Consider the following 55,587-nt stretch of genomic DNA (forward strand, 5'->3'; position numbering starts at 1 on the left):
CAAGGCCGCCGCGCTGGTGAGCACTGCGAGGGTGGCGAAGATGGGCACCAGGAACTGCAACGGCGGGATGAATGCGCAGACGACCGCCAGAACGGACAGGATCGCGGAGATGTTGGAGAACATGTCCGCCCAGTCGGCGAGCCAGTTCATGAATCCGCCCGGGTCGCGCACCGCATCATGGTGGACCACGTCCTTGATATGGCGGGCGGCGCGGTCTCCGGCGTCGTCGAAGATGTCCCGGGCGTCCTTGACTTCCTTGCGTGCCTGGCCGATACGGTGCAGCGCCTCGTCGCGCTTCTTCTCCCAGCGCTCGTACTCGGGCCTGTCCGCCTCGGGTATCTGACTGACGAGGTACTTGTCCGTGAACTTCTTCACCTCCCGGTCGGCGAGGTCGTGATCGGACTTGGCCTCACGGTAATCCGCCAAGGCCCTGTCGGCCTTCTTCTGAGCTCGGTGCAACTCTCCGGCGAATTCGCTCGATTCGCCTTCGGCCACCTTGGTACCCACCGCCTTGGCCGCCTCGTCGTACCGCTCGAACGCCTTCTTGAGCCGGTCTCCGGCGCCGTCGGCGATCTCGTTGAAAGCGCGGCCGGCATCGCTGTCCCAGCCCTCGACCGAGGACAGCGCCTTGATGACGCGTGCCTGCTCGTCGATCGTGTCGGCCATCTGCCGCAACTTCCGCCCGAGGGCGGCGACTTCGTCGGGATCGCCCGGTGTGGGATCTCCGTCCCACAGCGGCGGCCAATCGCTGGAGCGCCTGCTCACTTCTTGCCCTTCCCCGTGTTCTCGGCAATCGCCTTGGCCAACTCGTGGTCGACCTCTTCGTACTTCTGGGCCGCGGCTCCGGTGTAGTCGGCCAGCTTCTTGAGTTCCTTCGACAGTTTCTTGCGCGTCTTCTTCCAGGTGGTCCCGAACTCGTCGAAAGCGTCCTTCAGGCCACCGTGCCCCAGTTCGTCCTCATAGCCGTCCGCAGGGTTCCCGTGCTGATCAAACTCATTGTGGAGCTTGCCCAGAGTGCGCGAGCACCCCTTGATCATGTCGAGGTCGTATCTGATTCTGTCCGCCATTGAAAAAATCCCCCATCATGGACATGAGACACTGCCGCGAGACTTCCTTCGGCAAACAACATGGAAGGTGGGACGGGCTTTGTCCACGAGCACCGACCGCACCGTACGGGACCGACTCGGCGTCACACCCGACGCGGCCGCCTGGTGCACGATCGGCAAGATCCCCGAACCACCCGCCGAGGTCCAACGGGCAGCCGGATCGGGGCCTTTGCGCCCTGCCTCCATGCCGCCGCTCGGCATGCTCGGTGTCGCTCTGGGCACGCCCCTGCTGTTCATAGGGAAGTTGCTGGGCCTCCTCGGTGCGGCCGAGGAGGCGGTCAGGCGCATGCTGTCGACCACCGGAGAGCAGGAGCGTCACCGCGCCGCGCAGCTCGACAAGAAGCGGCGGGACGAGGCCATCGTCGAACTCGGCCTGGAGAAGACCTTCGACGGCGACTGGAACGGGGCGGCCGGCCGCCTCCTCTTGCAGTGGTACAGCCATTCCTCCCACCACCAACGCCTGGTCGCGCTTGCCGCGAACCGGATCCTGCTGGCCGCTCCGCCCAAGCGCGTGTCCGTCCGCCGGGACGCCCTCACGCAGGTCGTCGCCGAGATCCCGGCCGGGGACGCGGTCCTTGCGGACCCGCTCCCCGAGTTCGAGAACGACAGGCTGCTCCTGCGGTTCAAGGACGGCTCATGGCTCACGCTGACGACCGAGGAGCGGCGCAGCGAGCTGCACACGTACCTGGCGCGTCGTCCGCAACCGGGCGGGGCCGGAGCCACCGAGGCCTGACAGCCGGGTGCGACGGAGCACAGCTCGCGCTCCGTCGCACCCGGTCGCCCAACTGCCAGGACTTTACTAACCCTTGGCCTGCTTCGCCAGCGACTCGTCCAGCTGCTCGTACGCTTCCTTGGCCTTCTTCAGGAAGTCGGACAGACCGTGCAGGCCCTGGATCGTCTTCGTCGCGCCCTTGGTGAAGTCCTTCATGGAGTCGTCGTACGCTCCCGAGGCCTTCTGGGTGGTGAAGCCGTTCTCCACCAGGGCGGAGACGCGCTTCTCGACGTTCTTGATCTTGTCTTCCAGGTCGTGCATGTCCTTGATCAGGTCGCCGGCGACCTTCTCCATCTCCGCATATGTGAGATCCGTGTCTTTGCTGGCCATGACGGCTCCCTCCCGTTGGTGTGGCCTCAGGGCCTTCCCCCGTGGCACCCTTCGCGCGGATCCTTGGCCATGACATGGCCGTCCGCACGAGCAAAGATCCTACGGGGGTGACGCGTGCGACCGCACGGTGCTTGTGCGGCGGAATCGTGAACCGTGCAGATCCCGTTGCATCCGGGAAAGAGCGGGCGGCTAAGGTCACTTCCACTGTGTTGGGTGCTCTCGGTGTGTTGGGGGACGGAACGTGCGCCTGAGTCTGACCGTCGTCGACCCGGTCGGCGGTGCCACCGCCGACGTGGTGCTCGACGCAGATCCCGAGTCGACCGTCGGAGACGTCGCCAGGGAGTTGGCCCGGCAGGTCGGTCTGGGATATCCGGACGCCGGCGCGGGCGGCGCCCAGGTCATCCCCATCGGCGCGCACCGGCAACAGGCCGCCGCCGTCCAGGCCACCGGGCCGCACGCCTACGTCGACGGGTACGCCCTCGACCCCGCCGCCACCGTCGTCGGCTCGCCGCTGCGGGACGGTGTCGTCGTCAGCCTCCACGACCCCGCCGGGTGTCTGCTCGGCGAGCCCACCGGTGTCGTGGAGTTCCGGGTCGCCGGCGGTCCCGCCGCCGGCGCCGTGCACCGGCTCGGTGTCGGGCGGTACGACATCGGCACCGGGGCCGCCTCCCACCTCCGCGTCGAGGACCCCGAACTGCCCGCCCGCGCCGCCACCCTCACCATCGCCATCGACGGCACCTGCAAAGTGCAGACACATGTCGATGACGTGCGGTTGGACGGGGAGGAGTTCAAGGGGGACGGGGACTGGCCCCTCAACTCCCAGCTCGCAGTCGGCAACACTCTCCTCGAGATCACCGGGTACGCGCCGCCCAACGCCGCCCTCAAGTGGTCCGACGACGGTGCCGGGCTCGACTACAACCGGCCCCCGCGCCTGCGCCCCGCCGACCGGCAGACGCACTTCTCGCTGCCCAACCCGCCCGGCGACTACGAGGCCCGTCCGCTGCCCTGGCTGATGGCGGTGCTGCCGCTGGTCGGCGCGGTCGTGTCCGTCTTCATGTTCCATCGCTGGTACTACCTGATCATGGCCGTGATGAGCCCGATCATGCTCTTCGGCAACTACTTCATGGACAAGAAGCACGGCAGGAAGTCACACGCCAAGCAGCTCAAGGAGTACAAGGAGCACAAGGCGCGGATCGACGGGGAGGCGCAGGAGGCGCTGGTCGCGGAGCGGACCGAGCGGCGCGGCGCGGTGCCGGATCCGGCGGCCGTGCTGACGTACGGGACCGGGCCGCGGACCCGGCTGTGGGAGCGGCGGCGCACCGACGCCGACCATCTGCTGATCCGGTTCGGCACCGGGCGCGTGCCCTCCGAGGTCGAGCTGGACGACCCCGAGCAGGACGAGCACAAGCGCAAGGTCCGCTGGTACATCGAGGACGCCCCGGTCGGCCTGTCGCTGCGCGACCTCGGCGTGATCGGGGTCGCCGGGCCGGGGGATTCGGCGCATGCGCTGGGGCGTTGGGCCGTCGCCCAGACCGCCGTCCTGCACAGCCCCATGGACGTGCAGTTCTACGTCCTCACCGACAACGACGCCGGCACCCGCTGGGACTGGGTGCGCTGGCTGCCGCACTCCCGCCCGGCCGGCGGCCAGGACGTGAACGTCCTGATCGGCACCGACTCCGAGACCGTCGGCGCCCGCGTCGGCGAGCTCACCCAGCTCCTCGACGGCCGGCAGAAGGCCCTGCAACAGGGCGGGCGCAGCAAGATCGACGGGCCCGCCTTCTCCGACCCCGACATCGTGGTGATCTGGGACGGGTCGCGGCGGCTGCGGTCCATGCCCGGTGTCGTACGGCTGCTGAAGGAGGGGCCGGGCGTCGCCATCCGCTCCATCTGCCTCGACGAGGAGGAGCGCTTCCTTCCCGGGGAGTGCCAGGGCGTCGTGGTCGCCGAGCCGCGGGCCAGTAAGGAGGCGGCGGCAGCCCAGGCAACTCCCGTCCCGCAGCGTGCCGTCGGCGGCTTCCCGTCCTTCCAGGCCTGGCATCCCCAGCACGGCGCCGGCGAGGAACAGGCTCCGGAGGACCTGGAGTTGCGGCTGCGCGTCGAGCAGAGCGGGGCGCTGCGCAAGCTGAACGTACGGCCCGACTTCGTCTCCGCCGCCTGGTGCGGCCGGCTGGCCCGCTCGCTCTCCCCGCTCCGGGACATCAGCGGCGAGAGCGAGGACTCGGCCCTGCCCGGCTCGAGCCGGCTGCTCGACGTGCTCCAGCTGGAGCCGCCGACGCGGGACGCGATCGCCGCGCGGTGGCGGATGGGCGGGCAGTCGACGATGGCCGTCATCGGGGAGTCGTACGACGGCCCGTTCGGTATCGACCTGCGGCGGGACGGGCCGCACGGGCTCATCGCCGGTACCACCGGTTCCGGCAAGTCCGAGCTGCTGCAGACCATCGTGGCGGCGCTGGCCGTCGCCAACACCCCCGAGAACATGACCTTCGTGCTCGTCGACTACAAGGGTGGCTCGGCGTTCAAGGACTGCGTCAAGCTGCCGCACACCGTGGGCATGGTCACCGACCTCGACGCCCACCTCGTGGAGCGGGCCCTGGAGTCGCTGGGCGCGGAGCTCAAGCGGCGCGAGCACATCCTCGCCGCCGCCGACGCCAAGGACATCGAGGACTACCAGGACCTGGTGAAGCGGGATCCGTCGCGGGCGCCGGTGCCCCGACTGCTCATCGTCATCGACGAGTTCGCGTCGATGGTGCGTGATCTGCCCGACTTCGTCACGGGACTTGTCAATATCGCCCAGCGTGGGCGGTCGCTCGGGATTCACCTGCTGCTCGCCACCCAGCGGCCCTCCGGCGTCGTGTCGCCCGAGATCCGCGCCAACACCAACCTGCGGATCGCGCTGCGCGTGACCGACGCCGGTGAGTCGACCGACGTCATCGACGCGCCCGACGCCGGGCACATCGCGAAGAGCACGCCGGGCCGGGCGTACGTCCGGCTCGGGCACGCCTCGCTGGTCCCCTTCCAGTCGGGGCGGGTCGGAGGCAGGCGGCCAGGTGCCGCCGACCCGGCCACCCTCGCGCCCTGGGCCGGGGCGCTGTCCTGGCAGGACCTCGGGCGGGCCGCGCTGCGCAAGCCCAAGTCCGAGGCGAAGGAGGACGACGAGATCACCGACCTGAAGGTGCTCGTCGACGCCGTGCGCGAGGCCAACACCGCCCTCCGGATCCCGGCCCAGCACTCGCCGTGGCTGCCCGCCCTCGACGACATGCTGCTGCTCGACGACGTACCGGCCGTGCAGGCCCAGGGCTCGCTGCCCGCCGCCGCGTACGGTGTCGAGGACCTGCCCGCCGACCAGGCCCGCCGTGCGGTCGCCGTCGACTTCGCGACCTTCGGGCATCTGATCATCGCCGGTGCCCCGCGCACCGGACGGTCCCAGGTGCTGCGCACCATCGCCGGTTCGCTGGCCCGCACCAACTCCTGTGCGGACGTGCACCTGTACGGCATCGACTGCGGCAACGGCGCGCTGAACGCGCTGACCCGGCTGCCGCACTGCGGCGCCGTCGTCAGCCGCAACCAGACCGAGCGCGTCGAACGGCTCATGGCCCGCCTCTCCGGTGAACTGACCCGTCGTCAGGAGCTGCTCGCGGACCGGGGGTTCGCGGACATCGGCGAGCAGCGGGCGGCCGTGCCGGAGGCGGAGCGGCTGCCGCACATCGTGCTGCTCCTGGACCGCTGGGAGGGCTGGCTGCCCACCCTCGGCGAGCTGAACCACGGTGACCTCACCGACCGGATCATGGTGATGATGCGGGAGGGCGCGAGCGTCGGCATCCATCTCGTCCTCACCGGCGACCGGCAGATCCTGGCCGGCCGGATCTCCTCCCTCACCGAGGACAAGTACGGTCTGCGGCTCGCCGACCGCGCCGACTTCTCGATGCTGGACATCAACTCCCGCAAGGTTCCGGAGGAGATCCCGCCGGGTCGCGCCTTCCGCAGCGAGACGGCCGCCGAGACGCAGTTCGCGCTGCTCGCCGCGGACACCACCGGTCAGGGGCAGGCCGCCGCGATCGCCGCGATCGGCGAGGCGGCCGAGGTCCGGGACGCCCAGGTGCCGCGCTCCCGGCGGCCGTTCCGGGTCGACGTGCTGCCCGGCCGGATCTCCTTCGAGGACGCCTGGGCCATGCGCGACCCGGCCGCGGCGGCCTCCCCGCTGTGGGCCCTGGTGGGTGTCGGCGGCGACGAACTCACCGCCTTCGGGCCCGACCTGGCGCAGGGCGTGCCCGCCTTCGTGATCGGCGGCCCGGCCAAGTCCGGCCGCTCCACGACCCTGTTGGGCTTCGCCCGCTCCTATCTCGCCAACGGGGTCCGGATCGTGGTCGCCGCGCCCCGGCAGTCGCCGCTGCGCGAACTGGACGGCCAGGAAGGCGTGCTGAAGGTCTTCACCGGCCGGGACGTGGACGAGGACGAGCTGACGGAGGTGCTCGCGTCGGCGTCGCCGGCCGAGCCGATCGTGGTGCTGGTCGACGATGCCGAGGTGCTGGACGACTGCGACGCCGAGGGGGTCTTCAAGCGGATCGTGGAGAGCGGCACCGAGGAGGGGCTGGCCGTCGTCATCGCCGGTGACGAGGACGAGATCTGCGACGGCTTCTCCGGCTGGCAGGTCGACGCCAAGAAGGCCCGCCGCGGCATCCTGCTCTCCCCGCAGGAGTCCGGCTCCGGCGAGCTGATCGGCATCCGGACCACCCGGGCCATGGTGGGCGGGCCGATCCAGCCCGGCAAGGGCATGCTGCACCTGGGCAGCGGTGAGCACGTCACGGTGACGACCCCGCAGTAGTCGTACGACGGGGGACCCCGGGAGTCCTCAGTCCCCCGTCTTCGTCATCACCGCCACCGGGTTCCCCTCCGCCGAGCTGTCCGACGTGTAGACCAGGTCGCCGTGGCTCGGGGTCAGGTAGACCGTGTTGGTGCCGGGGTCGCAGCCGTCGTGGTTGCCCTCGGCGCCGGTCGAGGAGGCGACGAGCCTGGCGGCCGTCACCGACTTCAGGGTGAGGATGTCCGTGCAGACCCCGCCCAGCTGGTCGGTCTGCCGCAGCCGGCCCACCTCGGCGCCGACGGCGACCTGTTCCACGGTGACCCGGAAGGTGCCGATGGGCAGGTTGCCGGACAGCGCGGTGGCCGAGCCCTCCCAGGTGCCGAGGTAGGCGGCCGGGATCGCCCCGGCGCCGGAAGCCGCGGCGGATCCTGACGCCGAGGGCGACTTGGCGGCGGCCCCCGCGTCGCTGCTCGATCCGCCGCCGCCGGTCCCGAGGAACGGCTTCACCAGGAACCCCACCCCGACGGTGACCACCGCCAGCGCCCCGGCCACCGCGAGCGCGACCGTACAGCTCACCCGGCGCCCCCGCCCGCCCTCTCCCGGTACGGCGGTCGCGGCGACGCTCACGGACACCTTCCCGGGCGCCGTCGGCACGGCGTCCCGCGGTTCCGGTACGACCGCGGGCGGCGCCGTCGGCAACTCCGGTACGACCGCGGGCGGCACCGAAGGCAGCTCCGGTACGACCGTAGGCGGCACCGTCGGCGCCGGTCCGAACTCCCCGACCACCGACGGGGTGCTGAACCCCACCGGCCCGGACACCGGCACGGCCGGCGCCGCCGTTCCCGCGGCCTCCGCCACCTCCAGGTTCAGCACCTCCACGGCGCTCCGGCTCACCCGCTCCACCAGCGCCCCCGGCAGCCACCCGCCCGCCACCAGCCGCGCGGCCCCCTCCGGAGCCAGCCGCCGCGCCACCTGTGCCGGGCCGGGCCGCCGCCCCGCCTCCTTCGCCAGGCACGCCTCGGCCACCTCCCGCAACTCACCGCTCAGCGATCCGAGTTCGGGTTCCTCGTGGACGACCTTGTAGAGCAGCGCGGCCGAGGAGTCGCCCGGGAACGGCGGCTCCCCGTTCGCCGCGTACGCCAGCACCGCGCCCAGCGAGAACACGTCCGCGGCACCCGTGACGCCCTTGCCCAGGATCTGCTCGGGCGACATGTACCCCGGCGACCCGATCGAGACCCCCGACGACGTCAGCGAGGCGGTGCCGTCCGTGGCCCTGGCGATGCCGAAGTCGATGAGCAGCGGGCCGTCCAGGGTGAGCAGCACGTTCGACGGCTTCACGTCCCGGTGCACCAGGCCCAGTTCGTGCACCGCCGCCAGCGCCTCGGCCAGCCCCGCGGCCAGCGCCCGTACCGTGTGCGCGGGCAGCGGGCCGCCGTCGGTCACGGCGGCCGTCAGGGAGGGACCGGCCGCGTAGGCCGTGGCGACCCAGGGCACCGGTGCGTCCGGGTCGGCGTCCAGGACGGGGGCCGTCCAGGCACCGCCGACCCGCCGGGCGGCGGCCACCTCGCGGCGGAAGCGGGCGCGGAACTCCTCGTCCAGTGCGAGGTGCGGGTGCACGATCTTCACGGCGACGGTGCGGCCGCCGGCCGAACGGCCCAGATAGACGCGGCCCATGCCGCCGGAGCCGAGCCGGCCGAGCAGCCGGTACGGCCCGACGGCCGCAGGTTCGTCGCCCGCGAGCTGCTGCATGCGCCCCCACCCCCACAGAGTCCACGCAGCAGCCTAGGGCCTGCCCGGCGGATCACGCCGCCGACGCGGGTCAGGGGGCCAGCAGGTCGACCTTCACGTCCGCCGCGAACCCGGTCGTCGGGCCCACCCGGCGGGCGAACTCCGCCACCGCCGCCAGCTGCGGCGCGCCGAAGCTGAAGTCGAGGGTGGTGAAGTACTGGGCCAGGGTCGCCTCGTCGAAGGCCTCCCAGCGGGCGGCCTGTTCGGCGACCTTGGCGACCTCCTCCAGGGAGAGGTTGCGGGAGTCGAGGAAGGCGCTGTGCACCTCGCGGGTGATGTGCGGTTCGCGCTCCAGGTAGTCCCGGCGCGCCGCCCACACCGCGAAGACGAACGGCAGGCCCGTCCACTCCTTCCAGAGCGTGCCGAGGTCGTGGACCTCAAGGCCGTAGCGCGGGCCGTCCAGCAGGTTGGCGCGCAGGGCCGCGTCGCCGATCAGTACCGCCGCCTCCGCCTCCTGCATCATCAGGCTGAGGTCGGGCGGGCAGGTGTAGTAGTCGGGCTGGACGCCGTAGCGCTCGGCGAGCAGCAGCTGGGCGAGGCGGACCGAGGTGCGCGAGGTGGAGCCGAGGGCGACCCGGCGGCCGTCCAGCTGGTCCAGCGGCACCTGGGAGACGATCACGCAGGACATCACCGGGCCGTCGCAGCCGACGGCGATGTCCGGGAAGGCGACCAGGTCGTCGGCGTTGCGCAGGAACTCGACGAGGGTGATGGGCCCGATGTCCAGGTCGCCGCGCACCAGCTGCTCGCTGAGCTTCTCAGGGGTGTCCTTGGTCAGCTCGAAGTCGAGGAGGGTGCCGGTTCTCGCGAGGCCCCAGTAGAGGGGAAGGCAGTTCAGGAACTGGATGTGCCCGACGCGCGGCCGGGTGCGAGAATTGTCCACATCGCGAGACTAGACCCCGTGGGGTACGGTGCTGGGACCGCCCCCGCCGTCAAGGCACCCCAGCGTTCATTCAAACGTCCGGGTGACGTGATCTTGGCCTCTGTTGCTTTCCGCTGCCCACATGCTAGGCTCGCCGCAAGTTGCAGTTTGGTTTCCCTTGCAGTACAGAGCCTGCGGAGCATGTAACCGCGGGCTCTCGTCGTTTTCAGACATATGCAGTTGTGCGGCACTTAGTTTGTTTTCACACTTGCAGGTTCTGGAGCAGGGCGACCCTTTTGAGCCCAAGGAGGGCTTATGGCTACCGGAACCGTGAAGTGGTTCAACGCCGAAAAGGGCTTTGGCTTCATCGCCCAGGAAGGCGGCGGCCCCGACGTCTTCGTCCACTACTCCGCGATCAACGCCAGCGGGTTCCGCTCCCTCGAGGAGAACCAGCAGGTGAGCTTCGACGTCACGCAGGGCCCGAAGGGTCCGCAGGCGGAGAACGTCACCCCCGTCTGATCCCAGACAAACCAAGTCTGATCGCAGACTGAGTGCAGTACCCAAGGAGCCCCGCGCCGTAAGGCGACGGGGCTCCTGCCTTTGCCCGCCCGCCTATACGTGCTGCATCACCAGCACGAACGTGGTGCCCGGCACGAGCGCCTCGTAGGAATGCGGGACGTCCCCGCGATACGTCAGGTAGTCCCCGGGGTTCAATTCGACGGTTTCTCCGCGTGGCCCCGCCTTCACCTGCCCGCCGCATACGACGAGATGCTCGACCGTCCCCGGAATGTGCGGTTCGGACTCGCGCGCCGCGCCGGGTTCCATCCGCAGGTGGTAGACGTCCCGGCGGGCGCCGGGCGGGCAGGCCGACAGCAGGGTGGCGGCGAAGTCGGCCCGCTCCGACGCGACGGTGGGCCCCTCCCCCGCGCGGATCACCTGGACGCCGGGCGCCGGCGGTTCGACCAGGGCGCTGAACGGCACGCCCAGCGCCACGCCCAGCGACCACAGCGTCTCCACGCTCGGATTGCCGCTGCCCGCCTCCAGTTGGGACAGCGTGGACTTGGCGATACCGGCCCGCTTGGCCAGCTCGGACAGCGAGAGCCCGGCCCGGGCCCGCTCCCGCTTCAGCGAACCGGCGATCCACTCCATCGGAAGCCGGAGCTGGCGTCGGCGGGAGCGGTGGTCCTCCTGGTCGCGCTGCTCGCCACCGGCGCCCTGACCGAGCACGGGGGCTTCGCGGGCTGGGCCCGCCCTGCCGGGGTGCTGGTGGGCGGGGTGCTCGCCTGGCGGAAGGCGCCGTTCGTCGTGGTGGTCGTGGGGGCGGCGGCGGTGACGGCGCTGCTGCGGGCGACGGGCGTCACCTAGTTCCGTGCGGCCGCTGGTTCCGTGCGGCCGCCGGCGTCGGCGGAGTGGAGGCACTCACCGGTCGGTAACCATTGCCAAATGAGAAGAATTCTCATTCTGTTACGGTTGCCGCGTGGGGCTCCGGGAGAAGAAGGCACAGAAGGTCCGGGCGGCGATCTACGACGCCATGATCGCGCTGTCCGAGCGGGACGGGTACGAGGCGGCGACGCTGGAGCAGGTGGCGGAGCGGGCCGAGGTGGCGGTCTCCACGGTCTACCGGTACTTCGAGAACAAGGACGCGATCCTGCTCGCCCCCGTCGAGCGGACCGTCGGCGTGCTCGCCGGGATGCTCAGGACCCGGCCCGAGGGGGAGGACGTAGCCGTCTCCCTCGGGTGGACCGTGCGCGCCGTGCTGGACACGGGTCCGGAGGAGCTGGCCCGGCTGCGCCGGCTGCGCGCGCAGCTCGACCGCGCGCCCGGACCGCGGGCCCGGCTGTGGGACCTGGTGCACCGGGAGCGCCTGCTGCTGGAGGACGCGATCGCGGAGCGCAGCGGCCGGGACCAGCTGTGGAACGCGGCCGCCGCCCACCTCACGCTCATGATCGTCGGCATGGCGTACGACCACGACCGCGACAGCCTCGACACGACGGCACCGGCCGACTACGCGGACCGGATCATCACGATGCTGCACGACGGCGACGCCGGGACCCCGATCCCCCGCGTGCCGCGAGCGGACAGCCCCCAGGGGACCCGGCCATGACGGACGAACAGATCGACGTGGTGATCGCCGACGACCAGGAGCTGGTGCGGGCCGGTTTCGAGATGATCCTCGACGCCCAGGTGGGCATCCGGGTCGTGGGGGTGGCCCGCGACGGGGTCGAGTGCGTCGAGCTGGCCCGCCGGCTGACGCCCGATGTCGTGCTGGTCGACATCCGGATGCCCCGGCTGGACGGGCTGGAGGTCACCCGGACGCTGGCGGCCGGGCGGAGCGACGGCCACGGGCCGAACGTCGTCGTCATCACCACCTTCGACCAGGACGACTACGTACGGGACGCGCTGCGGTACGGCGCCTGCGGGTTCCTGCTCAAGGACGCGTCCCCGGAGCTGCTGGTGGAGGCGGTCCGGGCGGCCGCCCGCGGGGACGCCCTGGTCTCGCCCGCGGTCACCGTCCGTCTGCTGGGCGAGTTGCAGCGCGGTCCGCGCGGTGCGCGGGACGCGGAGGCGGCCGGGCTGAGCATCCGGGAGACGGAGATCGTGCGGCTGGTGGCCGTGGGCCGCACCAACCAGGAGATCGGCGAGGAGCTGTTCCTGTCGCTGTCGTCGGTGAAGACGTATCTGGCCCGGATCCAGGCGAAGACCGACGCCCGCAACCGGGTGGAGGTCGCCGCCTGGGCGTGGGAGCACGGCGTGGTCACCTCGCGGTCCTGAACGGCTCACGCGGCCGGCGTCCGCCGCAGCGGGCCCAGCGGGGAGTCCGCCGGGAAGCGGGGCACGCTGGCGCGGACCTCCCACTGGCCGGAGTGCACGGCACCGGCCGTGAACGTGCCGTCGAGTGCCTCGACACGCTCCCGCAGACCGATCAGCCCCAGGCCGCTCTGGCCGCCCGCGGGGCCGCCGGTGCGCCGGTGCATCCTGCTGTTGGCCACGCTGACGTGCAGCCAGTCCGGGTCGGCGTCCAGCCGTACGGTCACCCGCGCGCCGGGGGCGTGCCGGTGCACGTTGGTGAGGGCCTCCTGGACCACCCGGTACACGGACGTCTCGACCTCCGGGCCGAACCGGCTGGTCCGGGCCGTCGCGGAGGCTTCGAACCGGGCCGCGGGGGCGTCCGGCTGCCGGCGTGAGAAGTCGGCGACGAGATCCCCGAGCTCCGAGAGCAGGTCCCCCGGGCGCAGGGCCTGGTGGTCGTCCTCGCGCAGCACCCGTACCAGCCGCCGCATCGACTCCAGGGTCTCCGTCCCGGACCGGGCGATCGCCTCCAGGGCCGGCTCGACCTTCTCGGGGGCCGTCGCGTGCACCGTCCGGGCCGCGTTGGCCTGCACGATGATGCCCGTCATGTGGTGGGCGATGAGGTCGTGCAGGTCCCGGGCGAGGGCGAGCCGCTCGGCGTAGCGCACGTCCTGGACGGCGCGCCGCCTGCGGGTCTCCAGGGCGCGCAGGGAACAGCCGATGAGCACCGACAGCGCGAGGGCGACCGTCAGCACGTACTGCCCGGCCACGAGGCCGGACAGGGTACGGCCGCGCAGCGGCAGCGCCAGCACGGCGGCGACCAGAGCGGCGACGGTCCATGCCGTGGTGCGGTCGGAATCCGTCTCGGCGAGCACCCGGACGATCAGGAACAGCAGGGCGAGAGCCTCCAGGAGACCCCAGTCGCTCACCGGCCGCGAGTCGACCAGGCATACGCAGGTCAGCGCGGCGGACATGACGGCGACGCCCACCGACCGGGCCGTGAGCGAGGGCGACCAGCGGGTGTCGGGCAGCGCCAGCACGGCCAGCGGACCGGTGACGAACACCGGCAGCCAGCGGGTGGGCACGCTCGACTGTGCCGGCTGGAACACCGCGACGAGGTCGACCACCCAGGTGAGGGCCAGGGCCAGCAGGGCGGCGGCGGTGATGAGACGGCGCACACCGGGTGAAAACGGAAGTTTCCAGTCCACGCCTACCAGCGTAGGAAACCGGCCCGGTCCTGTGCTGTCGGCCGGATGACCGACACGGTCCGGCACCGCCCGTACCAGAGGCTGACGCGGCCCGGGTGCGGTCCCGCGCAGCATGGTTGCGGGGCACGGGCGTCTCCCCGGCGCCGGTGCCCCGGCCCCGAGCCTGTCGTCGTCGACGACGACAGGCCACGCATGCCCCGGAGCACCGCCCCGTGCGCTCGGCCCTCGACCGCCGACGCATGCGCCCCGCCTTCCCTCATCTCCCCTTCCGACGTACGGAGTCTGTTTTCGTCATGGCTACATTCCTGCACCGGATCGGCCGCCGCGCCTTCGAGCGCCGCCGGCTGGTTCTGCTGCTCTGGGCGGTCGTACTGGGTGTCGCGGGCGCCGCGGCGGCCGGCAGCAGCGGAGGCGGCAGTTCCAGCGTCACGCTGCCCGGCATCGAGGCACAGAAGGCCTACGACCTGCTCGGCGAGAAGTTCCCGGCCGCCAACGCGGAGGGGGCGAGCGCCCGGGTCGTCGTACGGGCGCCGGACGGGCAGAAGCTGACCGGCAGCGGGCCGCGGGCGGAGGTGAAGGCGCTGCTGAAGGACCTGAAGGGGTCCTCACCGCGGGTCGCGTCGGTCACCGACCCCTTCGCCGCGAAGACCGTCAGCGCCGACCGCACCACCGGCTACGCCCAGGTCACCTACTCCGCCAAGCCGGCCGACCTGACCGACACCGACCACCGGCACCTCGACAAGGTCCTCGGCGAGGCCCGCGACAAGGGCCTGACCGTCGAGGCGTCCGGCACCGCGCTGACGGCCACCGAAGCCGGCGGCTCCTCCGAGGCGGTCGGCTTCGTGCTCGCCGCGCTCGTCCTGGTCGTCACCTTCGGCTCGTTCGCCGCGGCCGGCATGCCGCTGGCGACCGCCGTGGTCGGCGTCGGGATCACCGTCTCCTCGGTGACCGCGCTGACCGCGGCCCTGAACCTCAACAGCAGCACCTCGGCGCTGGCCACCATGCTCGGCATCGCGGTGGGCATCGACTACGCCCTGTTCATCGTCTCGCGCTACCGCTCCGAACGAGCGGCGGGACACGACGCGCGCGAGGCCGCCGCGCGTGCCGACGGCACCGCCGGCTCCGCCGTGGTCTTCGCCGGACTGACCGTCGTCATCGCCCTGGTGGGCCTGGCCGTGGTCCGGCTGCCGATCCTCACCGCCATGGGCATGGCCGCGGCCGGCGCCGTGGTCGTCGCGGTCCTGGTCGCCGTCACCCTGGTCCCGGCCCTGCTCGCCCTCGCTCCCGAACGGGTCCTCGGCCGCGCGGGCCGCAGGCCGAAGGCCACCTCGAAGACGCCGCTGGGAGAGCGCTGGGCGGCCTTCGTGCTGCGCCGCCCCTGGAAGGTGCTGCTCGTCGCGTCCGCCGGCCTGGTCCTGGTCGCCCTGCCCGCCACCAGGCTCCAACTGGGCCTGCCCGACGACGGATCGAAGCCGCCCGCCACCACGGAGCGCAAGGCGTACGACATGCTCGCCGAGTCCTTCGGGCCCGGCTTCAACGGCCCGCTCACCGTCGTCGTCACCGACTCCGCCCCGGCGGCGACGAAGAAGGCCGTCGGCGAACTCACCGACGACATCACCGTCATGAAGGACGTGGCCACCGTGGCCCCGGCCGTCTACAACCCGGCCGGCGACACCGCGATCGTCACCGTCACGCCCGGCAGCGCGCCGACCAGCGAGGCGACCAAGACCCTCGTGCACGACATCCGTGACCGGACCGCGGACACCCGGGCCGCCACCGGCGCCGAGGGCCTGGTGACCGGCACCACCGCCCTGAACCTCGACGTCGCCGCGAAGTTCGCCCAGGCGATCGTCCCCTACCTGCTGCTCGTCGTCGGCCTGGCCTTCCTCGTCCTGATCCTCGTCTTCCGGTCCCTCCTGGTACCGCTGAAGGCGGCGCTCGGCTTCCTGCTGTCCGTCCTGGCCGCCTTCGGCGCCATGGTGGCGGTCTTCCAGTGGGGTTGGTTCAAGGACCTGTTCGGCCTCCAGACCACCGGCCCGATCATGAGCCTGGTGCCGATCCTCACGGTCGGCATCGTCTTCGGCCTCGCCATGGACTACCAGGTCTTCCTCGTCACCCGCATCCGCGAGTCCTACGTCCACGGCGCCGGCGCCCGCGAGGCGATCACCGACGGCTTCCGGCACAGCGGCAAGGTCGTCACCGCCGCCGCGCTCATCATGACGGGCGTCTTCGGCGGCTTCATCGGCGGCGACGACGCCATGATCAAGTCACTCGGTTTCGGCCTCGCCGCCGCCGTGCTCTTCGACGCGTTCGTGGTCCGCATGACCATCGTCCCGGCCGTCCTGGCCCTGCTCGGCGACCGCGCGTGGTCGCTCCCCGGCTGGATCGACCGCCGGCTCCCGCACGTCGACATCGAGGGCGAGAAGCTGGCCCGGGCGACCGCACCGGCCCCGGCGACCGCCGAGGCCGGTTTCACCCGGATCGGCTGAGGACGGGCATGCGCGGAACTCCCGCTCAGGAGGCGTCCGGACGCCCGCGGGTTCCGGACAGCTGCTGCCGCAGCAGCTCCCGCATGCCGACCGGTTCGCGGCCGATCAGCTTCGCCAGGGTGGGGTCGGGGGCCGCGAACTCGCCCTCGCGGGCGGCGGTGAAGATGCCCAGGAGCTGATCGGCCGTCTCCGCCGGGACGCCCCCGTCCACCAGGTGCGCGCGGAACGTGTCGTCCGGTGTGGTGGTCCTGCTGATCGTACGGCCCGTGAGCTCGGTCGCCAGGTCGGCGAGTTCGGCGAAGGTGAGCGCCCCGGAGCCGGTCAGCGAGGGCGTCGGCCCCTCGAAGCGGCCCTCGTCGGCCAGGATCACCGCCGCCGCCTCCGCCAGGTCGGCGTGGGCCGTCCAGCACACCGGGCCGTCGACGGGCAGGGCGACCTCTCCGGACTCCAGTCCCTCGGCGAGGAAGTGGAGCCCGCTGGCCGCGTGGAAGCCGTTGCGGAGAGAGGTCCAGGGGACGCCCGAGGCGGCGAGGGCCTCCTCCGTGGCCGCGTGGTCGCGGCAGGCCTGGAAGCGGGACGTGGGGCTCGCGCCCATCTGGGCGGTGTAGACGATGCGGCGGGCGCCGGCCGCGACGGCCGCGTCGATGGCGGTGCGGTGCTGCCGTACGGTCTCCTCGCCCATCCGGTCGACGGAGACGATCAGGATCTGGGTCGCGCCCTCGAAGGCGTGCGCCAGGCCCGCCGGTTCGGTGAAGCCGCCCTGCCGCACGCGCACGCCCCGGTCCGCGAGGGCCTGCGCCTGCGCCTTCTGCGGGTCGCGGACGCTGACGCCGACCCGGTCGGCCGGTATGCGGTCCAGCAGCCGCTCCACGATCCGGCTTCCGAGCTGTCCGGTGGCTCCGGTCACGACGATCACGATGCCCTCCAGCGATGGCGACGACATTGGCGATAACATTGGAAACACGAATACGATAACACCGATACTAACGATGGAATCAAGTGCGCGATACCGTTGATACATGCCATCGGGATCACGTGACACGAACGCCGCCACGGCCGCCGGCTCCGCCCCCGGCACCCGGCAGCGCGTCATCGACGCCGCCATCGGGCTGCTGGAGCGCGAGGGGCGGGACGCCATCACCACCCGCGCGGTCGCCGTCGCCGCGGGGCTCCAGCCCCCGGCCATCTACCGGCTGTTCGGTGACAAGGAGGGGCTCCTGGAAGCGGTGGCCGAGCACGGCTTCGCCACGTTCCTCGCGAGCAAGCGCGTCGTCCCGGATCCCGAGGACCCGATCCAGGACCTGCGGGACAGCTGGGACCTGGCGGTCCGGTTCGGGCTGGAGAACCCGGCGCTGTACGCGCTCATGTACGGCGACGTCTCACGCAGTGACTCGCCCGCCTTCCGGACCGGGCTGGAGATCCTGAAGGGCCGGGTCCGACGGCTCGCCGTCGGCGGCCGGCTGCGCGTCGGTGAGGCGCTCGCGGCCAACGTCATCCACGCCACGGCCCGCGGCGCCGTCCTCACCTGGTTGTCCATGCCGGAGGCCGAGCGTGACCCGGCCCTCCTGACCACCCTCCGCGAGGCGATGGTCACGGCCGTCACCACCGAGAAGCCCGCCGTACGCACCACCGGCCCCGCCGGCGCCGCCCGCGCCCTGCGTGCCTCCCTCCCCGACCAGACCACCCTCAGCGGCGCCGAACAACACCTGCTGAGGGAATGGCTGGACCGGCTGGCCACCGACGCCTGAGATACCGCCGCACGCCGTACGGACCGGTCGTACGGCCTACCAGGCCACCGGCAGCTCCAGCGGGAAGCGGCGGATGGTCTCGGTGTCCCAGCGGACGTCCTCCGGCCGCACCGCGAGGCGGAGCGAGGGGAAGCGGTCCAGGAGGCGGCCCACGGCGACCTCCAGTTCGGCCATCGCCAGGGGGACCGCGATGCACCGGTGGCCGCCCCAGCCGAAGGTCATGTGAGGGGCGCCGGCACGGTCGGGCACGATCTCGTGCGGGTCCGGGTAGCGGTCCGGGTCGCGGTTGGCCGTCAGGTACGAGACGTGCACGAAGTCGCCGCGCCGGATGACCACCCCGTCCAGCTCGACGTCCGCCAGCGCCACCCGGGGAATGCCCACGCCCTTGCGGAAGGGGATGTACCGGAGCAGTTCGTGGATGCAGTCCGTGAGGTTCTCCCGGTGCGCGCGGACGTACTCCGCGAGCTCCGGGCGGGTCAGCAGCAGGTACATGATGTTGCTGATCTGGCAGGTCGCCGTGTCCTGGCCGCTGAGCGTGAAGGTCAGTGCCAGGACGGCCAGTTCCCGGTCGTCGAGCTGGTCCTCGCCGTCCCGTGCCTCCGCGAGCACGCTGATGATGTCCGTACCGGGCTTGTTCCGGCGTTCGGCGACGAGCTCGGTGAAGTAGGCCGTCAGGTCCTCCTTGGCCGCCCGTGCGACGTCCCGGTTGCCCGCGCCGAGCACCAGCAGCCGGTGGACCTCCTCCTCCATCCGGGGCCACTCGGCGCGCTCGATGCCCAGCAGGTCCAGGATCGTGTGCTGCGGGAGGGTGTTGGACAGGTGCCGGACCAGGTCGGCCGGCGGGCCCTCCGCCTCCATCCCGTCCAGCAGCCGGTCCGCGAGGAGGGTGATGCGGCTCCGCATGCGGTCCACATGGCGCTCGGTGAAGGCCTGGGTGGCCAGGTGCCGGATCCGGCTGCTGTGCGGCGGGTCCATCACGTTGATCGACTCGGGGGAGACGATCGGCTCGGCCGTCAGCCGCGGATAGTCGTGCTCGATGATCCCGGCCCGGCTGAACCGGTGGTCCGTGGTCACCTGCTGCACCGACTCGAACCTGGTGACCAGCCAGGCGTCCGACTCGCCGTACGGCAGCCGGATCGTGCCGAGGGACTCACGCGCCATGAAGCCGGCCAGGGTCGGGTCGAAGTCGAGGGATTCGCTGAAACCGAAGGGGCAGTTGACCGCCTGCACGTTCTTCTCCTTCATCGGTCGGTCGCTCACGAGAACGGCACCACGTTCGTGGCGTGGACGGCGGCGCTCAGGTCCTTCACGAGCCGCAGGGCGTCGCCGATCGCCCAGTAGTGGAGGAAGAACAGGCGCGGCTCGTCGTAGAGGTTGTGGTGGTGGAGCTCCACCAGGCCGATCCCGCCCTTGCGCAGGATCTTCAGGACCGGCTGGACCTCGCCCGCGGTCATCACGAAGTCACCGTTGACCGCGGCCTTCCCCCTGCCCAGCGGCTGGAAGTTGACGGTGGTCGTCGAGCCGAGGCCGGGCGGCAGGATCATGTCGCCGTCCGCGATCCGCTCCACACGTGCCCAGACGCTCTTGTAGATGCCCTCGTCCTGGACGCCCTTGCTGCCGAGCGCGCTGTCGAGGCCCTTGGTGTCCAGGTCGAGGGTCGGGGTGGCGGGCGGCTGGTCGGGCGGGGTGCCGGTGCGGTCGAAGGCCGCGCGCAGCCCCTGGGCGACGGATACCGGGTCGTGGGCGTGGGCGTGGAGATGCAGCCACCACAGGGCGGGCTGGTGGGCGAGCAGATGCTTGTGTACGGCGTTGATCCCGATTCCGTGCTCCAGGATGGCGTCGCTGAAGCCGTCCAGTTCGTGCTCGGTGACCACGGCGTCGCCCATCAGCAGATGGGCGCCGTCCTTGTAGCGGACGAAGGCGACGTGGGTGCCGAGGGCCAGCGAGGTCTCGATCCGCACACCCCGGGAGACCACCTTGAGGTCCCGGCGGGGCAGGCCGGTGTGGTACATGTACCGCTTCATGTCACCCGGCCGTCCCAGTGCCTTGGCCACGTCCGTCCAGTAGGCGAGGTCGGTCATCTCGGGTTCGACCAGGGTGCGCGGGCGTTCGCGGGAGAGCGCGTGGGCGGTCGGGGTCGCCGCGCCTGCGAGGACGGGGGCCACAGCACCCGCGGCAAGCACGCGGCGCCGGGTGGTGGACGGTCGAGGGTGGGTGCCCTGCTGCCGGTCGTCGGCCATGGTGTACCTCCTGGCGCGATGGAATCACGGGTCCTGGACGGTCCCTGTGACGCCATCGCGCCAGGTGGGCCAGGTGGCCCAACGCAAACCACCGGACACCGAGGCCGCGGACCGCTTCGCGGGACGGCCACAGACCACTACGCACGACAGCCACGGACCACCGCGAGAGACGACCGCGGATCACTGCGCGCGACGGCCGCGGATCATTTCGCGTACAGGCCCTCGACCTCCGCCGCGAAGTCCTTCATGATCGCCTCGCGGCGCAGCTTCATCGAGGGGGTCAGATGCCCCGCCTCCTCGGTGAAGTCGACGCCGAGCATCTCGAAGCGGCGGATGGACTCGGGGCGGGAGACCAGTTTGTTGGCCTCGTCGACGGCGCGTTGCAGAACGGCCCGCAACTCGGCGTCGTCCAGCAGGAGTTCCGGCGGCACGGGGTGCTTGCCGTTCATCTGGCGCCAGTGGGTGAGGCCGTCCCGGTCGAGGGTGACCAGGGCGCTGACGTACGGCAGCCCGTCGCCGACCAGCATCACCTGGGAGATGAGGGGGTGCGAGCGCAGCCAGTTCTCCAGCGGGGCCGGGGCCACCGACTTGCCGCCGGCCGTGATCAGCATCTCCTTCTTGCGGCCGGTGATGGTGAGGTAGCCCTCGTCGTCCAGTTCGCCGAGGTCGCCGGTGGCCAGCCAGCCGTCCCGGGTCGCCGGGACGACCCCGCCGGCCGCCGGGTCCCAGTAGCCGCGCAGCACGTGCTCGCCGGCGACCAGGATCTCGCCGTCGGCGGCGATCCGGACCTTGGTGCCGGGCATCGGCCAGCCCACCGTGCCGAGGCGGGGCTTGAGGGGCGGGGTGCAGGTGGCGGCGGCGGTGGTCTCGGTCAGGCCGTAGCCCTCGTAGATCTCGATGCCGGCCCCGGCGTAGAACGCGGCGAGGCGGCGGCCCAGCGGGGAGCCGCCGCAGATGATGTGGCGGACCTTGCCGCCCATGGCGGTGCGGATACGGCGGTAGACGAGCGGGTCGTAGAAGGTGCGGGCGGTCTTCAGGGCGCGGCCGGGCCCGCTGCCGGTGCCGGTCTGTTTGGCCTCCAGGGCCTCGCCGTAGCGCTGGGCGACCCCGGTGGCCCGGTCGAAGACCGAGACCCGGCCGCCCGCCTCCGCCTTCGCGCGCGCGGTGTTGAAGACCTTCTCCAGCATGTAGGGGATGGTGAGGAGACAGGTCGGCCTGAAGGCGGCGAGGTCCGGGAGCAGGTCCTCGGCCTTGAGGCTGGGGGCGTGGCCGAGGCGGACCCCGGCGCGGATGCAGGCGATCGCCACCATGCGGCCGAAGACGTGGGACATGGGCAGGAAGAGGAGGATGGAGACCTCCTCGTCGTTGCGCGACTTGAAGATCGGGTAGAGGAGTTCGATCGCGTTGTCGACCTCGGCGAAGAAGTTGCCGTGCGAGAGGGCGCAGCCCTTGGGGCGGCCGGTGGTGCCCGAGGTGTAGATGAGGGTGGCGAGGGTGTCGGGGCCCAGCATCCCGCGGCGTACGCCCACCTCGGCGTCCGGCACCTGGGCGCCGGCCTCCGCCAGCCGGTCCACGTGCCCCTTCTCCATCACCCACAGGTGCCTGAGGTCGGGCAGCCGGTCGAGTTCGGGGCCCAGCGCGGCGGCCTGCGCGCTGGTCTCGGTGACCAGGGCGACGGCGCCCGAGTCGTGCATGATCCAGCGGGTCTGGAAGACCGACGAGGTCGGGTAGACCGGCACGGTCACCAGGCCGGCCGCCCAGGCGCCGAAGTCGAGGAGCGTCCACTCGTACGTCGTCCGGGCCATGATCGCGATCCGGTCGCCCGGCATCAGCCCCTCGGCGATCAGGCCCTTCGCCACGGCCAGCACCTGCTCGGCGAACTGAGCCGCCGTCACATGCTCCCAACGGTCGTCTTCCGCGGCCGACTTGCGGCTGAGCACCACGGCGCCGGGCTCCGCCTCCGCGTTCTCGAACGGCAGGTCGGCGAGCGAACCGTGCCGTACCGGCGGCGCGAACGGCGGTACGTACGCCTCCCGCACCACCCCGTCCAGCCGCTGGACGAAGGGCTCGACCAGGATCGGCTTCCCGTCGTAGTCCGTGGCCTGGATCGCCGCGCCGGAGGAGACGGGGGCGGCGTTCGGATAAGAGGACGTGGACACGGGGCGGCTCCTCGGGCGCGCAGCGGTGAACTGCTTGCTGCATGACGTACGTGCCTCGCGCACCGAGGCGTTCACCGGCACCGGCCCTCGGAAAGGGGTTACCGGCGGTTCAGGCTGGAGATCGTACGGGGCCGCTGTGGCGGGCTTGTGGGTTTTCGGGGGTTGTCCGGGGACGGGCCTGTGCAATCCCGGAGGTTACGTGAGGGTCCTTCACGTTCGGCCCGTTTCCGGGTGGTTGACAGCTGCGACATAGGCTTACCTACGGTAACCTTACTCCAGAGTCAGGACTTGGGCGACATGGGGGAGAGTTTTTCTGGGGGGCGTGAGCGCCGTTTCAACGTGCGGGTCGTGTGTGGCTGGTCGCGCAGTTCCCCGCGCCCCTGACGGGGCGCTTTCGTCGCCGGAATTGAAAGGTGAACCTCTGTGATCGTCCTTGACCGGGCCCCCTCTCTCGGCCCGCTGCTCGCCGTCGGCGCGCTGCGGTCGCCCTTCAAGAGGCCGGGTGCCGGTGCCTCGTTCCCCTGTACCCGTCTCCTCCTTCCCGGCGTCCGGCCCGACCTCGACAAGCTCGCCGCCTACGAGCGCGTCTGCGGTTTCGCCACCGGTGATGACGGGCTGCCGGTCACCTATCCGCATGTGCTCGGGTTTCCGCTGGCCATGCGGCTCATGAGTGCGCGGGAGTTTCCGTTGCCGTTGCTGGGGCTGGTGCACACCTCCATCGAGATCGAGCGGTATGCCGAGCTGCCCGCGGACGGGACGTACGACATGGCCGTCCATGTGGAGAAGCTGAGCCCGCACCGGCGGGGCACCGAGGCCACCGTGGTGACCGGGGTCCGGGTCGGCGAGGACGTCGTATGGGAGTCGCGGAGCACGTATCTGGCGCGGCATCGCACCCAGTACACCGGTGAGAGGGCCGGGAGCGAGCCGCCGGAACCGCTGCCCGTCGTCGAGGAGTGGCGGATCGCGGGAGACGTCGGCCGGCGGTACGGGGCCGCCTCCGGGGACCGCAACCCCATTCATCTGCACCCGCTCACCGCCCGCCTCTTCGGCTTCCCCCGGGCCATCGCGCACGGCATGTGGACGGTGGCCCGGTGTCTCGCCGCGCACGGGGTGCCGGAGGCGGCCGAGGTACGGGCGGAGTTCCGGGCACCGGTACTGCTGCCGGGCACGGTCGAATACGCCGCCGAGGGCGGTCGTTTTCAATTGCGGAGCGGGAACCGGGTGCATGTGGAGGGCGTCGTCGGCCCTCGCGTTGCCCGGCGATCCGCCAAAAACACATAAAGACTGTGTTTCGCCCTTCTGTGCGGATCCTGTCATGCCGTTGCGGATCCGCAGGTGGCAGGGGTGGCCGGGGCTTTCCTCACACGGGACACCCAGGCTGTCCAAGGATCCGTGAAGGAATCCCTAATGCTGCGCCAAGAATGCGTCCTTAGCCTCTGCTCACTTTATGTGATCCATTGTACGAAGGGCACCGAGCATGCCTCCCAGACGCGTCGCAGTAATCGCCGACTCGGACACCCGCTGGAAATGGGGTGCATCGGTGGCCCGGCAGATCGCCCCCGAGCACGCGCTGGACGCGTACTTCCTGCGGGGCCGGTCCACGCCCACCCAACGGCAGCTCGCCGAGATCGGCATCGAGCCCGACACCCGGCGCGAGGTACGCGCCGCCGAACTGGTCGACGACGAGGAGCTGGCCGACGCCGACATCGTCGTCCTGGCGGTCCTCGGCGGCACGGTCCTGGCGCTCGTCCACAGCCTTGGGCTCGCCTGGGAGGGCCGGCGGCGCCGGCCGGTCACGGTCAGCGGGTACGTCGGCGTGGTCTACGAGAAGATGGTCGACGGTCTCATGACCCGGGCCGGCACGGATCTCGTGCTCGCCAACTCCGGCCACGACACGCAGCGCTTCCGTTCCGTCTTCGCGAGCGTCGACGTCGACCCCGGCTCGGTGGTCGAGTGCGCCCTGCCGTTCCTCGGCGGCGACCCCTACCGGCCCTCGGCCGACCGGCCGTTCACCGTCACCTTCGCCGCCCAGCCGTCCGTGCCCAAGGACCGCGCGTCCCGGCTCAGGCTCCTGGAGCGCGCCGCCGCCCACGCCCGCCTCCAGCCGGACCGGCTCGTGCTGGTCAAGCTGCGCAGCCGGCCCGGCGAGCAGACCACCCACGAGGAGCGGGACCCGTACCAGAAGCTGGTCGACAGCCTCGCCGAACCCGTGCCCGCGAACCTCCAGCTCGTCTACGGCAACATGGCCGAGGTGCTGGACCGCACCGACCTGCTGGTCACGGTGAGTTCGACGGCCGCCCTGGAGGCGATGCACCGGCGGATACCCACCGCGATCCTCACCGACTTCGGCGTCCGCGAGGCGCACGGCAACCACTACTTCGTGCACTCCGGCTGCCTGGCCTCCTGGGACGACATCGACGCGGGCGCGCTCCCGCAGCCCGACCCGGAATGGGCGGCGGCACACGGCATCGGCAAGACCGACCCGTACACCGCGGCCCGCGCCCGCATCGCCGCGCTGCGCGCCGCCGACCCGCTGCAGCCCCTGCCGCCGCTGCGCCCGTACTACACACCGCAGAACGCCGGCATCTACCTCGGCGGCATCCTCCGCAACAACGGCTTCGACGAGCAGGGCCGCCCGCTGCCCGTGCCGCCGGGCGGCGGCGGGACGGGACGGGTGAAGAAGGCCGTACGGGCGGTCACCAGGCGGGGTGCCAAGAAGCTGTACCGCGTGGGCCATCAGCGGCTGGCGCCGGCCCTGCGCCGCTGGGGTTCCGTCTGACGGGGCGGCCCGGTCACGGCGGGGACCACGGCCGGCCCTCCATCAGGCTGCCCAGGCCCGCCCAGGCGAAGTTCATCAGGGTCGCGGCCGCCTGACGTGCCGTCACTCCCGGGGTGGCGTTGGCCCAGGCCGCGAGGGACTCGGCGGCGCCCACCAGGGCCTCGGCGAGGCCCGCCACCTCGCCCTCCCCCAGGTCGGGATCGCGGTGCGCGGCGCGGGCGGCGGCGACGATGAGCTGGGTCACGAACGCGACGATCTCCTCGCGCATCGCCGCGACCTCCGAGGCGAACCGCTCGCCGTGGGTCCGGGCCTGGATGTGCAGCACCGACCAGCCGTCGGGGTGGTCGGCGGTGTACGTGAAGAACGCCCCGAGTCCGTCCCAGAGCTGCCGGTCGGCGGGCAGTTCGCGGTCGACGCCGGCCCGGACCGCCTCGGTCAGGGCGGCGGCCTCGCGGCGGATGCACGCCGCGAACAGGTCTTCCTTCGAGTTGAGGTACAGGTACACCAACGGCTTGGAGACACCGGCGAGTTCGGCGATCTCGTCCATCGACGCGGCCATGTAGCCGCGCTGGCCGAAGGTCCGCACGGCGGCGTCCAGCATCTGCTGCTCACGTACCGCGCGCGGCATCCGCTTGGTCTTGACGGTCCCCATGGGGCAAAGCCTAGTTGGGGCCGCGGGCGCGGGAGCCGATCAGGAGGAGGCCTGGGCCTGTCCCGAGGCCTGGGGCTGGGCCTGGGACTGCTCCGCCTCGTCGACCGCCTCGTCCTCCTGGCTGCGGTTGGCCTCGATGTTGGCCTTCATCCGCTCGACCCGCTGCGAGACCTGCACGGAGGCGCGGTCCCGTTCCCTGCGCAGCACGACGAAGCTGATCGGCGCCGACAGGACGAGGGAGAGGAGCAGGACCCACAGGAGGTTGGAGTCGCCGAAGCCACGCGGGAACGCGCCGGCGTAGACGAGGCCCCAGACGACGAGAAGGCAGCCCGCGAAGATACCGAGGCGCATCAGCGTGTAGCGGAGCATCTCAATCCAGTCTTCCGATGACGAAAAGGGGCACCGACCAGTGAAGCACGCCGTGCCGCCGATCTTGCAGCGGGGTCAGGTCGGGCGGTCAGGTCAGACGGTCAGGTCAGCGGGAGCAGCATGGTGATGTCGTCGCGGTCGTCGCCGGGGGCGACGCGGATCGCGGCGGGGACCCGGCCGACCTCCTTGTATCCGCAGGAGCCGTAGAAGTCCTCCAGGCCGAGGCCGCCGCGGCAGCCGAGCCGTATCGCGTCGATGCCGTCGAAACCGCGGGCGGCGTCGGCGGCGGCCGCGAGCAGGTCGCGGCCGTGTCCCTGTCCCTGGTGCCTCGGGTGCACCATCACCGTGTACAGCCACACCCAGTGCTTCATCAGGCGGTGCGTGTTGAAGGAGAAGAACGCGGTGGCGGCGACCTCGCCGGCCGCGTCGTGCCCGACGAGGAGCCGGTGACGGCCTTCGGCCATGGCGGCGAGATGCCTGACCAGCTCCGGCCGGACGTCCTCGCTGCTCACGGGGGCGACGAAGCCGACGGCGCCTCCGGCATTCGTCACGTCCGTCCACAGCCCGAGGACACCGTCGCGGAGGGCGGGGGTGACGGCGGGGTCGAGGGTGAAGGTAAGGGGCATGGGTGGATGGTATCTATTACGGCGAGGGGTGTGGAGTCACTTTCCGCCGTAGGCCCGCGGACCGGTTGCCGACTGCGGGCCGGCGAGGGTCGATCGCGCCCACGCGGCGGAGCCGCAAATCAATACAGCCCCGCGCCCCTGACGGGGCGCTTCGCCGACCGCTTCTTCCCAGCCTGGGGGGGCCGACGGTGGGTCGTCGGCTGCGGCGCCGTCGTGGCTGGTCGCGCAGTTCCCCGCGCCCCTAAAAGAACGGGCGCTCCCCTGCTTTTCAGGGGCGCGGGGAACTGCGCGAGCAACCCCCACGCACCCGCAGCAGAAGTACGACCCCCAGCAAACCTTCTCTTCTCCCCTGATCACGGCAGCCTCGCCCTGCGGACGCCGGGGAGCGTGCCCACCCTGCGGCCACCTTTTTGCCTGCCGAGTCGGGTGGTGGGTGGGCAAGGGGCCGTGCCTCAGACGCGCATCGGCTGCGGGGACTCCCTGCGCTCCGGGTCTGGGCCGGCGTACTCGCGGATGATCTCGTAGCGCGTGTTCCGCTCCACCGGGCGGAAGCCCGCGTCGCGGATGAGGTCGAGGAGGTCCTCGCGGGTCAGCTTGTTCGGCGTGCCGTAGTTGTCCGCGTCGTGCGTGATCTTGTACTCGACGACCGACCCGTCCATGTCGTCGGCCCCGTGCTGCAACGCCAGCTGTGCCGTCTGGACGCCGTGCATGACCCAGAAGACCTTGACGTGCGGGACGTTGTCGAAGAGGAGCCGGGAGACGGCGAAGGTCTTGAGGGCCTCCGCGCCGGTCGCCATCTGGGTCCGGGCCTGGAGCCGGTTCCGGACCTTCCCGTCCTTCATGTCCACGAAGTCGTGCTGGTAGCGCAGCGGGATGAAGACCTGGAAGCCGTTCGTCTCGTCCTGGAGTTCGCGGAGGCGCAGGACGTGGTCGACCCGGTGACGCGGTTCCTCGATGTGGCCGTAGAGCATCGTGCAGGGCGTCTTGAGGCCCTTCTCGTGCGCCAGGCGGTGGATCCGGGACCAGTCCTCCCAGTGGGTGCGGTGGTCCACGATGTGCTGCCGGACCTCCCAGTCGAAGATCTCCGCACCGCCGCCGGTGAGGGACTCCAGCCCCGCGTCGATCAGCTCGTCGAGGATCTCGGAGGCCGAGAGACCGGAGATCGTCTCGAAGTGGTGGATCTCGGTGGCCGTGAAGGCCTTGAGCGAGACGCTCGGCAGGGCCGCCTTCAGTTCGCGCAGCGAGCGCGGGTAGTAGCGCCACGGCAGGTTCGGGTGCAGGCCGTTGACGATGTGGAGTTCCGTGAGGTTCTCGCCCTCCATCGCCTTGGCGAGCTTCACCGCCTCCTCGATGCGCATCGTGTACGCGTCCTTCTCGCCCGGCTTGCGCTGGAACGAGCAGTACGCGCAGGACGCGGTGCACACGTTCGTCATGTTGAGGTGGCGGTTGACGTTGAAGTGGACGACGTCGCCGTTCTTCCGCGTCCGCACCTCGTGGGCGAGGCCGCCGAGCCACGCCAGGTCGTCCGACTCGTACAGCGCGATGCCGTCCTCGCGGGTCAGCCGCTCACCGGCCCTGACCTTCTCCTCCAGCTCACGCTTGAGCCCGACGTCCATACCCTCACAGCCCTTTCTACGACAGCCTGCCCAACCGTACGCCTAGACCTCTTCCGGAAGTTCCCCCACCCGGTTCTCCCACTTCGTGGACAGCACGATCGTGGTACGGGTCCGGGAGACGCCCTTGGTCCCGGACAGCCGCCGGATGGTCTTCTCCAGGCCGTCCACGTCCGTGGAGCGCACCTTGAGCATGAAGGAGTCGTCGCCGGCGATGAACCAGCAGTCCTCGATCTCCGGCAGGTCCCGCAGCCGCTGTGCCACGTCCTCGTGGTCGGCCGCGTCGGAGAGGGAGATGCCGATGAGGGCGATGACGCCGAGGCCGAGCGAGGCCGCGTCGACGGTGGCGCGGTAGCCGGTGATGACCCCGGCCGCCTCCAGCCGGTTGATGCGGTCGGTGACGCTGGGTCCCGACAGTCCGACGAGACGGCCCAGCTCCGCGTACGAGGCCCGGCCGTTCTCCCTCAGGGCCTGGATGAGCTGCCTGTCCACGGCGTCCATGCGATCGAAGCCTTCCGCTGAAATTTCCCGAAGTAGATGAGAGGTGGTGCAGAGGTGGTGCCGAGGTGGTACCGGGGTGGCACCGGGAGGGGTGGTGCTACTTGCTTCCGCCGCCGAGGTCCCCTTCCCAGCGGCGGTAGAGCCGGTGCCGGACGCCTGCCGCGTCCAGCACCCGTCCGGCGACGAAGTCCACCAGGTCCTGGATGTGGGTCGCGCCCGCGTAGAAGGCGGGTGAGGCGGGGACGACGACCGCCCCGAGGTCGTCCAGGGCGACCAGGTGGCGCAGGGTCTGGCCGTTCAGCGGGGTCTCGCGGACGGCGACGACGAGGGGGCGGCGCTCCTTCAGGGTGACACCGGCCGCCCGCTGGAGCAGGTCCTTGGAGAGGCCGAGGGCGACCCCGGCGACGGCGGCGGTGGACGCCGGCACGATCAGCATGCCCTTCGTCGGGTACGACCCGGAGGACGGCCCGGCGGCCAGGTCCCCGGCGCTCCAGTACCGCACCCGTGCGAGGTCGGTCCGGAAGGTCCCCGGCTTGCCGTCGGCCCCCCGAGCCAGCCATTCCCCCAGGTCGTCCTTCCAGTGCGCGTCCCGGAAGGAGATCCCGGTCTCGTCCAGCAGGGTGAGCCGCGAGGCCCGGCTGACCACCAGGTCGACGCTCTCCCCCGCGTCCAGCAGGGCACGCAGCACAGCAGCGGCATACGGCGTTCCGGACGCCCCGGACACCCCCACGATCCAAGGCACGCGCTGCTTTTCTCCTGCGTTCACATCTTGAGCGTACCGGCGCGACCCGGCGAGTTCAGGACGGGTCCGCGGTGACCGACGGTACTCAGACGCTCAGGCCCCGGACCAGCAGGTCCAGCAGTGCGCACACGAAGAGGGCAATGCCGATGAACCCGTTGACGCTGAAGAAGGCGCGGTTGAGGCGGGAGAGGTCGTGCGGGCGGACGATGTTGTGCTCGTACACGAAGGCGCCTGCCACGATCACCAGCCCCAGCCAGAAGAACGCGCCGGCGTGGGTGGCCAAGGCGTACCAGACGAACAGCGCCGTCGTCGCCGCGTGGCACACCCGGGCGCCCCAGATCGCCGCCGGGATGCCGAAGCGGGCCGGGACCGACATGACGCCGATCTCGCGGTCGGTGTCGACGTCCTGGCAGGCGTAGATCAGGTCGAAGCCGCCGATCCAGATGCCGACGGCGAGGCCGAGGATCACCGCGTCCCAGGACCACTCGCCGGTGATCGCCAGCCAGCCGCCGATCGGGCCCATGGCCTGGGCGAGGCCGAGGATGGCCTGGGGGAAGTTCGTGAACCGCTTCCCGTAGGGGTAGACCACCATCGGGATCACGGCGACGGGCGCGAGCGCCAGGCAGAGGGGGTTCAGCAGGGCCGCCGAGCCCAGGAACACCGCCACCGCGATCAGCGCGCCGGTCCAGGCGTGCTTCACGCTCATCGCACCGGTGACCAGCTCCCGGTGGGCCGTGCGCGGGTTCCGGGCGTCGATCTCGCGGTCGATGATCCGGTTGACGGCCATCGCGAAGGTGCGCAGGCCGACCATGCAGATCGTGACGAGGAGCAGCCGGCCCCAGTGGACGTTCTTGTCCAGCTCGAACATCGCGGTCAGCGCGGCGATGTACGCGAAGGGCAGCGCGAAGACCGAGTGCTCGATCATCACCAGGCGCAGGAAGGCTTTCGTCCGTCCCGGTTGCGGGAGGGCTGCGGAGGCGGAACTCACAGGCCGTACTCCTTCCAGCGGCGGTCGACCTTCGCCGCCGTATCCGGGTCCGACAGGACCATCTCCGGCCAGCCCCCGTCCCTGGTGTAGCCCTCCTCGGGCCACTTCTTCGTCGCGTCGATGCCCGCCTTGCCGCCCCAGAACTGCTGGTAGGAGGCGTGGTCGAGGTGGTCGACGGGACCTTCGACGACCGCGAGGTCACGGGCGTAGTCGGTGTTGCCGAGGGCCCGCCAGGCGACCTCGTGCAGGTCGTGGACGTCGCAGTCGGAGTCGACGACCACGATCAGTTTGGTGAGGGACATCATGTGCGCCCCCCAGATCGCGTGCATGACCTTCTGCGCGTGCTTCGGGTACTTCTTGTCGATCGAGACGATCGCGCAGTTGTGGAAGCCGCCGGCCTCGGGGAGGTGGTAGTCCACGATGTCCGGGACGATGATCTTCAGGAGCGGGAGGAAGAAGCGCTCGGTGGCGCGGCCGAGGGGGCCGTCCTCCGTCGGGGGGCGGCCGACGACGATCGACTGGAGCAGCGGGCGCTTGCGCATCGTCACGCAGTCGATGGTCAGCGCCGGGAACGGCTCCTGCGGGGTGTAGAAGCCGGTGTGGTCGCCGAAGGGGCCCTCGGGGAGCATCTCGCCCGGCTCCAGCCAGCCCTCCAGGACGACCTCGGCGTTCGCCGGGACCTGGAGCGGAACGGTCTTGCAGTCGACCATCTCGATCCGCCTGCCCGCGATGAACCCGGCGAAGAGGTACTCGTCGATGTCGCCGGGGAGCGGGGCGGTGGAGGCGTAGGTGACGGCGGGCGGGCAGCCGAAGGCGATCGCGACCGGGAGCCGCTCTCCCCTGCGTGCCGCCACCTGGTAGTGGTTGCGGCTGTCCTTGTGGATCTGCCAGTGCATGCCGATGGTGCGCCTGTCGTGGCGCTGGAGCCGGTAGAGGCCCAGATTCCGGATGCCGGTCTCGGGGTCCTTGGTGTGGGTGAGTCCCAGGTTGAAGAAGGAGCCGCCGTCCTGCGGCCAGGTGAACAGCGCCGGGAGCTGGTCGAGGTCGACGTCGTCGCCGGTCAGGACGACCTCCTGCACCGGAGCGTCCTTGATCTTCTTCGGCGGTACGTGCGTCATCGCGCCGAGCTTCCCGAACGCCTCGCGCACGCCGACGAAGCCGTGCGGCAGCTCGGGGCGCAGCAGGCCGCCGATCTTCTCGGAGATCTCGCCGTACGACTTCAGGTCCAGGGCCTTCAGCAGCCGCCGGTCGGTGCCGAACACGTTCATCGCGAGGGGCATGCTCGACCCCTTCACGTTCTCGAAGAGCAGGGCCGGTCCGCCGGCCTTCTGCACCCGGTCGACGATCTCCCCGACCTCCAGATACGGGTCGACCTCGGCCTTGACACGCTTGAGGTCTCCCTCGCGCTCCAGTGCCCGGAGCAGGGAGCGAAGATCGTCGTAAGCCATGTGTCCCAGTATCGGCCACCCGGGGTCCGGGCCCGGTCACCGCCCCCTGCATACTCGTCGGCCGTGAGACGTCATCGCCGGTTACCGCTGCTCGCCCTGCTTCTCCTGACTGCGCTCGCCGCCTGTGCGCCGCCGCGGGAGGCCGGCGGCTCGCCCGTCTCCCCGCTGACCCGGGTGCCGGCCGCCGACCGGAAGGCGGCGCCCGACCTCACCGGCAGCAGCCTCGACGGCAGGGCGGTGAGCCTCGCCGGCTACCGCGGCAAGGTCGTCGTGCTGAACGTCTGGGCGTCCTGGTGCGGGCCCTGCCGGGCGGAGGCGCCGCAACTGTCCAAGGCGCAGCGGGAGTTGGCAGCGAAGGGGGTCCAGGTCCTCGGGGTGGACACGGATGCCCGGCGGGACAGCGGGCGCGCGTTCCAGGACCAGCACGCCCTGTCCTATCCGAGCCTGCACGATCCCGGCAGCCGCAAGCTGGTCCGGCTGCCGAAGGGGTACCTGCCGCAGGCGCTGCCGTACACCCTCTTCATCGACCGGGACGGGAAGATCGCCGCGACGTACCTGAGTCCGCTGACCGAGGCCGACGTCCGCACCATCACCCGGCCGCTGCTGGCGGAGTAGCACGCCCGAGGGGCGGGGCGGTTCCGTACGACGGCGACTGCCGGTGGTCCGTGGCTCGTCGCGCCCACGCGGCGGAGCCGCATATGGATACAGCCCCGCGCCCCTGAAGGGGCGCTACGGCAACGTGCCTTTGTGGCGCGCCCGGTCAACGACCGTTGTCCGCAAGGCACTCGGCTCCCTCCCGGATGGGCGCCACCAGGTGGCTCAGGTCCACGAGGACCGCGTCGAGGCCCGCCACGGAGTCACTCACCGAGACCTCCACGGCGGGGCTGCGGCCGTAGGTGACCAGTTTCTTGCGGCCGTCCCCCGCCGTCTCCCGCCACACCCAGTCGACGCCGTCCACGCTGACGCAGGCGTCCGTGGTCGGTCCCGGCGGGTTCACTCCGCAGCGCAGCTCCACGGTCCCGTGGCCCCACACCGCGAGCCCCGCGAACGACACCCGGTCACGCGTGGCGCCCCCGAGCCGGTCGGGGTACCGGTCGGCCAGCCGCCCGCACCCCGGGTCCTTCGCGAACGGCCCCTGCGCCAGCCCGAACACCGGCGAGTCCAGCGACCCGGCCACCAGTCCGGCACCGGCCAGCACCCCACCCGCGGCGAGCGCGACCGCCGCCACCCGCCTCCTGCGCGATCGCCCCGCCACCGCCGGCCCCCTCCCGTACGAGGAGAACCATGATGCCGCCCGGCTGCCGATGGACGGCCCCGGGCACCCGCTAGTCTGGCCGCCATGCTCAGGTATCTGCCCTACTTGCTGGTCCTCGCGCTGTGGATCTACGCCTTCGTGGACTGCCTGAACACCCCCGAGGGCGAGGTCCGCGCGCTGCCGAAGCTGGCGTGGGTGTTCGTCATCCTGCTCTTCGGCGAGGTCCTGGTCGGTCCGGTGGCCTGGCTGATCGCGGGCAGGAGCCGGCAGCCGCGCGAGCAGTGGGTCGCGCCGGACGACAACCCGGAGTTCCTGAAGTCCCTGAAGCCGGAGGACCCGCGCACCGACTGACCGGACCACGGCCCGGCCGCTACAGCAGCGCCTTGACCTGTGCCGCGGTCAGCGTCCGCTGGAACACCTGGACCTGCTTGATCGAGCCGGGGAACCAGTCGGCGGGAACGCCGCCGGTGGTGGCGCGGCCGATCACCAGGGGGCCGTGCGCGGCGACGGGGTTGCTGTCGTTGATACCGGCCTCCTGAACGCCGTCGACATACAGGAGAAGCTGGTTGCGGACGCCCTCGTAGACGCCGACCAGGTGGGTCCAGACGTCCGGCTTCGGGACGCTGTACGACAGGGCGCGCAGGCCCGGGCGGGCGAAGGCCCAGCGGTTCTCGGCGGGCGAGTACTGGAGGTAGAAGCCGCTGGCCGCCCCCGCGTCCTGGCTGACGGCGGTGGCGAAGGACGACGGCACGCTGCTCAGGGCCACCCACGCCGAGACGGTGAAGCTGCGGCCCTCGGCGGTCCGGAGCACCGGCCCAGCGGTCATGATCTGGCTGGTGCCGCCGTCGAACAGCGCGGCCCCGTCCTTGCCCCGCCCCCAGCCGACCGCGGTGGCCGTGCCGTCGTACCGGCCGGTGTCGTCGGCGGCGACCGCGCCCGAGGTCTCGTCCAGCGGCCAGGCGTCGAGCGGCGAGGGGACGGAGACGGAACCGCCGGAGTGCTGCGGGGACTTCTCGGCCCCGCCCCGGTTGACGAGGTGTGCGACCGGCACGGCCGCGAGCGCGGCTACGGCGAGGGCTCCCCCGGAGACGAGCAGGGTACGGCGGCTCATGCCCGGGTCCCGCTGGTACGACACCGGCTGCGGCACCGGGTCGAGCCGGGTGACCGGTCGGGTCGCGGCGGGCTGCGGGGCCGGGCGCGTGAAGTCGGCCCGGGGGTCGGCGGCGGGCCGTGCGAGGAAGGCGGTGGCGTCGGCCGTGGGCCCGATCCGGGTCAGGATCTCGCGCGGGGTGGGCCGGTCGGCCGGGTCCTTCGCCAGGCAGTGCGCGATGAGGGCGGCGAGGGCGGGATCGGTGACGGCGCTGATGTCGGGTTCGTCGTGCACGACCCGGTAGAGCAGGGCGGGGGTCGGCCCGTCGCCGAAGGGGTTGCCGCCCGTCGCCGCGTACGTCAGGACCGCGCCCAGCGCGAACACGTCGCTCGCGCCGGTCACTTCGCCGCCCGCCACCTGCTCCGGCGACATGAACCCCGGCGAGCCGACCATCAGCCCGGCCAGTGTGATGGTGACCGACTCGACGCTGCGGGCGATGCCGAAGTCGATGACCCGCGGCCCGTCCTCGGCGAGCAGCACGTTCGACGGCTTGAGATCCCGGTGCACCAGTTTGGCGGCGTGGATCGAGGTGAGCGCCTCCGCCAGTCCCGCGGCGAGCGCGAGCACGTCCGCACCAGGCAGCGGCCCCCGCTCGGCCACCGCCTCCTGCAACGAGGGCCCGGCGATGTAGCTGGTGACCAGCCACGGCAGCTCGGCGTCCGGATCGGCGTCCACGACCGGCGCCGTGAACGCACCGCTGACCTTGCGCGCGGCCGCCACCTCACGGCGGAAACGGGACCGGAACTCCGGTTGCCCCGCGACCAGTTCGGCGTGCACGACCTTCACGGCGACGGCCCGCCCACCGGGCGAGCGCCCCAGATAGACCCGGCCCATCCCGCCCGCGCCGAGCCGCCTCAGCAGCTGGTACTCCCCGACGGAGCGCGGATCGCCCGGCTCCAGAGCTGCCACGATCCCTCCCGCGCCGCTTGCTCCCCAAGACGCGGTCAGCATAGGACCGGGACGCCGGACGGATGACCAAATCCCGCCCCGGTACGGCAAGTTGCCCCGCGGTCTGCCCTTCGGGACGCCCTCCGGCCGTAAATCGCACCATTTAACACGTGTTGGTGAAAACATGACGTAAGTGCGTAATGCCGGGTTCATATGCCAAAGATCCCCCCGGAACCGCTCCGGCAGTACGGAAAGGGATGATCGTGGCAGACAGCAAGGTCGGGAAGGCGAAGCAGGCCGCCGGGTCCATCGGGCTCGTGACCCCGGCGGGCGCGCGGCCGACCGCGCAGGCGCCCTCGGCCGACGAGCAGTGGCAACTGCCGGGCGGCAGCGCCCGGGTGTACTACGGGGAGGGCCGGAAGGGCGTGGTCAGACCGGTCGTCCTGGCCGACGGGTTCAACCTCGGACCGACCGACTACGACTGGCTCTGGAACGGGCTGGAGAACGGCCGGTACCCGTTCGTCAGCGAACTGCGGCGCCGCGGACGCACCCTGGTCCTCGTCGGGTTCGACGAACGCAGCGAGTCGATCCTCCGCAACGCCGAGACGGTGTTCGCCGCCGTCCTGCGGACCATCGCGGAACAGCTGGGCGACGCCCGCCTGCTCGTCGGCGGGTTCAGCATGGGCGGCCTGGTCACCCGGTACGCGCTGGCCAGGATGGAGACGCAGCGCATCGACCACCGGGTCGGCGTCCACCTGTCGTTCGACAGCCCGCACCGGGGCGCCTGGCTGCCCGTCGGTCTCCAGGCCTTCGCGCACTACCTCGCCCCGTACGACGACACCTACCTGCGGCAGATCAGCAGCCCGGCCGCACAGCAGATGCTCTGGCGCCACCTGGACGGCCTGACCGGCACGCCCAAGGAGAGCCCGCTGCGGACCGCGTTCAAGGAACAGCTCCGGCAGGTCGGCGACTGGCCCCGCATCCCGCGCCTGCTCGCGGTGTCCAGCGGACGCGGCGACGGCACCGGCAACGGCGTCCGCGCCGGCGCGAAGACGCTCAGCTGCGCCGGTCCGCTCTTCGACGGCACCCGCTTCCTCGCCCAGGCACAGGGCCAGAAGACGGAGGTCGCCACCCTGAACGGCATCCTCGGCGGACCCCACCCGGTCACCACGAACAGCTTCCCCGAACTCGACGGCGCACCGGGCGGCACGCTGGAGTCCTTCGGCCTCCTCGCCGACGCGCTCAAGGCGACCGGCGAGGACACCGACATCGCCCACCGGAGCGCGTGCTTCGTGCCGTCCGTCAGCGCGGTCTCCATCCGCGACCTGGACCAGCAGGACGACCTGTACGCCGACGTCTACGACCTCCCGCCGGAGGACTCGGACGTCGACGACTTCCTGCTCTCCTCGACCAACGAGGCGCACGCCCTGATGACCCCGGAACTCGCCGAGTGGGTCCTGGACCGGCTCCCCGACTGACCACGCGCTACTTCAGAGAGCCGACAAAGGCGGCCCACGCACCGCGCCGCACCAGCAGCACCGGGCCGCCGGGGTTCTTGCTGTCACGGACGGGGAGGGCGGCGACGGAGGTGAACTCGGGGGCGATTTCGAGGCAGTTGCCGCCGTTGTCGCCGCTGTAGCTGCTCTTGATCCAAATGACCGCGCTCAGCTGCTGCTGGTTCATCGTCGCCGTACTCCTCCATCAAGTTGCCGATCAGAGCGGCTGATTCGCGAGCCGACAGGGTGTCCGCCCTGAGCACATCATAGGTTCGGCTCACCTCGGCGTATGCGTCCGGATCGTTGTTGAAGTGGCCCCGGGTCAGCGACTCCGAGTAGATCCAGCGCTCGCCGTCGGGCAGCGTGATCAGCAACATCGACGTGTTGGGATGCGTGAGTTCGAAGTGACTCGCCGGAGCCACGTGGATCCGGATGTTCGGGAGTCGCCCCACACTCAGCAGATGCGCGCACTGATTCCGCATCACGGCGGGACTGCCCACCGCATGGCGCAGACAGCTCTCGTCCAGCACCGCAATGTACGTGGGTCCACCTTCGGCGAGGAAGCGCGGCTGTCGGCTCAGGCAGGCCCTGACCCGGTTTTCAAGCAGCTCACCGCTGGCTCGCCGGGAGATCAGTGCCCGCGCGTAGTCCTGCGTCTGCAACAAACCGGGGACGACCATGACCTGGTACTCGTACAGCGTGACGGCCTTCGCCTCCATGTCCACCCAGCGCTGGAACCAGTCCGGATGCTCCACGTCCGGATACCAGTCCACCCGCCCCCACAACCGCCCCAACACCCCACCCGCACCCAGCACTTCGTCGCACTTCTTCGCGAACGTGTCCTGCGGGACCCGCGTCCCCGCCTCCACCCGCGCCACCAGCGACCGGTCGCAGGGAATCTGCTTCGCCAGCGCGTCCTGAGTGAGCAACGCACTCTCCCTGAAGTGCCGAAGCAACTCCCCAAAGAACTCGGCGTTGGTGGTCATCGTCGTCCGGCCCCCTCGGTGACAGGTGCCCGTGGCACACGTCGGGCATTGATACGCCCCGTTCCCGTCCGCCACCCTCAATACACCCAGAGTCACCAAATGGCGTCGGAGCGCACATGGCTGAGCACACCGAAGAGGAAATCGAAACGGGAACGGTCGTCTACGACCCCCGTACCGACAAGGTCGGCGAATACCGGGGCACCGCAGGCCCTTACGCCCTGCTCCGGCCCCTCGGCGGTGGCCGCGAGTGGGAGGCGCGGGCGGATTCGCTCCGCCCCGCCACCGCCGAGGAACGGCTGAGCGCGGAGGTACGAGCCGTCAACCGCCGCTCCACCACGTTCAGTTACCCGGTGATGGACATCCCGGCCCCGGACCCGGTCCCCGCCTGCGCGACCTGCACGGAGTTCGCCGCACAGCGGGCGGCGGCCGAAGCAAGATTCGACGCAAGCGCAGCCACCGACACCGACGTCCTACTGCGCAGGCACCTACGCCAGGACCACTGGGGCACCCTGAGCGCCCCGTAGGGGCGTGGGGAACTGCGCGACCAGCCCCCACCGGCCCGCAGACAACCGACGACCCATCGCCGCCCCACCAAGCGCAGCGCTCAGCAGGCCGATTCCGGCAAGTGCTGCCGCGCCCACTCCCCCAGCGTCTTCAGCGACGGCTCCAACGCCGCCCCCGCCGCGGTGAGCCGGTACGACACCCGCAGTGGCGGGCCTTCGTCGACCTCGCGGACCACGAGCCCGGCGGCACCCAGTTCGGCCAGCCGGTCGGAGAGCATCCGCTCGCTGATGCCGGGGATGGCGCGGCGCAGGTTGGCGAAGTGCGTGGGCTGGTCCATCAGGACGGACAGGATCGGGCCGTTCCAGCGCTTGCCGAGCACCTGGAAGACGCGCGTGATCCCGGCGTCCACGCCTTTGCACGCTTCCGGGTCATGGGCCTGCTCCACCGCCATGGGATCAGGGTACAGGTCCACGACAGAAGGGGGCTGAAAAAAAGTAAGCACCTGTGTTATCTATAGCTGAGTACAAAACCTCAGCCCCCGCGGCCCTGCCCAGGGCCCGTGTATCCGGAGATCTCTCATGGCCACCCTGCTCCACATCGACTCGTCCCTGCTCCCCGGCGAGGCCTCCTCCTCCCGCGCCGTCACCGACGCCTTCCGCACGGCCTGGCTGGCGCAGCACCCCGACGGCACGGTGGTCTACCGCGACCTGGCGGCCGCCCCGGTGCCGCACCTGAGCGCGGCCGCCCACACCGCCGGTTTCGCCGACCCCGCCACGCACAGCCCCGAGCAGGCGGAGGCCTTCGCGGCCCGCGTGCGGCTGATCGAGGAGCTGGAGCAGGCGGACGCGGTGCTGATAGGCGCCCCGATGTACAACTTCACGATCCCGTCGACGCTCAAGGCGTGGCTGGACAACGTGGTCCTGTTCGGCCGCACGATGGGCGAGACGCCGTCCGCCAAGGGCACCCCGGTCACCGTGGTCGCCAGCCGCGGCGGCTCGTACGCGCCGGGCACCCCGCGGGAGCCGTACGAGTACGTCCAGAACTACCTGACCGCGCTGCTCTCGGACGGTCTCGGCCTGGAGGTCGACTTCATCGTTCCGGAGCTGACCATGGCCCCGCAGAACCCGGCGATGGCCGAGCTCGTGCCGCTCTACGAGGCCTCCCGCGACCGCGCCCTCCAGGACGCGGCCGTCAAGGCGAAGGAGTTGGCGGACCGCCTCGCCGCGTGACGCACGCACCGGCGTCCGGGCCCCGTTCGGGGGCCGGTTGCGCCGATCGGCCCAGCAGCGCATGCGGGATCCGGTGGCGGGCGGTTGTGATGGACGCGTTCTGACATCCAGACACCTTGGAGACTGGCATGCGCATCCGTTCCCTCGCCGTCACCGGCGCCCTCGCCGCCACCCTCGCCCTCGCCGGCGGCACCGCCGCATTCGCCGACAACGGCGCCAACGCCACCGGTACCGCGTCCAACAGCCCGGGTGTGGTGTCGGGCAATGTCATCGAGGTCCCGGTCAGCATCCCGGTGAACCTGTGCGGCGACACCGTCGACGTCATCGGCCTGCTGAACCCGGCGGCCGCGAACGCCTGCACCAGCGGCTGACCCGGGCCGCTCCGCAGGTATCGTCCGAGGAACTTCCGGAGGCACCGAGTCTCCGGAAGTCCTCGCATGCGTGCAGGTTGTACGCCGGTGAGCCGCCCGAAGCGGACAGTGCGCCCCTGGGCCGCACCGGGAGCGATCCCGACACTTACCTCGTATGACGACTGCTCCCGCCGGTTCCACCACCAGCATCGCGCCCGAGTACGGCGACCGGGTCATCGCCGTGGAAGCGGCGGGCTCGGAACCCATCCCCGACGCCGAACGCCACGGCAGCCCGCTCCAGCTCCTGTGGACCTGGGCGTCCCCCAACATCGAGTTCGCGACCGTCTACATCGGCGTGATCGCGGTCCTCTTCTTCGGCCTGGACTTCTGGACGGCGACCGCCGCGATCCTGCTGGGCACCGCGCTCGGCGCGCTCACCCAGGGCGTGCTGTCGCTGGACGGGCCGCGGTTCGGCGTCCCGCAGATGGTGATCGGCCGGTTCTCCTTCGGCTACCTGGGCAACATCCTGCCCTCCGCCGCCAACGGCCTGCTCGCGGGCGTCGGCTGGTTCGCCGTGAACAGCGTCAGCGCGGCCTTCGCCCTGAACACGCTGACCGGCCTGCGGCCCCTGCCCTCCCTGCTCCTCGTCGTGGTCGCCGAGATCCTGATCGGCTTCATCGGCCACAACTTCGTGCACACCTTCGAGAAGTACGCGTTCCCGGCGCTCGCGGTGGTCTTCCTGCTGGCCGGGGTCTGGACCTTCAAGGACGCGGACCTCGGCGCAGCGGGCTCGGGCGGCGGCGTCGGCGGCTTCCTGCTCGCGTTCAGCGCGGCCTGGGGGTACGCGGCCGGCTGGAACCCGTACGCCACCGACTACTCCCGCTACCTGCCGCGCACCGCGGACAAGGTGAAGACCGTGCTGTGGCCGGCCGTCGGCCTGTTCGTGTCGGTCTCGATCGTCGCCGTCATCGGCGCGGCCTCCGCCACCATCATCGCCCCGAAGGACGCCACCCCGACGGCCGCCTTCACCGGCCACCTCCCCGGCTGGCTCGGTGACCTCGTGCTGCTGGCCATCATGCTCGGCGGGGTCTCGGCGAACGCCCTCAACGTGTACTCCGGCGCGATCTCCATCGCCTCCTTCGGCCTGAAGCTCCCCACCTGGCTGAGCCGCAGCGCCCTGGTCGTGGTGTCGGGCATCGCCGGTACGGCGGCCGCCTGGGCCTCGCTGGACGACGCGGGCGCGGCCTACGAGGCGTTCCTGCTGGTCATCGCGTACTGGGTGGCGCCCTGGCTGGGCGTCGTCCTGGTGGAGCGGTGGCTCCAGCGCCGTACGGCGACGGACGAGGAACTCTCCGCCCGCCTCACCGACCGCTCCTTCACCAACTGGCCCGGTCTCGCGGCCCTGTTGATCGGCGTCGCGGTCTCCGTCCCGCTCTTCTCCAACCAGGAGGACTACGTGGGCTGGGTACCGAAGCACCACCCCGCCTTCGGCGACATCACCCCGGTGGTCGGCTTCGCGGTCAGCGCCCTCCTCTACACGGCCCTCCGAAAGCGCACGCGCTAGCAACACCCCCGCCAGTAGCGCCCCAAAGGGGCGCGGGGAACTGCGCGAGAAACCACAACGCGCCCGCAGACAACCGACGACACACATCGGCCCTACCAGCGCAGCGCCTAGTCGTCGTCCCGCAGCCGCCGCCAGATCCGGCTGCGGTGCAGCAGGAACAGCGAGCCGACCACGGCGACCAGCTGGAGTCCGACGGCGAGCAGCCAGAACACCGCCCGGCTCTCCAGCTCGTCCGTCAGGAAGGTGAAGTTCATGCCGAAGAACCCGGTCAGGAACGACAGCGGCAGGAAGATCACCGACACGATCGCCAACCGGTTGATGACGCCGTTCTGTTCGCCCGCGACCAGCGAGCCGTAGCTGGCGAAGGCCCGGCGGGCGGCGTCCTGGAGGGACTCGATGTCCGCGAGGACCAGCCGCGCCGCCCGCTGGAACTCACGGGCGAGCCGCTGCCGTTCCGCCGGGAAGTCGGGGCTCATCATCCTGCGGGTGACCACCTCCTCGACCGCCTGGAGGTAGGGCAGCAGCGAGTGGTGCAGCAGGGCGGACCAGCGGCGCTGCTGGGACAGCAGATAGATCTGCTCGGGCCGCCGTCCCTCGAACATGTCGTCCTCCAGCTCCTCCACCTGGAGCAGCGCCCGCACCGCGGCCCGGCGGAACGTCGCCAGCGCCTCCTGGAGCAGCAGGAACAGGGTGGCCACGGCGTCGTGCGGCCGCTCCCGCCGCAGTTGCTCGGTGATCTCCGAGGCGAGGGCGGCCCGGCCCCAGTGGACGACCACCAGGAAACGGTCGCCGGCCAGCGCGTGCACATGGGCGACCTCGCGGTCATGGACCACCGGTACGACGAACCCGGCGACCTCCCCCAGGAAGTCGGCCCGCGCGGACTCCCCGCGCCTGCCGAACCACTCCAGCTCCGCGTAGTCCAGCCCGAGCCGCCGGACCACCGGCTCCTCCCGCTCCTCCCGCTCCTCCCGCTCTTCCTCTTCCTCCTGCTCCTCCTGGTCCGGGAGCTCGATGCGGAGGAAGAGAAAGGGGTCGGTGGCGAGCCGCCGCCGCGCCTCCGGCACGGAGACCGTCGTCGTACCCCCGTCCGGCACCGACACCACCGTCACGATCATCGCCACGCTTTCAGCCTGGGTGCGGCCCGCGGTACGCGCACGCGCTGCCGCCGACCAGGTGCGGGCCGTCCGGGCGAGGGGGCGGGCCGGTCACGCGCCGACGAGGCGCCGGTGGCGACGCAGACGCAGGGCGGACGCGGTGACGGCCGCCGCGGTGCCCAGGACCGCGTAGCCGGCGAGCACCCACAGGGGCCGGGCGATCGCGTGGGCGGAGAAGTAGACCGTGTTGCGTACGGCGGTGGTGCCGGCGCCCGGCGGGAGCCACTGGCCGACCGTCCGCCAGAACGGCGGCAGCAGGGTGGCTGGATAGGCGCCGCCGGCGCTGGGGTTGCCCATCACGACGAAGAGGACGATGGTCACCCCGATACCGATGACGCCCCACAGCACCTGGAAGGCGACGGTGGTGGCGGCCGCGGCGAAGACGACCAGCGCGCCCAGCGCCCACAGCGCGGCGAAGTGACCGTGCAGAGCGCCCAGGAGGGGTCCGGCGATGAGGGCTCCGCCCAGGCCCGAGGCGATGGCGTAGAGGGCCAGGGAGCCGAGCCGGATGGTGGTGCGGTGGAGGTTGGCCGGGCGCGCTCCGCCGGCCATGCCGAGGATGGTGGCGGCCATGTAGCCGCCGACGATCCAGCCGATCACGAGGTAGAAGGAGGACATGCCGCGGCCGTCGCCGGCGGCGGGCGGGCGGATGTCGGTGATCGTCACCTGGCGGTGGCGGCCGGTCTCGATGGCCTGGGCGATCTGCTGGGCGGTGGAGGACACGGCGGGGCCGCCTGCCGAAGCCACCAGCAGGGTGTCGGTGCGGCCCTTCGGGTGGACGAGGATCGCCGCGTCGACGGTGCGGTCGAGGATCAGGGCGCGGGCCTGCTTCGCGGTGGCGGCGGGGCGGGCGTCCAGGGGGTCGCTCCGCAGGGCGTCGAGCTGCTTCACGACCTGGCCGGACACCTGCGCGGGGGCGACGACGGCCACGGGAATGTGGTGGGGCTTGGGCGCGTGGAAGGCGCCGATGTAGGAGAGGACGAAGCCCAGCTGGAGGGCGAAGACACCGACGATCAGCAGGACACCGCGCAGGTTGAGGGCATCACGCAGTTCGGCGGCGAAGCCCCGTGCTGCGGGGGCGGGAGGCTGGTCCTGGTCCGGGGCGGCGGGAGAGGAAGTCACGGTCGGGTCTTTCCGTTGCTCGATGATGCGGTCCCACTACGATCCAGGTCATGAGCGATGCCCCCGGGAAATCGCAGGAAAGCCTCACAGCAAGGGCACCCGTGCCCGATTCCGACAGCCCGGACGACACGGGGGGTCCGGAGATCCCGGAGGACGGCCTGCTGGGGTTCTCCGAGCTGGATCTGGCGCTCCTGGACGCGCTACAGGCCGCTCCGCGCGCGCCCTGGTCCCGGATCGGCCGCGCACTGGGGGTGGACGCCACCACCGCCGCCCGGCACTGGGAGCGGCTGCGCGCGGCCGGTCTGGCCTGGATCACGGCTCACGACGCCGCGCGGACCGCCACGATCGCCTATGTGGAAGTGCGCTGCCGACCGGGTTCGCTGCCGTCCGTGAGCGCCGCCGTGGCCCTGCTGCCCTGGGTCTTCAGCGTCGACGAGACCGCCGGCGACTTCGATCTCTTCCTGGGGGTGGTGGGCGCCGACCTGCCCGCCCTCGGCCGCTCGGTGCACGAGACGATCGGCGGACTGGACGGGGTCCGCACCCTCCGCACCCGGCTGGCCATCACCCAGTACGGGGAGGGCAGCGACTGGCGCACCCGCGCACTGGCGCCCGCCGACCGCGCCACCCTGTCCGCGCCCCGGCCGCCCACCCGCGCCGTCTTCGCCACCCACATGCACGACCGCCCCGCACCCGAGGACCAGGCTCTGCTGGACGCACTCGGCGGCGACGGCAGACTCGGCTACACCGAACTCGCCACCGCGACCGGCATGAGCGAACACACCGCCCGCCGACGGCTCCAGCGCATGCTCCGCGCAGGCGAGATCACCCTCCGCTGCGACCTGGCCCGCCCCCTCGCCGGCCTGCCCACGGCCATGATCTACCGAGCCTCCGTCCCGCACTCCCGGCGCGAGGCCACCGGCAACGCCCTGGCCCGCATGGATCAGGTACGTTTCTGCGTCTCCGTGAGCGGCCCGCACAACCTGCTCCTCATGGTGTGGCTGCACGGGCTCGCCGCCGTCGACGAGTTCGAGGCGCTGCTCACCGACCGCGCCCCGGAGCTGGAGATCCGCGACCGTACCGTCGTCCTGCACACCGCCAAGCGCATGGACCGGCTGCTCGACCTCCGGGGCCGGGCCACGGGCCGCGTGCCCTTCGCGCTGCCGCCGTCGTGAACGGCGGGACGGTTCAGGGCTGGTCGTCCATGAGGTCGAGGTCCTGCCACAGCTGCTGGACCCGACCGGCGGCGCTGACGGCGGCCTCGTCGGCGAGTTCGCTGAGGACGGCCTGGACGGCGGCGACCATGGCGGTCAGGGAGGGGGCGTCGTGGACGCCCTCGACGGGGGTGACGATCAGGTGGTCGGCGTACTCGGCGAGGGGTGAGGAGCCCAGGTCGGTGAGGACGCTGACGGTGGCGCCGCGCTCGCGGGCGAGCCGGGTCAGACCGCGCAGTGTGCGGGTCAGGCGCCAGATGTTGATGGTGATCAGGCAGTCGCCCGGTTCCAGGCGGGCGACCTGGACGGCCTGGCCGGTGGCGGAGCCCAGCGCCAGCTGGATGTCGTGGCCGGCGATGGTGCCGAGGTAGCTCAGGATGTGGGCGGGGCCGGCCCCGCTGCCGGAGCTGATGACGAGGGTGCGGCGGGCCGCCCGGACGGCCCGGGCGGTGGCGCGGATGGCGGCGAGGTTGTCCGGGGTGGCCAGGGCGGCGAGGTTGGCGGCGTCCTGGCGCAGCGTCTGGGCCGCGGGGTCGGCGGCCGGAGCCGCGGACAGCTCCCCCGCGGAGACGGAGGCGAGGTAGCGGGCCCGGATCTCCTCGCGCAGCTGGGGCCAGCCGTCGAAGCCGAACTGCTGGGCGGTGCGGACCACGGTGGAGACGTTGACGCCCGCGCGCTCGGCGACTTCGCGGGCCGAGGCGTACCCGGCGAACTGCGGCGCCCGGACCAGGACGTGGGCGACCCGCTCGGCCTGGGGCCCGAGCGCCCCGCGGGTGGTACGGCCGGCCAGCCACGCCTCGATGCTCACTCCGCGTCGTCTCCTCGTGCGTCGGGCGGGTTCACCGCGCCGGGTGCTGCTGGGCGACGTGGAACTCGCGGGTGCTCACGCCGTCGGCGGAGTCGAAGAAGGGCGCCATGCCCAGGGCGAGCTCCTGGCGCCGGGGCGAATTCTGCCAGGCGGCGCAGGCGGCGGCATCGGCCCACAGGGCGGTGACGACGATCGTGTCCGGTTCGTCCGCGGGGACCAGCACCTGCGCGGCCAGCGCGCCGGAGGCCGCCAGGATGCCGGCGGACCGGTAGTAGGCGATCAGCTCGTCACGGCGACCGGGTGCGGTGCGGAGGGACAGCGTGGTGAACTTCATGCATCAAGCATTGCACGAGAAGCTTTCATGCATCTAGCGTTGCATGCCATCTCCTGAAGCCGGCCGCCGTCCGTGACCGGGAACAACCGGAAGGAACCGAGCATGACCACCCCGCACCCCGCCCGCCTGCTGATCACCGACGCCCGGCTGCTGCACCCCGAGAGCGGCGAACCGACCGACGCCTCGTGGCTGGAGGTCGCCGACGGCCGCATCGCCGCCCATGGCACCGGGCGCCCGCCGGCGGCACCGGAGGACGTGCCGGTGCTGGCCGCCGGCGGGGCGACCGTCATGCCGGGCCTCGTCGACGCCCACGTCCACCTCGTCCTGACCACCTTCGACCGCACCGAGGCGGAGTCCTGGACCCCCGGATACGCCACGGTCCGCGCCCTGGCGGGGGCCGAACGCATGCTCCGCCGGGGTTTCACCACCGTCCGCGACGTCGGCGGCGCCGACCACGGCATGGCCCGGGCCATCGACGAGGGCCTCGCTCTCGGCCCCCGGCTGATCCACGGCGGCAAGGCCCTGTCGCAGACCGGCGGGCACGGGGACATCCGTCCGCTCGGCGAGGACACGGCGCCCTGTTGTCAGGACTACTCCAACCTCGGCGCCCGTGTCGCCGACGGCGTCGAAGCCGTGCGCCGCGCCGCCCGGGACGAGTTCCGCAAGGGCGCCGCCCACCTGAAGATGCTCATCGGCGGCGGGGTCGCCTCACCCCACGACGAGGTGTCGGCCGTCCAGTACACCGACGAGGAGATCCGCGCCGCCGTCACCGAGGCCGAGAACCACAACCGCTACGTCACCGTGCACGCCTACCACCCCCGCAGTGTCAACCTGGCCCTGCGCGCGGGCGTCCGGTGCGTCGAGCACGGCAACCTCCTCGACGACGACACCATCCGCCTCCTCCTCGAACACGACGCCTACCTGGTCCCCACCCTCGTCACCTACGACCAGATGGCCCGGTTCGGCAAGCAGGCGGGCATGCCCGAACAGACGTACCGGAAGATCGCCGACGTGCGCGAGGCGGGCCTGAGCGCCCTCGAACGCGCCCACCGCGCAGGCGTCAACCTGGTCTTCGGCAGCGACCTGCTCGGCCCCCTGCAGAGCGCGCAGCTCGAGGAGTTCGCCCTGCGCGCCCAGGTCCAGCCCCCGGCCGACATCCTCCGCGCCGCGACCACCACGGCCGCCCGCCTGCTGCGCCTGGAGGGCGAGATCGGCACCCTGGCCGTCGGAGCCCACGCCGACCTGCTCGTCGTCGACGGCGATCCCCTCGACGACATCCGCATCCTCACCCGCCCCGAACAGCACCTGCGCCACGTCGTCAAGGCGGGGACGGTCGTCTGAGACGCCTTCGTCAGGCCACCGTGCGCAGCCCCCGTACCCGGGTCGCGCCCGTCCCCCGTACCACCCGGTGCGCACAGGCCGCCGTCAGCAGTTCGCCGAGCAGGTCCGGGTCGTCGATCTCCAGGCCGAGGAGGGACTCGATGCGTTCCAGGCGCTGGTAGAGGGACTGGCGGCCGATGTGCAGCAGGGCGGCCGTGCGGGTCGGGGAGCAGCCGTGCCGCAGGTGCACCTCCAGGGTGCGGACCAGGTCGCTGGCGTGGGCCGCCTCCCAGGCCAGCAGCGGGCCGAGGGTGTGCTGGACGAGGACGGCGAGCCGGTCCCGGTTGGCGGCGACCCCGCCCCGGGTCAGCTCCCGCTCCAGGGCGAGGGCGCGGGCCGAGGTCACCGACGGGCCTTCGGGCAGCGCCGGTTCGGCGGGCGGCACGGTCAGCGCGAGTTCCAGGGTGGTCCGGGCCGCCCGCAGCGTCTCGCTCCAGTGCAGCCAGCCGCCGGGGCCGACCGCATGGCCGACGGCGACCGTGGCCCCCGGCTCGGCGGCGCCCCGGAACGCCTCCTGCACGGCCCGCACGGGATCGCCGGGCACCGCGGCCGGTACGGCGAGCAGCGCCAGGACGTCTCCGGGGAACGCGGCCCGCAGCACCCCGGCCCCGCCCAGCACCCGTACCGCCCGGTCCACCGCGCCCACTCCCCGGCTGCCGTGCAGCGAGACGCCGAGGAGCCGGGCACCGGGGCCGGGGTGGAACCCGGCGAGCGCCGCCCGCGCCTCCACCTCGGGCTGGTTGAGGGCCTGTCCGTCGGCCAGGTCGGCGAGCAGCGCCGCCGCGTGGTCGTCGCCCCAGGGCCGGACGGCCGTACGGCGGCCGGACAGGCCCCGGGCCACGATCGCCCGGTTGGCGGCCTCGGCGATCCGGACGAAGGGCACCACCCGGTGCAGGGCGAGCAGCGGCAGGTCCAGGCGGCAGGCCTCGTCGGTCACCTCGGGCGGCATGCTGGGCAGGGCCCGCCCGACCTCCACCGCGAGCCCGGCCGCACCGCGCGCCGCCAGCTCCCGCACGTACCGGCGGCGGACCTCGTCGCCGGCGTCGGTCAGGCCGAAGCCGTTGGTGAGGAGGAGTTCGCCGCCGTCGAGGAAGTTGGCACCCTCGTAGACCTCGCTGGAGTGCACCCAGCGCACGGGGCGGTCCAGGGCGCCCTCCCCGGCGAGCAGTTCGGGGCGGGCCGCCCGCACCGGGTCGAGGGCCAGGACTTCGCGGAGGGTGAGTGCGGGCACGGCGACCTCCAGGGGACGGGCACGGCCGCTGACATTTCGTCCGGCCGGGGGTTGCCCGGAGGGTACTTTCCGCACGTTGCCCTCGTGTTTCGGCCACGGGAGAGTGACGTCATGGATCCTCTGCAAGCCCGTTCCTGGCTCGCCACCGCCGTCGCCGAGGCCCGCGCCGGGCTCGCCGAGGGGGGCATCCCGATCGGCGCCGCCCTCTACGGCGCCGACGGCGCCCTGCTCGGCCGCGGCCACAACCGGCGCGTCCAGGACGGCGACCCCGCCATGCACGCGGAGACGGCCGCCTTCCGCGCGGCGGGCCGCCAGCGCACCTACCGCGGCACCACCATGGTGACCACCCTGTCGCCGTGCTGGTACTGCTCCGGGCTGGTCCGCCAGTTCGGCATCTCCCGGGTCGTGATCGGCGAGGCGGCCACCTTCCACGGCGGCCACGACTGGCTCGCCGAACACGGTGTGGAGATCGTCCTGCTGGACGACGAGGAGTGCGGCGCGCTGATGCGCGACTTCATCAACGACAACCCGGCTCTGTGGAATGAGGACATCGGTGAATGAGCTCCGGCCCCGCATCCCCACCATCGATCTGCGTCCCTGGCTGGACGGTGACCCGACGGCCCGCGAGGACATCGCCCGGACCGTCGACAGCGCCCTGCAGACCGCCGGTTTCCTGCTCGTCACCGGGCACGGGGTCGACGCGGAGCTGCGCGGCGGGGTCCGGGAGGCCGCACGCCGGTTCTTCGCGCTGCCCGCGGACGTGAAGCAGGCGTACGAGGCGAAGGTCGGCGGGCGCGGCTGGCTGGGGCCCGGGGCGGAGGCCAACGGCTACTCGGAGGGCACCGAGACCCCGCCCGACCTGAAGGAGTCGCTGACCTTCGCGACCCACGAGCCGTTCGAGGACCCGGTGGTCAACGCCGAGTGGTACGCGCCCAACGTATGGCCGGCCGAGGTGCCGGAACTGCGCACGCTCTGCGAGGAGTACCTGGCGCGGATGGCCGAGCTGGAGAAGGAGCTGCTGTCGCTCCTCGGGTACGCGCTCGGGCTCGAACAGGACTTCTTCTCCCGGCACATGGACCATCCGACGTACGGCTTCAACATCAACTGGTATCCGGGGACCGAGGTGCTCGGCGAGCCCGCGCCGGGGCAGTTCCGGATCGGGCCGCACACCGACTTCGGGACGGTGACCATCCTGGACCGGCAGGCGGGCAAGGGCGGGTTGCAGGTGTACACGGACGAGGGCGGCTGGGAGGACGCGCCCTTCGACCCGGCCGCCTTCACCATCAACATCGGTGACCTGATGGCCCGTTGGACCGGCGACCGGTGGCGGTCCGGTCGGCACCGGGTGCTGCCGCCGCCCACCGACGTGCCCGCCGAGGAGCTGATGTCCCTCGTCTACTTCGGCGAGTGCACCCCGGGCACCACGGTCGAGTCCGTCCCGGCGCCGGTCGGCCGGGTGGCGTACCCGCCGGTCGACTCGCACGTCTACCTGCGGGAGAAGCTGGACTCCATCACCGTCGGCTGACGCCGGCGTCCGGCCTTCGTGTGTCACAGATCACAGATCGATTCGGTTTGCGGGGATGACCGGATCGATCTGCGGTCGTTTGCACCCGCCGACACCGGAAGGACTCCCGGTAACCCGCTCCCAGCAGGTGCTTTGACGTTCCTTCAAGGGGCCGTCACGCAAGCGGAGTTGGGATTCCGATTGCGCGGGATCGTTCGGGGTGGTTTTTGTGCACTGTGTGTTCGAGAAGGGTCACAGCAAGCCACGAGGAACTCGGTAGTGTGGTCGCACTCCCCTCTCGGGGACAGGCCAGCAGGCAGAACGATCCAGCCTGCTGTCGTGTCACCGAGGGAAAGGAGAAACGATCCATGGCCAACGCCGAGGAGACCGAGTCGGAGGAGCCGGGAGAACCTCCCGACCAGCCGTCCGGTCCCGAGGAGCCGGATCACCCTGACGGTACAGGCCTGCGCTGGGAGCACGTGCAGCTGGTCATCGACGCCGTGAGCGTCGCGATCGGGCTCATCGGGCTCTGGCGTGGGTGCGGCGGATGAGGTAGCCCCCTCACCCGCCGCGCACTGCCGGGTCGGCCAACCGGGTCCGCGTCCTGGAGGGTTACGGCAGAACATCGCCAGGGCGCGGGCCCGCCAACTTTCCAGACCCGTACATACGCACTCACGCACGGAACATCGCGGGAGTTCGATGGGATCCCCCACGTCGCGCGCTCCGCGTTCCTCGATACTGCCGCGTGGCACACCACTTGGAGAACCCTCTCGAACCCTAGACGGTACCAGGAGACCACTCTGCCTGCGGCGCGGTCGGCGCGCCGGGCACCCCCACCGGGTGTGCGGCCACCGGGAACAGGGCCGAAACGGTACCGCTCCCGCGCGCGTGTCCGGCGTGACGTGCGTGGGAAGGCGTTCTCATGGCCCGTGGCACGGCACCCTTCAGCTCCGCGGCACTGCGCGAGGTACGACGGCGGCGGCGCGTCGACGGCCGACTGCTGAGCGCGGCCGAACTCGCCCGGCGCGTCGGCACCTCCAAGTCCCGGATCCTCGCCTACGAGAAGGGCACCTCGGTGCCCGAGCCGCAGCGCATCGAGCAGCTCGCCGAGGTCTTCGGCATCCCGCCGCGCCGGCTCTGCCCGGCGGTGCCCGACGCGGCGGACGCCATCCGCCGGCTGCGCGTCGCGGCGGGCCTCACCAGCGCCGAGGCGGCCGAGCGGCTCGGCATCAGCCGGAACACCTACCGGGACCTGGAGCTGCACGCCAAACTCCCGGCCCGCCGGTACGCCACCCTGCCGCAGCGGCTCGCCGAGGTCTTCGCGGTCAGTCCGCGCACCGTCCACCGCTCGCTCGACTCGCATCCGCAGGCGGCGGAGCGGCGCCGGGAGATCGCCCGGCTGCTGGCCGCCCTGTTCCGCCGCGCCCACGAGACCGGCAGGCCGGCCGGCGTCAGTGCCGACGAGCCCGAACTGCGCGCGCTGGCGCCGCTGTTGAGGCGTTCGGTCGGGATGACCTGCCGACTGGTCGACCACGAGCTGGGGCGGCTGCGCGGCGACCTGCGGCAGCGCGCCGAGGAAGCGGCGACCGCCGCCTACGGGCAGGACGAGGACGACATCCGCCGGGCCCGGGACCGGATGGAGCAGCTGACCGAGCGGATAGAGCAGGCGGCGGTCCAGGCGGCCGTCTCCTGGACCCGGTTCCTGGCCGAGGCGATGACCAGCCGGCAGTGGCGGCTGGTGGTGCGGCTGCTGAACGCCGAGGCGGTACCGGAGGCGCGCCTGCTCGACTTCGGTGAACCGGAGGCCTGGCAGGGGCTGGCCGCGCAGGGGCTGATCACCCGCGAACGCACCCCCGACGGCGGCACCGGCGGCTTCGTGCTCACCTCCGCGGGACTGGCCCGGGCGCTGTACGAGGCCAGGCTGTACGCCTGCCTGTACCCCAGGGTGCCGGTGCCGTCCCGCACCGCGCGGGTGGTCGCCCGGCGCAAGTTCCTCGACGCCCGCAAGCGGTGGACACCGGCCGCACCCGTTCAGAACAGGCCCACGGCCGGGCCGGTTTCGTAACCATACGGACACCCTGTGCTATGGCCTGAAGCAACTCCCCCTTCCTACACTCGTGTTGAGGGGGGACTGCCTTGCACAGACGGCTGCACGGGCGCGGGGCGCTGTTCGACGTCGAGCCGGCCGGGCTCGTGCCGAGAATCGTCGGGTTACGGCCGTACCAGCACCGCGCCCTTCCCCTGGAACACCCCGGTGAGCTGCCGTTCGTCGTGCTGACCGGGGCCCGGGGGCTCGGCAAGAGCGCGGTACTCGGCGAGTTGCGGGACGCCTACCAGGGGCACACCCCGGTCGCGCTCGTCGACTGTGCGGAGGAGCAGTTCTCGGCCCCGCCGCCGGAGCGGCCCGCCGCGTCCTGGTCACCGGTCGGGCAGGCGCTGCTGGTCGTCGCCGAGCAGCTCGCCGAACCGGTCACCGGCGCCGGGCGGATCACGTTTCCCCGGCTGATGTCCGGCCTGGTCGCGGTGGCCGCCGGAGGCTGGGGCGACGCGGACTCGGAGCGGATCCGGCGCGAGGTGGAGCGGATCCTGCTGCTGAACGAGAGCGGCTCGTGGATCAGCGGGTTCGCCGGGCGATGGGCCGGGAAAGTGGCCGCGAAGGTGGTCGCCGCCGCGACCGGGACCGGGCCGCTGGTCTCCGGCGCCATCGAGGCCACCCTGGAGTCGATCGCCGAGGGCTTCAGCAGCCGCCGGCACCAGAAGGCGTCCGTCTGGTACCGCACGTACCCCAACGCGGGCGGGCACGCCCAGCGCGGCCTGATCCTGCTCTCCGGGCACTTCCGGGCGGGCGGCACCTCCCGCGAGCACGCCGAGCGGTACCTGGTCCGGGCCCTGCTCGCCGACCTGACCGAGGCGTACGCGGGTGTCATGCCGCGGATGCAGCGGCTCGGCAGACCGCTGGTGCTGCTCGACAACGTGCAGACCGGGCCGGGGCCCGGCCTGGTGGAGGCGGTGCTCAGGGACCGCGCCGAGGGCATCGCCGACCAGGTGGCGTTCGTCGCCGGACTGCGCGGCGACGGCCGGCGGCTGCTGCGCGGCGGGGTACGGCGGGAGCTGGCCGGGGTCGCCCGGCACAGCGAGTGGACGCCGGACCCGGCCGTACCCTCCTCGCGGGCGCTGCTGGTCGCGCTCCCGCCGCTGACCCCCGACGACACCCTGCACCTGGTCGCCGCCCCGGCCGCGCCCCAGCTCCCGCACGCCGTCCACCGGCTGACCGGCGGCAACCCGCTGGGCATCGCCCTGCTCGCCGAGGCCGCCGCCCAGCATCCGGAACGGGCGCGCTCGCTGGGCGACCTGCTCACCGCCGACGTACAGCCGGCCGAGGACGGCCCCGCCACCCCCGCCTACCTTCTGCTCCTCGACCGGCTGGTGCCCGCCGACCGCCTCGACGAGCTGACCGTGCTCGCCGCCGCCCACGACCACGACTCGGCGTGCGCGCTGGCCGCCGCCCTGCTCCCGGACGACTTCGGCCCGGCCGACGTACGCGCCCTGCAGAACCGGCTCGCCCAGGAGGGACTGCCCACCGTGCCCGGCCAGTTCGTCGGGGACCCCTTCGTACGCACCCTGCTGCTGCTCCGGCTGCATCTGCGGGACGCCGACCACAGCGGCTGGCGCACCGCCCACGAGACGCTGGTCGCGTACTACACACGGGACCGGCCCGACGGGCAGGACCGCTTCCGGCTGCACCACCAGCTGGCCCTGGGCCGGACCGGTCCTGCGGTCGCCCACCTGCGCGACGGCTTCCCGGTCCTGGACACCCGGACCTGGCTGCACACCCTGCGGTTCATCGCCTCCGCGCCCTACTTCCACGCCCATGACGCCGAGGGCCGTGACTCCACCGGCCACGGCGACCGGCGGACGGCGGTGGCACTCGGCCGCACCGACGACCAGCAGCGGGTGCCGGACGGCCTGGACGGCGCCGACGCCGTACTGCACCTGCGGATACGGCGGTTGCTGCACGCGGTGTGGCTGCTGACCGACCCGCTGGTGCTGCCCGACCGGACGGTGGCCCGTCGGCTGCGCTTCGAACTGGAGCAGCTGTCCAACCTGCGGCCGGCCGGCAACGCGCTGCTGTGGCGGGCCTCCCGGGAGTGGCCGGCGGCCGCACTGGCGGGGCGCCCGCCGGTGGAGGACGGGGAGGACGACGAGGGCGACGACGAGCGGACCGGGGTGGCGTGATGATGCGGCGGAGCGGGGTGGCGTGATGGCCGGGCGGGGCGTGGGCACGTGGCTGCGGGAGGGCGTCTGGGAGATTCCGCTGCGTCGCTTTCTGGCCCTGCTGGTCACGGCCGCGGTGATCGCCGGCCTGGTCGTGGGGGTGCGCGTGCTCACCCACGACGACCGCTCGTGCGCGCCCGGCGTCGCCCGGCCCCAGGGCAGCGACGAGTGCGTGGGCGTGGCGACGACCGCCTTCGACTTCGGGCATCCGCAGCTGCGGAACACCGTGCGGGCGATCGCCCGGGAGAACGCCCGCCTCAAGCCCGGGAGTTATGTGACGGTCGCGGTGATGCTGCCGTACACCGCGACGCCCGCGGCGAGCCTCGCCGACATCCAGCACGAGCTCCAGGGCGCCTACCTGGCCCAGTACCAGGCCAACCACGACTCCAACGGCCAGTCCCCGGCGATCCGGCTGGCGCTGGCCAACCCCGGTGCGACCAGCCGGTACTGGCAGCGGATGGTCACGCAGCTGGCGGGCATGACCGGCGGCACGGACCGGCTGCGGGCGGTCGCCGGGGTCGGGCAGAGCACCGACGACAACAAGAAGGCCGTCAAAGAGCTGACCCGGCTGGGTATTCCGGTGGTGGGGTCGTCGATCACCGCCGACGACCTCGCCAACGGGCGGAGCGGCAAGGATCCTTTCCCCGGTCTGGCGCGGGTGTCCCCGACCAACACCGACGAGGCCCGCGCCCTGGCCTCCTTCGCCAAGGTCAGCGCGGGCCGGGCGCTGCTGGTGTACGACAAGCCGGGCGATCCGTACACGCGGACGCTCCAGACGGCGTTCGCGGCGTTGATCAAGGGGTCGCCGTACGAGCCGCAGCCGTTCACGCCGCCGGCCGACCGCAGCAAGGAGGGGACGACCGCGAACACCTTCCGGCAGATCACCAACCTGGTCTGCGACACCTCGCGGACGACGGACACGATCCTGTTCGCCGGCCGGCACACCCAGTTGCGGCAGTTCATCAACGCGCTGGGCGGACGGGGGTGCCAGGACCGGAGGTTCACGGTGCTGACGGGGGACGAGGGGTCGTACCTGACCGGTGAGAAGAAGCTGGACCGCAGCGCCCTGCGGCACAACCTCTCGGTGCGCTACACCGCCCTCGCGCATCCGGACGCGTGGGGCGGCGGCAGCCCGGCG

Annotated in this window: 54 protein-coding genes (2 of these 54 running past the window's edge); 25 read left to right on the forward strand and 29 right to left on the reverse strand. The window is 71.8% G+C overall.

Going from position 1 to position 55,587, the window contains the following annotated elements; translation table 11 throughout:
- Positions 1-765: the 5' portion of a putative T7SS-secreted protein gene (locus tag ACWGKQ_RS09500; RefSeq protein WP_453291302.1), read on the reverse strand. 513 nt of this gene lie to the left of the window's left edge; the window shows 765 of its 1,278 coding nt (coding positions 1-765); the start codon lies at positions 763-765; its stop codon lies off the left edge, out of view.
- Positions 762-1,067, reverse strand: coding sequence for a type VII secretion target (locus ACWGKQ_RS09505; protein ID WP_453291303.1), 306 nt, complete (start codon positions 1,065-1,067; stop codon positions 762-764). Before ACWGKQ_RS09505 ends, ACWGKQ_RS09500 begins: the two co-directional genes overlap by 4 nt.
- Positions 1,068-1,146: 79 nt before the next feature.
- Here ACWGKQ_RS09505 and ACWGKQ_RS09510 point away from each other — a divergent pair, with 79 nt between their 5' ends.
- Entirely contained in the window at positions 1,147-1,839 is a 693-nt protein-coding gene (locus ACWGKQ_RS09510; protein ID WP_453291304.1) for a hypothetical protein, read from the forward strand.
- Between the two features lie 66 nt (positions 1,840-1,905).
- Here ACWGKQ_RS09510 and ACWGKQ_RS09515 read toward each other — a convergent pair whose 3' ends face one another.
- Positions 1,906-2,208, reverse strand: coding sequence for a WXG100 family type VII secretion target (locus ACWGKQ_RS09515; RefSeq protein WP_453291305.1), 303 nt, complete (start codon positions 2,206-2,208; stop codon positions 1,906-1,908).
- A gap of 241 nt (positions 2,209-2,449) precedes the next feature.
- Here ACWGKQ_RS09515 and ACWGKQ_RS09520 point away from each other — a divergent pair, with 241 nt between their 5' ends.
- Positions 2,450-7,030 carry an FtsK/SpoIIIE domain-containing protein gene (locus ACWGKQ_RS09520; RefSeq protein ID WP_453291306.1) on the forward strand — a complete coding sequence of 1,527 codons (4,581 nt, stop codon included), beginning with the start codon at positions 2,450-2,452 and terminating at the stop codon, positions 7,028-7,030.
- 27 nt (positions 7,031-7,057) lie between these two features.
- Here ACWGKQ_RS09520 and ACWGKQ_RS09525 read toward each other — a convergent pair whose 3' ends face one another.
- Both ACWGKQ_RS09525 and ACWGKQ_RS09530 read right to left on the reverse strand, forming a co-directional pair.
- The gene (locus ACWGKQ_RS09525; protein ID WP_453291307.1) at positions 7,058-8,758 is read right to left on the reverse strand and encodes a protein kinase domain-containing protein; all 1,701 of its coding nucleotides are present in this window, start codon (positions 8,756-8,758) and stop codon (positions 7,058-7,060) included.
- 70 nt (positions 8,759-8,828) lie between these two features.
- Positions 8,829-9,677, reverse strand: coding sequence for a menaquinone biosynthetic enzyme MqnA/MqnD family protein (locus tag ACWGKQ_RS09530; protein ID WP_453291308.1), 849 nt, complete (start codon positions 9,675-9,677; stop codon positions 8,829-8,831).
- Positions 9,678-9,971: 294 nt separating this feature from the next.
- On the opposite strand from ACWGKQ_RS09530, the gene ACWGKQ_RS09535 reads away from it, so the two are divergent.
- Positions 9,972-10,175: a cold-shock protein gene (locus ACWGKQ_RS09535; RefSeq protein WP_003992177.1), complete on the forward strand. Its 204-nt coding sequence runs from the start codon at positions 9,972-9,974 to the stop codon at positions 10,173-10,175.
- Between the two features lie 93 nt (positions 10,176-10,268).
- Here the strand turns inward: ACWGKQ_RS09535 and ACWGKQ_RS09540 are convergent, their stop codons facing one another.
- Positions 10,269-10,805, reverse strand: coding sequence for a helix-turn-helix domain-containing protein (locus tag ACWGKQ_RS09540; RefSeq protein ID WP_453291309.1), 537 nt, complete (start codon positions 10,803-10,805; stop codon positions 10,269-10,271).
- On the opposite strand from ACWGKQ_RS09540, the gene ACWGKQ_RS09545 reads away from it, so the two are divergent.
- The 3 genes from ACWGKQ_RS09545 (at position 10,701) to ACWGKQ_RS09555 (ending at position 12,428) form a co-directional block, all read left to right on the forward strand.
- Positions 10,701-11,021 carry an AzlD domain-containing protein gene (locus ACWGKQ_RS09545; protein ID WP_453291310.1) on the forward strand — a complete coding sequence of 107 codons (321 nt, stop codon included), beginning with the start codon at positions 10,701-10,703 and terminating at the stop codon, positions 11,019-11,021. The two genes, ACWGKQ_RS09540 and ACWGKQ_RS09545, sit on opposite strands and share 105 nt — an antisense overlap.
- A gap of 112 nt (positions 11,022-11,133) precedes the next feature.
- Positions 11,134-11,760, forward strand: coding sequence for a TetR/AcrR family transcriptional regulator (locus ACWGKQ_RS09550; protein ID WP_453291311.1), 627 nt, complete (start codon positions 11,134-11,136; stop codon positions 11,758-11,760).
- On the forward strand, positions 11,757-12,428 hold the full coding sequence (locus ACWGKQ_RS09555; protein WP_453291312.1) for a response regulator: 672 nt from the start codon (positions 11,757-11,759) through the stop codon (positions 12,426-12,428). Before ACWGKQ_RS09550 ends, ACWGKQ_RS09555 begins: the two co-directional genes overlap by 4 nt.
- Positions 12,429-12,433: 5 nt before the next feature.
- Here the strand turns inward: ACWGKQ_RS09555 and ACWGKQ_RS09560 are convergent, their stop codons facing one another.
- Entirely contained in the window at positions 12,434-13,654 is a 1,221-nt protein-coding gene (locus tag ACWGKQ_RS09560) for a sensor histidine kinase (protein ID WP_453291313.1), read from the reverse strand.
- A 293-nt stretch (positions 13,655-13,947) separates the two neighbouring features.
- On the opposite strand from ACWGKQ_RS09560, the gene ACWGKQ_RS09565 reads away from it, so the two are divergent.
- Positions 13,948-16,143, forward strand: a complete 2,196-nt coding sequence (locus tag ACWGKQ_RS09565) for an MMPL family transporter (RefSeq protein WP_453291314.1) — start codon at positions 13,948-13,950, stop codon at positions 16,141-16,143.
- A 25-nt stretch (positions 16,144-16,168) separates the two neighbouring features.
- Here ACWGKQ_RS09565 and ACWGKQ_RS09570 read toward each other — a convergent pair whose 3' ends face one another.
- Positions 16,169-17,059: an NmrA family NAD(P)-binding protein gene (locus ACWGKQ_RS09570; protein ID WP_453291392.1), complete on the reverse strand. Its 891-nt coding sequence runs from the start codon at positions 17,057-17,059 to the stop codon at positions 16,169-16,171.
- Positions 17,060-17,162: 103 nt separating this feature from the next.
- Here ACWGKQ_RS09570 and ACWGKQ_RS09575 point away from each other — a divergent pair, with 103 nt between their 5' ends.
- Positions 17,163-17,891, forward strand: a complete 729-nt coding sequence (locus ACWGKQ_RS09575) for a TetR/AcrR family transcriptional regulator (protein ID WP_453291315.1) — start codon at positions 17,163-17,165, stop codon at positions 17,889-17,891.
- A gap of 36 nt (positions 17,892-17,927) precedes the next feature.
- On the opposite strand, the gene ACWGKQ_RS09580 is transcribed toward ACWGKQ_RS09575, so the two are convergent.
- The 3 genes from ACWGKQ_RS09580 to ACWGKQ_RS09590 all read right to left on the reverse strand — a co-directional run bounded on the left by ACWGKQ_RS09580 (position 17,928) and on the right by ACWGKQ_RS09590 (position 22,239).
- The gene (locus ACWGKQ_RS09580; protein WP_453291393.1) at positions 17,928-19,136 is read right to left on the reverse strand and encodes a cytochrome P450; all 1,209 of its coding nucleotides are present in this window, start codon (positions 19,134-19,136) and stop codon (positions 17,928-17,930) included.
- Positions 19,137-19,147: 11 nt separating this feature from the next.
- Positions 19,148-20,131: a DUF1259 domain-containing protein gene (locus ACWGKQ_RS09585; RefSeq protein ID WP_453291316.1), complete on the reverse strand. Its 984-nt coding sequence runs from the start codon at positions 20,129-20,131 to the stop codon at positions 19,148-19,150.
- Between the two features lie 203 nt (positions 20,132-20,334).
- Positions 20,335-22,239 carry an AMP-dependent synthetase/ligase gene (locus ACWGKQ_RS09590; protein WP_453291394.1) on the reverse strand — a complete coding sequence of 635 codons (1,905 nt, stop codon included), beginning with the start codon at positions 22,237-22,239 and terminating at the stop codon, positions 20,335-20,337.
- Positions 22,240-22,713: 474 nt separating this feature from the next.
- On the opposite strand from ACWGKQ_RS09590, the gene ACWGKQ_RS09595 reads away from it, so the two are divergent.
- Entirely contained in the window at positions 22,714-23,571 is an 858-nt protein-coding gene (locus tag ACWGKQ_RS09595) for a MaoC family dehydratase (RefSeq protein WP_453291317.1), read from the forward strand.
- Positions 23,572-23,767: 196 nt separating this feature from the next.
- A complete protein-coding gene (locus tag ACWGKQ_RS09600) occupies positions 23,768-25,069 on the forward strand; it encodes a DUF6716 putative glycosyltransferase (protein ID WP_453291318.1) in 1,302 nt (433 codons plus the stop codon).
- 13 nt (positions 25,070-25,082) lie between these two features.
- On the opposite strand, the gene ACWGKQ_RS09605 is transcribed toward ACWGKQ_RS09600, so the two are convergent.
- From ACWGKQ_RS09605 to ACWGKQ_RS09640, 8 genes are all read right to left on the reverse strand, one after another.
- On the reverse strand, positions 25,083-25,721 hold the full coding sequence (locus tag ACWGKQ_RS09605) for a TetR/AcrR family transcriptional regulator (RefSeq protein WP_453291319.1): 639 nt from the start codon (positions 25,719-25,721) through the stop codon (positions 25,083-25,085).
- A 39-nt stretch (positions 25,722-25,760) separates the two neighbouring features.
- Positions 25,761-26,090 carry a DUF4229 domain-containing protein gene (locus ACWGKQ_RS09610; protein WP_453291320.1) on the reverse strand — a complete coding sequence of 110 codons (330 nt, stop codon included), beginning with the start codon at positions 26,088-26,090 and terminating at the stop codon, positions 25,761-25,763.
- Positions 26,091-26,191: 101 nt separating this feature from the next.
- Positions 26,192-26,716 carry an N-acetyltransferase family protein gene (locus tag ACWGKQ_RS09615; protein ID WP_453291321.1) on the reverse strand — a complete coding sequence of 175 codons (525 nt, stop codon included), beginning with the start codon at positions 26,714-26,716 and terminating at the stop codon, positions 26,192-26,194.
- Positions 26,717-27,168: 452 nt separating this feature from the next.
- Complete coding sequence (mqnE, locus tag ACWGKQ_RS09620) at positions 27,169-28,332, reverse strand: aminofutalosine synthase MqnE (RefSeq protein ID WP_453291322.1); 1,164 nt, start codon at positions 28,330-28,332, stop codon at positions 27,169-27,171.
- Positions 28,333-28,374: 42 nt separating this feature from the next.
- Complete coding sequence (locus ACWGKQ_RS09625; RefSeq protein WP_132787112.1) at positions 28,375-28,830, reverse strand: Lrp/AsnC family transcriptional regulator; 456 nt, start codon at positions 28,828-28,830, stop codon at positions 28,375-28,377.
- A 97-nt stretch (positions 28,831-28,927) separates the two neighbouring features.
- Positions 28,928-29,596, reverse strand: coding sequence for a UbiX family flavin prenyltransferase (locus ACWGKQ_RS09630; RefSeq protein WP_453291323.1), 669 nt, complete (start codon positions 29,594-29,596; stop codon positions 28,928-28,930).
- A 61-nt stretch (positions 29,597-29,657) separates the two neighbouring features.
- The gene (gene mqnP, locus ACWGKQ_RS09635; RefSeq protein WP_453291324.1) at positions 29,658-30,560 is read right to left on the reverse strand and encodes a menaquinone biosynthesis prenyltransferase MqnP; all 903 of its coding nucleotides are present in this window, start codon (positions 30,558-30,560) and stop codon (positions 29,658-29,660) included.
- Positions 30,557-32,008 carry a menaquinone biosynthesis decarboxylase gene (locus ACWGKQ_RS09640; RefSeq protein WP_453291325.1) on the reverse strand — a complete coding sequence of 484 codons (1,452 nt, stop codon included), beginning with the start codon at positions 32,006-32,008 and terminating at the stop codon, positions 30,557-30,559. The genes mqnP and ACWGKQ_RS09640 overlap by 4 nt, the downstream gene beginning before the upstream one ends.
- A gap of 63 nt (positions 32,009-32,071) precedes the next feature.
- On the opposite strand from ACWGKQ_RS09640, the gene ACWGKQ_RS09645 reads away from it, so the two are divergent.
- Positions 32,072-32,623 carry a TlpA family protein disulfide reductase gene (locus ACWGKQ_RS09645; protein WP_453291326.1) on the forward strand — a complete coding sequence of 184 codons (552 nt, stop codon included), beginning with the start codon at positions 32,072-32,074 and terminating at the stop codon, positions 32,621-32,623.
- A gap of 145 nt (positions 32,624-32,768) precedes the next feature.
- Here ACWGKQ_RS09645 and ACWGKQ_RS09650 read toward each other — a convergent pair whose 3' ends face one another.
- Positions 32,769-33,236, reverse strand: coding sequence for a DUF3515 family protein (locus ACWGKQ_RS09650; RefSeq protein ID WP_453291327.1), 468 nt, complete (start codon positions 33,234-33,236; stop codon positions 32,769-32,771).
- A 111-nt stretch (positions 33,237-33,347) separates the two neighbouring features.
- Between ACWGKQ_RS09650 and ACWGKQ_RS09655 the strand changes: the two genes are divergently transcribed.
- Positions 33,348-33,614 (forward strand): PLD nuclease N-terminal domain-containing protein, encoded by a 267-nt coding sequence (locus ACWGKQ_RS09655; protein ID WP_453291328.1) that lies wholly within the window; start codon positions 33,348-33,350, stop codon positions 33,612-33,614.
- A 19-nt stretch (positions 33,615-33,633) separates the two neighbouring features.
- On the opposite strand, the gene ACWGKQ_RS09660 is transcribed toward ACWGKQ_RS09655, so the two are convergent.
- Complete coding sequence (locus tag ACWGKQ_RS09660) at positions 33,634-35,322, reverse strand: protein kinase domain-containing protein (RefSeq protein WP_453291329.1); 1,689 nt, start codon at positions 35,320-35,322, stop codon at positions 33,634-33,636.
- 236 nt (positions 35,323-35,558) lie between these two features.
- Here ACWGKQ_RS09660 and ACWGKQ_RS09665 point away from each other — a divergent pair, with 236 nt between their 5' ends.
- Positions 35,559-36,779: an esterase/lipase family protein gene (locus tag ACWGKQ_RS09665; protein ID WP_453291330.1), complete on the forward strand. Its 1,221-nt coding sequence runs from the start codon at positions 35,559-35,561 to the stop codon at positions 36,777-36,779.
- Between the two features lie 7 nt (positions 36,780-36,786).
- Here ACWGKQ_RS09665 and ACWGKQ_RS09670 read toward each other — a convergent pair whose 3' ends face one another.
- Positions 36,787-36,906: a DUF397 domain-containing protein gene (locus ACWGKQ_RS09670; RefSeq protein WP_453291395.1), complete on the reverse strand. Its 120-nt coding sequence runs from the start codon at positions 36,904-36,906 to the stop codon at positions 36,787-36,789.
- Positions 36,863-37,783 (reverse strand): helix-turn-helix domain-containing protein, encoded by a 921-nt coding sequence (locus tag ACWGKQ_RS09675; protein ID WP_453291331.1) that lies wholly within the window; start codon positions 37,781-37,783, stop codon positions 36,863-36,865. The genes ACWGKQ_RS09670 and ACWGKQ_RS09675 overlap by 44 nt, the downstream gene beginning before the upstream one ends.
- 116 nt (positions 37,784-37,899) lie before the next feature.
- Between ACWGKQ_RS09675 and ACWGKQ_RS09680 the strand changes: the two genes are divergently transcribed.
- Positions 37,900-38,307, forward strand: a complete 408-nt coding sequence (locus ACWGKQ_RS09680) for a hypothetical protein (protein ID WP_453291332.1) — start codon at positions 37,900-37,902, stop codon at positions 38,305-38,307.
- An 80-nt stretch (positions 38,308-38,387) separates the two neighbouring features.
- On the opposite strand, the gene ACWGKQ_RS09685 is transcribed toward ACWGKQ_RS09680, so the two are convergent.
- A complete protein-coding gene (locus ACWGKQ_RS09685; RefSeq protein WP_089099620.1) occupies positions 38,388-38,738 on the reverse strand; it encodes a winged helix-turn-helix transcriptional regulator in 351 nt (116 codons plus the stop codon).
- Between the two features lie 127 nt (positions 38,739-38,865).
- Here ACWGKQ_RS09685 and ACWGKQ_RS09690 point away from each other — a divergent pair, with 127 nt between their 5' ends.
- From ACWGKQ_RS09690 to ACWGKQ_RS09700, 3 genes are all read left to right on the forward strand, one after another.
- Positions 38,866-39,516 (forward strand): FMN-dependent NADH-azoreductase, encoded by a 651-nt coding sequence (locus ACWGKQ_RS09690; protein ID WP_453291333.1) that lies wholly within the window; start codon positions 38,866-38,868, stop codon positions 39,514-39,516.
- A gap of 128 nt (positions 39,517-39,644) precedes the next feature.
- A complete protein-coding gene (locus ACWGKQ_RS09695; RefSeq protein WP_453291334.1) occupies positions 39,645-39,887 on the forward strand; it encodes a chaplin in 243 nt (80 codons plus the stop codon).
- A gap of 154 nt (positions 39,888-40,041) precedes the next feature.
- Positions 40,042-41,430 carry a purine-cytosine permease family protein gene (locus tag ACWGKQ_RS09700; protein ID WP_453291335.1) on the forward strand — a complete coding sequence of 463 codons (1,389 nt, stop codon included), beginning with the start codon at positions 40,042-40,044 and terminating at the stop codon, positions 41,428-41,430.
- Positions 41,431-41,537: 107 nt separating this feature from the next.
- On the opposite strand, the gene ACWGKQ_RS09705 is transcribed toward ACWGKQ_RS09700, so the two are convergent.
- Complete coding sequence (locus ACWGKQ_RS09705; protein ID WP_453291396.1) at positions 41,538-42,545, reverse strand: CorA family divalent cation transporter; 1,008 nt, start codon at positions 42,543-42,545, stop codon at positions 41,538-41,540.
- Positions 42,546-42,635: 90 nt separating this feature from the next.
- Complete coding sequence (locus tag ACWGKQ_RS09710) at positions 42,636-43,706, reverse strand: ABC transporter permease (RefSeq protein WP_453291336.1); 1,071 nt, start codon at positions 43,704-43,706, stop codon at positions 42,636-42,638.
- A gap of 101 nt (positions 43,707-43,807) precedes the next feature.
- Between ACWGKQ_RS09710 and ACWGKQ_RS09715 the strand changes: the two genes are divergently transcribed.
- Positions 43,808-44,878 (forward strand): Lrp/AsnC family transcriptional regulator, encoded by a 1,071-nt coding sequence (locus ACWGKQ_RS09715; RefSeq protein ID WP_453291337.1) that lies wholly within the window; start codon positions 43,808-43,810, stop codon positions 44,876-44,878.
- Positions 44,879-44,891: 13 nt separating this feature from the next.
- On the opposite strand, the gene ACWGKQ_RS09720 is transcribed toward ACWGKQ_RS09715, so the two are convergent.
- Positions 44,892-45,725 (reverse strand): MurR/RpiR family transcriptional regulator, encoded by an 834-nt coding sequence (locus ACWGKQ_RS09720; RefSeq protein ID WP_453291338.1) that lies wholly within the window; start codon positions 45,723-45,725, stop codon positions 44,892-44,894.
- A 31-nt stretch (positions 45,726-45,756) separates the two neighbouring features.
- Positions 45,757-46,059 carry an antibiotic biosynthesis monooxygenase gene (locus ACWGKQ_RS09725; protein ID WP_453291339.1) on the reverse strand — a complete coding sequence of 101 codons (303 nt, stop codon included), beginning with the start codon at positions 46,057-46,059 and terminating at the stop codon, positions 45,757-45,759.
- Positions 46,060-46,161: 102 nt separating this feature from the next.
- Between ACWGKQ_RS09725 and ACWGKQ_RS09730 the strand changes: the two genes are divergently transcribed.
- Positions 46,162-47,400 (forward strand): amidohydrolase family protein, encoded by a 1,239-nt coding sequence (locus ACWGKQ_RS09730; protein ID WP_453291340.1) that lies wholly within the window; start codon positions 46,162-46,164, stop codon positions 47,398-47,400.
- 10 nt (positions 47,401-47,410) lie between these two features.
- Here ACWGKQ_RS09730 and ACWGKQ_RS09735 read toward each other — a convergent pair whose 3' ends face one another.
- On the reverse strand, positions 47,411-48,670 hold the full coding sequence (locus ACWGKQ_RS09735) for a PucR family transcriptional regulator (RefSeq protein ID WP_453291341.1): 1,260 nt from the start codon (positions 48,668-48,670) through the stop codon (positions 47,411-47,413).
- A 111-nt stretch (positions 48,671-48,781) separates the two neighbouring features.
- Here ACWGKQ_RS09735 and ACWGKQ_RS09740 point away from each other — a divergent pair, with 111 nt between their 5' ends.
- From ACWGKQ_RS09740 to ACWGKQ_RS09765, 6 genes are all read left to right on the forward strand, one after another.
- Entirely contained in the window at positions 48,782-49,231 is a 450-nt protein-coding gene (locus tag ACWGKQ_RS09740) for a nucleoside deaminase (RefSeq protein ID WP_453291342.1), read from the forward strand.
- Entirely contained in the window at positions 49,224-50,195 is a 972-nt protein-coding gene (locus ACWGKQ_RS09745) for an isopenicillin N synthase family dioxygenase (protein ID WP_453291343.1), read from the forward strand. Before ACWGKQ_RS09740 ends, ACWGKQ_RS09745 begins: the two co-directional genes overlap by 8 nt.
- 347 nt (positions 50,196-50,542) lie before the next feature.
- Positions 50,543-50,725 (forward strand): hypothetical protein, encoded by a 183-nt coding sequence (locus ACWGKQ_RS09750; protein ID WP_453291344.1) that lies wholly within the window; start codon positions 50,543-50,545, stop codon positions 50,723-50,725.
- 371 nt (positions 50,726-51,096) lie between these two features.
- The gene (locus tag ACWGKQ_RS09755; protein WP_453291345.1) at positions 51,097-52,239 is read left to right on the forward strand and encodes a helix-turn-helix domain-containing protein; all 1,143 of its coding nucleotides are present in this window, start codon (positions 51,097-51,099) and stop codon (positions 52,237-52,239) included.
- A gap of 71 nt (positions 52,240-52,310) precedes the next feature.
- Positions 52,311-54,410 carry a hypothetical protein gene (locus tag ACWGKQ_RS09760; protein ID WP_453291346.1) on the forward strand — a complete coding sequence of 700 codons (2,100 nt, stop codon included), beginning with the start codon at positions 52,311-52,313 and terminating at the stop codon, positions 54,408-54,410.
- A 25-nt stretch (positions 54,411-54,435) separates the two neighbouring features.
- On the forward strand, positions 54,436-55,587 hold the 5' portion of the coding sequence (locus ACWGKQ_RS09765) for a hypothetical protein (RefSeq protein ID WP_453291347.1). Its footprint extends 396 nt past the window's final position; the window shows 1,152 of its 1,548 coding nt (coding positions 1-1,152); it begins with the start codon at positions 54,436-54,438; its stop codon lies off the right edge, out of view.

This window comes from Streptomyces sp. NPDC054770 (assembly GCF_053611985.1).

Coding starts and splice junctions, on each gene's coding strand:
- ACWGKQ_RS09505 (WP_453291303.1), bottom strand. CDS start 1,067: ATGGCGGACAGAATCAGATACGACCTCGACATGATCAAGGGGTGCTCG.
- ACWGKQ_RS09515 (WP_453291305.1), bottom strand. CDS start 2,208: ATGGCCAGCAAAGACACGGATCTCACATATGCGGAGATGGAGAAGGTC.
- ACWGKQ_RS09525 (WP_453291307.1), bottom strand. CDS start 8,758: ATGCAGCAGCTCGCGGGCGACGAACCTGCGGCCGTCGGGCCGTACCGG.
- ACWGKQ_RS09535 (WP_003992177.1), top strand. CDS start 9,972: ATGGCTACCGGAACCGTGAAGTGGTTCAACGCCGAAAAGGGCTTTGGC.
- ACWGKQ_RS09540 (WP_453291309.1), bottom strand. CDS start 10,805: ATGGAGTGGATCGCCGGTTCGCTGAAGCGGGAGCGGGCCCGGGCCGGG.
- ACWGKQ_RS09555 (WP_453291312.1), top strand. CDS start 11,757: ATGACGGACGAACAGATCGACGTGGTGATCGCCGACGACCAGGAGCTG.
- ACWGKQ_RS09565 (WP_453291314.1), top strand. CDS start 13,948: ATGGCTACATTCCTGCACCGGATCGGCCGCCGCGCCTTCGAGCGCCGC.
- ACWGKQ_RS09575 (WP_453291315.1), top strand. CDS start 17,163: ATGCCATCGGGATCACGTGACACGAACGCCGCCACGGCCGCCGGCTCC.
- ACWGKQ_RS09580 (WP_453291393.1), bottom strand. CDS start 19,136: ATGAAGGAGAAGAACGTGCAGGCGGTCAACTGCCCCTTCGGTTTCAGC.
- ACWGKQ_RS09585 (WP_453291316.1), bottom strand. CDS start 20,131: ATGGCCGACGACCGGCAGCAGGGCACCCACCCTCGACCGTCCACCACC.
- ACWGKQ_RS09600 (WP_453291318.1), top strand. CDS start 23,768: ATGCCTCCCAGACGCGTCGCAGTAATCGCCGACTCGGACACCCGCTGG.
- ACWGKQ_RS09605 (WP_453291319.1), bottom strand. CDS start 25,721: ATGGGGACCGTCAAGACCAAGCGGATGCCGCGCGCGGTACGTGAGCAG.
- ACWGKQ_RS09610 (WP_453291320.1), bottom strand. CDS start 26,090: ATGCTCCGCTACACGCTGATGCGCCTCGGTATCTTCGCGGGCTGCCTT.
- ACWGKQ_RS09615 (WP_453291321.1), bottom strand. CDS start 26,716: ATGCCCCTTACCTTCACCCTCGACCCCGCCGTCACCCCCGCCCTCCGC.
- mqnE (WP_453291322.1), bottom strand. CDS start 28,332: ATGGACGTCGGGCTCAAGCGTGAGCTGGAGGAGAAGGTCAGGGCCGGT.
- ACWGKQ_RS09625 (WP_132787112.1), bottom strand. CDS start 28,830: ATGGACGCCGTGGACAGGCAGCTCATCCAGGCCCTGAGGGAGAACGGC.
- ACWGKQ_RS09640 (WP_453291325.1), bottom strand. CDS start 32,008: ATGGCTTACGACGATCTTCGCTCCCTGCTCCGGGCACTGGAGCGCGAG.
- ACWGKQ_RS09655 (WP_453291328.1), top strand. CDS start 33,348: ATGCTCAGGTATCTGCCCTACTTGCTGGTCCTCGCGCTGTGGATCTAC.
- ACWGKQ_RS09665 (WP_453291330.1), top strand. CDS start 35,559: ATGATCGTGGCAGACAGCAAGGTCGGGAAGGCGAAGCAGGCCGCCGGG.
- ACWGKQ_RS09675 (WP_453291331.1), bottom strand. CDS start 37,783: ATGACCACCAACGCCGAGTTCTTTGGGGAGTTGCTTCGGCACTTCAGG.
- ACWGKQ_RS09680 (WP_453291332.1), top strand. CDS start 37,900: ATGGCTGAGCACACCGAAGAGGAAATCGAAACGGGAACGGTCGTCTAC.
- ACWGKQ_RS09685 (WP_089099620.1), bottom strand. CDS start 38,738: ATGGCGGTGGAGCAGGCCCATGACCCGGAAGCGTGCAAAGGCGTGGAC.
- ACWGKQ_RS09690 (WP_453291333.1), top strand. CDS start 38,866: ATGGCCACCCTGCTCCACATCGACTCGTCCCTGCTCCCCGGCGAGGCC.
- ACWGKQ_RS09695 (WP_453291334.1), top strand. CDS start 39,645: ATGCGCATCCGTTCCCTCGCCGTCACCGGCGCCCTCGCCGCCACCCTC.
- ACWGKQ_RS09700 (WP_453291335.1), top strand. CDS start 40,042: ATGACGACTGCTCCCGCCGGTTCCACCACCAGCATCGCGCCCGAGTAC.
- ACWGKQ_RS09705 (WP_453291396.1), bottom strand. CDS start 42,545: ATGATCGTGACGGTGGTGTCGGTGCCGGACGGGGGTACGACGACGGTC.
- ACWGKQ_RS09725 (WP_453291339.1), bottom strand. CDS start 46,059: ATGAAGTTCACCACGCTGTCCCTCCGCACCGCACCCGGTCGCCGTGAC.
- ACWGKQ_RS09730 (WP_453291340.1), top strand. CDS start 46,162: ATGACCACCCCGCACCCCGCCCGCCTGCTGATCACCGACGCCCGGCTG.
- ACWGKQ_RS09740 (WP_453291342.1), top strand. CDS start 48,782: ATGGATCCTCTGCAAGCCCGTTCCTGGCTCGCCACCGCCGTCGCCGAG.
- ACWGKQ_RS09750 (WP_453291344.1), top strand. CDS start 50,543: ATGGCCAACGCCGAGGAGACCGAGTCGGAGGAGCCGGGAGAACCTCCC.
- ACWGKQ_RS09755 (WP_453291345.1), top strand. CDS start 51,097: ATGGCCCGTGGCACGGCACCCTTCAGCTCCGCGGCACTGCGCGAGGTA.